Source organism: Chitinophaga sp. 05T412 (genome assembly GCF_056396465.1).
On the sequence record NZ_JBFTLN010000015.1, the window covers coordinates 1 to 57,671 of the forward strand.

At 46.6% G+C, this 57,671-nt stretch carries 43 protein-coding genes (1 of these 43 running past the window's edge); 26 read left to right on the forward strand and 17 right to left on the reverse strand.

The window, feature by feature from the left end; genetic code table 11:
• Positions 1-198: 198 nt before the first annotated feature.
• Entirely contained in the window at positions 199-1,140 is a 942-nt protein-coding gene (locus AC1DFM_RS27035) for a YiiG family protein (protein ID WP_477079888.1), read from the reverse strand.
• A 188-nt stretch (positions 1,141-1,328) separates the two neighbouring features.
• Between AC1DFM_RS27035 and AC1DFM_RS27040 the strand changes: the two genes are divergently transcribed.
• The 5 genes from AC1DFM_RS27040 (at position 1,329) to AC1DFM_RS27060 (ending at position 5,067) form a co-directional block, all read left to right on the forward strand.
• Positions 1,329-1,982 carry an NAD-dependent epimerase/dehydratase family protein gene (locus AC1DFM_RS27040; protein WP_477079889.1) on the forward strand — a complete coding sequence of 218 codons (654 nt, stop codon included), beginning with the start codon at positions 1,329-1,331 and terminating at the stop codon, positions 1,980-1,982.
• 339 nt (positions 1,983-2,321) lie between these two features.
• Entirely contained in the window at positions 2,322-3,011 is a 690-nt protein-coding gene (locus AC1DFM_RS27045; protein WP_477079890.1) for an NUDIX hydrolase, read from the forward strand.
• Between the two features lie 11 nt (positions 3,012-3,022).
• Positions 3,023-3,574: a 2OG-Fe(II) oxygenase gene (locus AC1DFM_RS27050; RefSeq protein ID WP_477079891.1), complete on the forward strand. Its 552-nt coding sequence runs from the start codon at positions 3,023-3,025 to the stop codon at positions 3,572-3,574.
• 2 nt (positions 3,575-3,576) lie between these two features.
• Complete coding sequence (locus AC1DFM_RS27055; RefSeq protein WP_477079892.1) at positions 3,577-4,308, forward strand: metallophosphoesterase family protein; 732 nt, start codon at positions 3,577-3,579, stop codon at positions 4,306-4,308.
• 33 nt (positions 4,309-4,341) lie between these two features.
• Complete coding sequence (locus tag AC1DFM_RS27060; RefSeq protein ID WP_477079893.1) at positions 4,342-5,067, forward strand: metallophosphoesterase family protein; 726 nt, start codon at positions 4,342-4,344, stop codon at positions 5,065-5,067.
• A 31-nt stretch (positions 5,068-5,098) separates the two neighbouring features.
• On the opposite strand, the gene AC1DFM_RS27065 is transcribed toward AC1DFM_RS27060, so the two are convergent.
• The 3 genes from AC1DFM_RS27065 to AC1DFM_RS27075 all read right to left on the reverse strand — a co-directional run bounded on the left by AC1DFM_RS27065 (position 5,099) and on the right by AC1DFM_RS27075 (position 9,501).
• Complete coding sequence (locus tag AC1DFM_RS27065; protein WP_477079894.1) at positions 5,099-7,654, reverse strand: outer membrane beta-barrel protein; 2,556 nt, start codon at positions 7,652-7,654, stop codon at positions 5,099-5,101.
• A gap of 102 nt (positions 7,655-7,756) precedes the next feature.
• Positions 7,757-8,461, reverse strand: a complete 705-nt coding sequence (locus AC1DFM_RS27070) for a LytR/AlgR family response regulator transcription factor (RefSeq protein WP_477079895.1) — start codon at positions 8,459-8,461, stop codon at positions 7,757-7,759.
• Positions 8,461-9,501, reverse strand: coding sequence for a sensor histidine kinase (locus AC1DFM_RS27075; RefSeq protein ID WP_477079896.1), 1,041 nt, complete (start codon positions 9,499-9,501; stop codon positions 8,461-8,463). Before AC1DFM_RS27075 ends, AC1DFM_RS27070 begins: the two co-directional genes overlap by 1 nt.
• A gap of 147 nt (positions 9,502-9,648) precedes the next feature.
• Here AC1DFM_RS27075 and AC1DFM_RS27080 point away from each other — a divergent pair, with 147 nt between their 5' ends.
• Entirely contained in the window at positions 9,649-10,428 is a 780-nt protein-coding gene (locus AC1DFM_RS27080; RefSeq protein WP_477079897.1) for a fatty acid desaturase, read from the forward strand.
• Positions 10,429-10,544: 116 nt separating this feature from the next.
• Here AC1DFM_RS27080 and AC1DFM_RS27085 read toward each other — a convergent pair whose 3' ends face one another.
• A complete protein-coding gene (locus AC1DFM_RS27085) occupies positions 10,545-11,864 on the reverse strand; it encodes an ABC1 kinase family protein (RefSeq protein ID WP_477079898.1) in 1,320 nt (439 codons plus the stop codon).
• 5 nt (positions 11,865-11,869) lie between these two features.
• Entirely contained in the window at positions 11,870-12,496 is a 627-nt protein-coding gene (locus tag AC1DFM_RS27090) for a TetR/AcrR family transcriptional regulator (protein ID WP_477079899.1), read from the reverse strand.
• Positions 12,497-13,038: 542 nt separating this feature from the next.
• On the opposite strand from AC1DFM_RS27090, the gene AC1DFM_RS27095 reads away from it, so the two are divergent.
• Entirely contained in the window at positions 13,039-14,514 is a 1,476-nt protein-coding gene (locus AC1DFM_RS27095) for an RtcB family protein (RefSeq protein WP_477079900.1), read from the forward strand.
• 4 nt (positions 14,515-14,518) lie between these two features.
• Positions 14,519-15,133, forward strand: a complete 615-nt coding sequence (prfH, locus tag AC1DFM_RS27100; RefSeq protein WP_477079901.1) for a peptide chain release factor H — start codon at positions 14,519-14,521, stop codon at positions 15,131-15,133.
• Positions 15,134-15,280: 147 nt separating this feature from the next.
• On the opposite strand, the gene AC1DFM_RS27105 is transcribed toward prfH, so the two are convergent.
• The gene (locus tag AC1DFM_RS27105; RefSeq protein WP_477079902.1) at positions 15,281-15,682 is read right to left on the reverse strand and encodes a hypothetical protein; all 402 of its coding nucleotides are present in this window, start codon (positions 15,680-15,682) and stop codon (positions 15,281-15,283) included.
• Positions 15,683-16,355: 673 nt separating this feature from the next.
• On the opposite strand from AC1DFM_RS27105, the gene AC1DFM_RS27110 reads away from it, so the two are divergent.
• From AC1DFM_RS27110 to AC1DFM_RS27170, 13 genes are all read left to right on the forward strand, one after another.
• Positions 16,356-16,916 carry a sigma-70 family RNA polymerase sigma factor gene (locus tag AC1DFM_RS27110; protein WP_477079903.1) on the forward strand — a complete coding sequence of 187 codons (561 nt, stop codon included), beginning with the start codon at positions 16,356-16,358 and terminating at the stop codon, positions 16,914-16,916.
• A 54-nt stretch (positions 16,917-16,970) separates the two neighbouring features.
• Positions 16,971-18,140, forward strand: a complete 1,170-nt coding sequence (locus AC1DFM_RS27115; protein ID WP_477079904.1) for a FecR family protein — start codon at positions 16,971-16,973, stop codon at positions 18,138-18,140.
• Between the two features lie 205 nt (positions 18,141-18,345).
• Positions 18,346-21,579 carry a SusC/RagA family TonB-linked outer membrane protein gene (locus AC1DFM_RS27120; protein ID WP_477079905.1) on the forward strand — a complete coding sequence of 1,078 codons (3,234 nt, stop codon included), beginning with the start codon at positions 18,346-18,348 and terminating at the stop codon, positions 21,577-21,579.
• A gap of 11 nt (positions 21,580-21,590) precedes the next feature.
• The gene (locus AC1DFM_RS27125) at positions 21,591-23,108 is read left to right on the forward strand and encodes a RagB/SusD family nutrient uptake outer membrane protein (protein WP_477079906.1); all 1,518 of its coding nucleotides are present in this window, start codon (positions 21,591-21,593) and stop codon (positions 23,106-23,108) included.
• Between the two features lie 10 nt (positions 23,109-23,118).
• Entirely contained in the window at positions 23,119-23,982 is an 864-nt protein-coding gene (locus AC1DFM_RS27130; protein WP_477079907.1) for a PKD domain-containing protein, read from the forward strand.
• Between the two features lie 28 nt (positions 23,983-24,010).
• Complete coding sequence (locus AC1DFM_RS27135; protein ID WP_477079908.1) at positions 24,011-25,123, forward strand: acyltransferase family protein; 1,113 nt, start codon at positions 24,011-24,013, stop codon at positions 25,121-25,123.
• 283 nt (positions 25,124-25,406) lie between these two features.
• Entirely contained in the window at positions 25,407-25,949 is a 543-nt protein-coding gene (locus tag AC1DFM_RS27140) for an RNA polymerase sigma factor (RefSeq protein WP_477079909.1), read from the forward strand.
• A gap of 20 nt (positions 25,950-25,969) precedes the next feature.
• Positions 25,970-27,112 carry a FecR domain-containing protein gene (locus AC1DFM_RS27145; protein WP_477079910.1) on the forward strand — a complete coding sequence of 381 codons (1,143 nt, stop codon included), beginning with the start codon at positions 25,970-25,972 and terminating at the stop codon, positions 27,110-27,112.
• A gap of 251 nt (positions 27,113-27,363) precedes the next feature.
• Positions 27,364-30,813, forward strand: a complete 3,450-nt coding sequence (locus tag AC1DFM_RS27150; protein WP_477079911.1) for a TonB-dependent receptor — start codon at positions 27,364-27,366, stop codon at positions 30,811-30,813.
• Between the two features lie 22 nt (positions 30,814-30,835).
• Complete coding sequence (locus AC1DFM_RS27155) at positions 30,836-32,668, forward strand: RagB/SusD family nutrient uptake outer membrane protein (protein WP_477079912.1); 1,833 nt, start codon at positions 30,836-30,838, stop codon at positions 32,666-32,668.
• A gap of 117 nt (positions 32,669-32,785) precedes the next feature.
• Entirely contained in the window at positions 32,786-34,003 is a 1,218-nt protein-coding gene (locus AC1DFM_RS27160) for an IPT/TIG domain-containing protein (RefSeq protein WP_477079913.1), read from the forward strand.
• Positions 34,004-34,082: 79 nt separating this feature from the next.
• Positions 34,083-35,606 carry a hypothetical protein gene (locus AC1DFM_RS27165; RefSeq protein WP_477079914.1) on the forward strand — a complete coding sequence of 508 codons (1,524 nt, stop codon included), beginning with the start codon at positions 34,083-34,085 and terminating at the stop codon, positions 35,604-35,606.
• A gap of 73 nt (positions 35,607-35,679) precedes the next feature.
• Entirely contained in the window at positions 35,680-35,823 is a 144-nt protein-coding gene (locus AC1DFM_RS27170) for a hypothetical protein (protein ID WP_477079915.1), read from the forward strand.
• A gap of 74 nt (positions 35,824-35,897) precedes the next feature.
• Here the strand turns inward: AC1DFM_RS27170 and AC1DFM_RS27175 are convergent, their stop codons facing one another.
• The 7 genes from AC1DFM_RS27175 to nirB form a co-directional block, all read right to left on the reverse strand.
• Entirely contained in the window at positions 35,898-37,058 is a 1,161-nt protein-coding gene (locus AC1DFM_RS27175) for an MFS transporter (RefSeq protein WP_477079916.1), read from the reverse strand.
• Between the two features lie 106 nt (positions 37,059-37,164).
• Positions 37,165-38,619: a rubredoxin gene (locus tag AC1DFM_RS27180; RefSeq protein WP_477079917.1), complete on the reverse strand. Its 1,455-nt coding sequence runs from the start codon at positions 38,617-38,619 to the stop codon at positions 37,165-37,167.
• A gap of 3 nt (positions 38,620-38,622) precedes the next feature.
• Entirely contained in the window at positions 38,623-42,120 is a 3,498-nt protein-coding gene (locus tag AC1DFM_RS27185) for a molybdopterin-dependent oxidoreductase (protein WP_477079918.1), read from the reverse strand.
• 24 nt (positions 42,121-42,144) lie between these two features.
• Complete coding sequence (locus AC1DFM_RS27190) at positions 42,145-43,437, reverse strand: MFS transporter (protein WP_477079919.1); 1,293 nt, start codon at positions 43,435-43,437, stop codon at positions 42,145-42,147.
• A 17-nt stretch (positions 43,438-43,454) separates the two neighbouring features.
• Positions 43,455-44,783: an alginate export family protein gene (locus AC1DFM_RS27195; RefSeq protein WP_477079920.1), complete on the reverse strand. Its 1,329-nt coding sequence runs from the start codon at positions 44,781-44,783 to the stop codon at positions 43,455-43,457.
• 73 nt (positions 44,784-44,856) lie between these two features.
• Positions 44,857-45,228: a nitrite reductase small subunit NirD gene (gene nirD / locus AC1DFM_RS27200; protein ID WP_477079921.1), complete on the reverse strand. Its 372-nt coding sequence runs from the start codon at positions 45,226-45,228 to the stop codon at positions 44,857-44,859.
• Between the two features lie 24 nt (positions 45,229-45,252).
• Positions 45,253-47,751: a nitrite reductase large subunit NirB gene (nirB, locus tag AC1DFM_RS27205; protein WP_477079922.1), complete on the reverse strand. Its 2,499-nt coding sequence runs from the start codon at positions 47,749-47,751 to the stop codon at positions 45,253-45,255.
• Between the two features lie 186 nt (positions 47,752-47,937).
• Between nirB and cobA the strand changes: the two genes are divergently transcribed.
• Positions 47,938-48,729: a uroporphyrinogen-III C-methyltransferase gene (gene cobA, locus AC1DFM_RS27210; protein WP_477079923.1), complete on the forward strand. Its 792-nt coding sequence runs from the start codon at positions 47,938-47,940 to the stop codon at positions 48,727-48,729.
• On the forward strand, positions 48,704-49,393 hold the full coding sequence (locus tag AC1DFM_RS27215; RefSeq protein ID WP_477079924.1) for a Crp/Fnr family transcriptional regulator: 690 nt from the start codon (positions 48,704-48,706) through the stop codon (positions 49,391-49,393). The genes cobA and AC1DFM_RS27215 overlap by 26 nt, the downstream gene beginning before the upstream one ends.
• Here AC1DFM_RS27215 and AC1DFM_RS27220 read toward each other — a convergent pair whose 3' ends face one another.
• On the reverse strand, positions 49,394-50,062 hold the full coding sequence (locus AC1DFM_RS27220; RefSeq protein WP_477079925.1) for a Crp/Fnr family transcriptional regulator: 669 nt from the start codon (positions 50,060-50,062) through the stop codon (positions 49,394-49,396).
• A 111-nt stretch (positions 50,063-50,173) separates the two neighbouring features.
• Here AC1DFM_RS27220 and AC1DFM_RS27225 point away from each other — a divergent pair, with 111 nt between their 5' ends.
• Positions 50,174-51,976: a chloride channel protein gene (locus AC1DFM_RS27225; RefSeq protein WP_477079926.1), complete on the forward strand. Its 1,803-nt coding sequence runs from the start codon at positions 50,174-50,176 to the stop codon at positions 51,974-51,976.
• A gap of 132 nt (positions 51,977-52,108) precedes the next feature.
• Positions 52,109-53,125 carry an MBL fold metallo-hydrolase gene (locus tag AC1DFM_RS27230; protein ID WP_477079927.1) on the forward strand — a complete coding sequence of 339 codons (1,017 nt, stop codon included), beginning with the start codon at positions 52,109-52,111 and terminating at the stop codon, positions 53,123-53,125.
• A 24-nt stretch (positions 53,126-53,149) separates the two neighbouring features.
• Here the strand turns inward: AC1DFM_RS27230 and AC1DFM_RS27235 are convergent, their stop codons facing one another.
• A complete protein-coding gene (locus AC1DFM_RS27235; RefSeq protein WP_477079928.1) occupies positions 53,150-53,986 on the reverse strand; it encodes a class I SAM-dependent methyltransferase in 837 nt (278 codons plus the stop codon).
• A 159-nt stretch (positions 53,987-54,145) separates the two neighbouring features.
• Here AC1DFM_RS27235 and acnA point away from each other — a divergent pair, with 159 nt between their 5' ends.
• Positions 54,146-56,872 carry an aconitate hydratase AcnA gene (acnA, locus tag AC1DFM_RS27240; RefSeq protein ID WP_477079929.1) on the forward strand — a complete coding sequence of 909 codons (2,727 nt, stop codon included), beginning with the start codon at positions 54,146-54,148 and terminating at the stop codon, positions 56,870-56,872.
• Positions 56,873-56,917: 45 nt separating this feature from the next.
• Here the strand turns inward: acnA and AC1DFM_RS27245 are convergent, their stop codons facing one another.
• Positions 56,918-57,671: the final stretch of a monovalent cation:proton antiporter family protein gene (locus tag AC1DFM_RS27245; RefSeq protein WP_477079930.1), read on the reverse strand. 1,490 nt of this gene lie beyond the right edge of the window; only the last 754 of its 2,244 coding nucleotides appear in the window; its start codon lies off the right edge, out of view — the gene reads right to left on this strand; its stop codon occupies positions 56,918-56,920.

Sequence of the window (57,671 nt, forward strand, 5' to 3'; positions counted from 1 at the left end):
GTTTAGTTGATCGGCCGTTTTAAACTGCTTCAGAAAGTCGTCTGATAAAAAATCTTCTGTCTTCATAAAACTATATATGCTTTAAAATTAAAAAATCGAGGTGAAACACCCCGATTTTTAGAATTTACACAGTTTATGAGATAGTGTCGGATAAGAAAAGCACCGCAGCCAATCCTGGCTGCGGTTTTTTCATGCTTATTAGTTAGTGAAGCTGTTATATCTTCCTACCATGGTATCGAGTGCACCATCGAGGCTTTCCAGTGCACGCTCATCGAGTGTACCTTTTTCTTTGGCATCACGCAATGTCTTTTTGGCCTGTAACAGGAAGTCGTGGAAGCTATCGTAGAATGATTTATAGTACGGTGCTTTGTCGGCTGCTTTGGCTGGATCTATGGCTGCGTGTGCTGCCTGATCTTTTTCCAGTGCGTCATAAGTAGTTTGTGCAGCAGCGCTGATTTTGCTGTAATCTTCTCCGCCTTTTTCCAGTTGATCAATAAAGTTGCGGACAGACTGCATATCCGTTTTCATGGCAACGATATAGTCTTTCAGCGGGCTGTCTTTCAGGATGATGATTTCGCTGGCATCAGCTACTACCTTTACTCTTTTCATCAGCACTTCTTTTACGTCGAAGAAGGCTTGTGCATCGTTGCGGATAGAATCTGCCAGGGCCATGCCTTTCGCGCCCTTGTCGTCTTTGTAATCCTGTGCTTTCAGGTAGTCGTCGAGTTTGCTGTAGGTAGCTTTCAGTTTTTCAAAAGAGCCATTAAAAGCAGCTACTTTTTCTTTGAAGAAGGCTTGATCTTCCTTATTCAGGGCATCTACCGGTTTTTCGGGAGTTACGTTACCATGTCGGATAGATCCTATCATGACAGGTTTAATGATGCTGTTCAGGCCAAATTTTGCTTCTTGTTTCAATAATTCGGCTGCGCGGTCTGCATTTTTTACTAACCGCACTACATAGCCGGTGTTTTTGTTAGAGAGGTCTACAATCAGGTTGGTGTATTCAATCACCTCATTTGCCGAGGACGCAGATTTCTCTGCATAGGCGGCGTTGCCTGATTTTCCGGTATTATTACATGACAGAACAGTGGTGAACAGCGCCAGGCTGAGCGGAATGTACAGAATAGGTTTTTTCATCATAAAAGGGTGTTGGTTTAATTCGGATTAATCAATTGCACAATAGCGTGCAGGGGCATTCTTGGGGCAAAGATATTTTTTCAGATAAGAAAAACAAAAGAAATGTAAGGTCTACCAACCAGGTAAGCGTGGCTTTCCTGCAAATTATTGGAACTAAAGATTTAATTTCAATAGCACGTAAAAAGAATCCTATGGACATTAAAGCCATTATTACAGGCAGTACAGGCATGGTAGGAGAAGGGGTATTGCATGAATGTTTAGCGCATCCGGATGTAAAGGAGGTGCTGGTCATCAACCGCCGGCCTTGCGGGGTGAGTCATCCAAAATTAAAGGAGATCATTCACGCCAACTTCTACGACATGTTGCCCATAGCGGCGCAGTTGCATGGGTATAACGCCTGTTACTTCTGTTTGGGGGTGTCGTCGGTAGGCATGAAAGAGAATGCGTATCGCCATGTTACCTACGACCTGACCATGGAAGTGGCTAAAACGCTGGCCACCATGAACCCGGATATGACTTTCTGTTATGTGTCGGGGGCCGGAACAGATGGGCGGAGTATGTGGGCCAGGGTGAAGAAGCAAACGGAGCATGACTTGCAGCGGTTGCCTTTTAAAGCTACGTATATGTTTCGCCCCGGTTATATGCATCCTACGCCTGGGTTGCAGCGTGCCCCAAAGGCCATTAAATACATCAGCTGGATGTATCCGTTTTTCAGGCGGTTTCTCCCGCAGATGGTGACCACCCTGGCGGAGGTAGGACAAGCCATGATTAACGTTACCCTGCGCGGCTATCCGAAGAAAGTGATTGAAATAAAGGACATTGTGGTGTTGGCGCATACCAAATAATATATTGGTAACCTTCGGGATAGCAGGCTATGTTATATCCCTTTCTACGTGTAACTTTACATCTTGTTACTTTAACAGTGTAACAGTTGTAGGTTATGAGATGACTGGAATATTCCTATCCCGGGTCCAAATAAAAAAAGGCGGTGCGTAAGCGCCGCCTTTTTTACGTTTAGCAGAAAGCAGAAGGCAAAAAGCAAAAAGCTATTTTCGGGGAGATTTTCGCGTATATCTTCCCGAAAATAGCTTTTTGCTTTTTGCCTTCTGCTTTTTGCTCCGGAAAAATTTAGGTTATCTCCCAAAAAAATGGTTACTTCACGTTAAATTGACGCAAACAAAAGTATGAAGGCTTTTCACGAGTATCAGAACCCCTCCCTCGCGGTAGATCTGGTGGTATTTGGTTACCACGACAATACCCTGTCCGTATTGCTGCTGAACCGTAAGGAAGAACCGTTTAAAGACTGCTGGACCCTGCCAGGGGGCTTCGTACAGATGCAGGAAACTTTTTTGGATACCTGTTCCCGTATCCTGCAAACAAAACTGGGCATGAATGAAGTATTCCTGGAACAGCTTTATTCCTTTGATGCGCCAGACAGAGATCCCCGGGGACGCGTGATAGCCGTGGGGTATTACGCCCTCATCAACCCCGCTAAATTCCAGGTAGTAGCCGGCAGCATGGCAAATGATGTAAAATGGTTCAACGTAAGAAAATTGCCCACGCTCGGATTTGACCATAAGCATATTTTCCGCCAGGCCCTGCAACGCCTGAAATCCAAGATACTTTATGATCCCGTAGGCTTTGAGCTGTTAGATGAATTATTCACCATCACAGAACTGCATGAACTCTATGAATGCGTGCTGCAAACAACGCTGGACCGCCGCAATTTCCGCCGGAAAATACTGGATGCAGCTTATGTGATTAACACCGGCTTGAAACGGGAAGGCCTGAAAAACAGGCACCCGGAACTCTATAAATTCAATAAGCAACTGAAGAAAAATAGTTTTCAAATCCATGTTCCCACAGAACCTTAACCCACTTTTGTATGGAAAAGCAAGCATATACCCCCGGCATCTTTACCTTGAAAAACTTCCTTTCCCCGGAAGAATGCGCCGGCCTTATTGAAAAAAGTGAAGCCATCGGATATGAAGAAGCCACGGTAGACGTGGGTAACGGCGTACAACGGATGATAAAAGGCGTACGAAATAATGAACGGGTATTGTATAAGGACCTTGCTTATGCTACCTTTATCTGGGAACGGCTGAAGGATTTTGCGCCGGAAGGTACTGATCAGCGGTCTGCCATAGGTCTCAACGAATTGTTCCGGTTTTATAAATATAGCCCGGGACAACGCTTTAAAATGCACAAAGACGGCAGTTTTGAGCGGAATCGTTTTGAAGCCAGTCAATATACTTTTATGATTTATCTGAACGAGGCATATACAGGCGGGGAAACCATTTTTGCCTCCGGAGAAGTAATTCGCCCGGAAACCGGCACTGCCCTGATCTTTCACCATCCACTACGGCATGAAGGAGCCTTGCTGACCGAAGGAGTGAAGTATGTGCTGAGAACAGATATAATGTACAAACAGATTTAAACATGCCCGCAACCTACGTTATAGGTGACATACATGGTGCACTGAAAGCACTGCAGCAGCTGATAACACGAATAGCGCCGAAAGAAGAAGATACCCTGATTTTTTTAGGAGATTACGTGGATGGCTGGTCAGAATCCGCAGAAGTGATTACTTACCTGATGGAACTGGAGGAGCATTACCACTGTATTTTTATAAAGGGAAATCATGACGCCTGGTGTGAATCCTGGCTGCATGGCATTATGCCGGAAGCCTCCTGGCTCCGCAATGGCGGACAAGCTACGGTGAATAGTTTTAATAAGCTATCTCCCGCAGAGCGCCTGGGCCATACCATTTTCCTGGAACAAATGAAGATGTATCATATTGATGCGCAGAACCGGTTATTTATCCATGCCGGCTTTACCTCCACGCATGGCCCGGCTTATGAAAGATTTGAACCCTCGCTATACTGGGACAGAAGCTTCTGGGAACTGGCGCTGGCAGTAGATCCGCGTATTCCGAAAGATTCATTGCGCTATCCTAAACGACTGGCCCTCTTTCACGAAGTATATATCGGACATACTCCCAGCGTGAATTACGGAGAAGATATGCCGATGATTGCTGCCAATGTACACAACATCGATACCGGCGCTGCCTTTATGGGGAAAATTTCTGCCATGAATATTGATACCAAACAGGTATGGCAAAGCGATAGGGTGCAAGGGATGTACCCGGATGAAAAAGGCCGGAATCCCTGATATATTTTCCTACCTGTTAAACTACCCGTAAACATGCCGGCAACATACGTCATCGGTGATATTCATGGTGCGCTGAAAGCATTACAACAACTGTTGACCCGTTTGGAATTGAAAGCAGATGACCAACTGATTTTTTTGGGAGATTATGTAAATGGCTGGTCCGATTCCATTGCCGTGATCACTTACCTCATGGCATTATCGCGGCAGTATCCCTGCATTTTTATCAAAGGTAATCATGACGACTGGTGCGAATCCTGGCTCAAAGGAACGCTGCCTCCCAATAGCACATTGAAAAACGGCCGCCTGGCTACCATGGCGAGCTATAATGAGTTGTCAGTCGAAGAAAGAGTGCGGCATACCGCTTTTTTTACCGCGATGAAAGACTACTATGTAGATGATAAAAACCGCCTGTTTATTCATGCTGGTTTTACGGTGACACCGGGTACCATCCCTTTTGATCATGCCATGTATAAAGACAGATCCCTCTGGGAACTGGCCCTCACTATGGATAAAAGGGTGGCTACTCATCCGGAGCTGTATCCGAGAATATTGCAGCAGTATCATGAAATTTATATCGGGCACACCCCTACGCTGATTTACGGAAAAACGATGCCGATGAAAGCGTGTAATGTATATAATCTGGATACAGGAGCCGCCTACCTGGGGCGGATTTCCGCCATGAATGTAAACACCGGTGAGGTGTGGCAGAGCGATCTGGCGATGGCGTTATACCCGAACGAAAAAGGCCGGAACGCGTAACGCATTCCGGCCTTTCAACTAAAGTAATTACTTACTGAATTACTTCCTGCATTCCCTGCATGCCTGCGCCCATATTCTTTCTCTTAAACAGGCTGGCATCGATTTTACCAAATCTGTAAGCAAAGTTCAGACGGATCATTTGAGGATCTTTTATGCGGCTGTAATACTGTGTGAAATAAGCACTTTCAGAGTACTGGTCAGACCAGCGGGATCTGAAAATGTCGTTGATACTTAAGGTCACAGAAGCTGCATTGTTTTTCAGGAAGCTCTTTTTAATGGCAGCGTCTACGCCCCAGAAAGAAGCAATATATCCCTGAGATGCGTTCTGCGACTGTTGCATCGGCGGACCTGCCTGCACGTTTTTATTATCATTTACCGGCAGGTTGGTTTTGGATTGATAAGTACCGGTCAATTGTAATTCAAAGTTGGCTGGTAACTTAAACTGGTTGTTGAGTTTGCCGAACCAGCTCCACAGGGCGTCCTGCGACTGTGTAACATTGTCGGTATTGATTTTTGAATTGTAGATATTCACGTTGGTCGACATCGTCCACCATTTTGCAAGGGTGTTCATAGACGTGAGTTCCAAACCACCGGAATAGCTGGAATTGGCATTGATATACGTATTTACCAAAATTGGCTGTTGGCTTACCGGATCGGTTTCCTTGGTCAGGTAACGGGTGATCAGGTTATTGGTATGTCTGTAATAGACAGATGCCAAAAAGGTATTGTTGCCTTTAAACGTTTTCAGGTACGACATTTCCAGTGAAGTGGTGAACTCTGGTACCAGGCCCGGATTACCTTTGGTGATATTCAACTTATCAGTAGAATCGGTGAATGGTATCAGCTGGAAGAAGTTAGGACGATTAATGCGGCGGGTATAGCTCACCTGCAGTTCCTGGCTGTTCTTCAGCTTTTGGCTTAAAAAGATAGATGGGAACAGGCTGATAGGGTAGCTGTTTTTAAAGTGCTGACCGTTGTTCAGCAAATCGCCGGAGTAATCGGAGCTTTCTGCCCGCAGACCTGCCTTATATCCAAAATTACCGATGTTGTCGGATAAGCTGGCATAAGCCGCATATACGTTATCGTTGTTTTTGTAATTGTTGGATGCGGCCGGAATCAGCACGTACTTCTTGGATTCTTCATCAAACATGTAGTTGTTGAAGTTACTTTTGGTAGTACGTACAGCAGCTCTTAAACCTGTTTCCAGTTTCATTTTGCCTTTGAACGGTTTCACGTAATCCGTTTGGATCGTCATGAAGCTCACCTTTCCGGTACCGATGATTTGTTGGATATCGCTGCCGGTGATGGCGTTATTACTGCCGAAACGATCCGTTCTGTAGTCGGAATTGTTATCACCTTTACCGCCAAAGTAGTTGAAGTCGGCGGTTAATTCTTCGCCTTCTTTAGGGAAGAGGTGTTTCATACCCAACACAATTCCATTTGCATTGAATTTGTTGTGGCCATCAGAGTTACGCTGACTCAATGATCTGATGCTGGACGCTTGCTTATAGAGGGTATCGGTATTGATATCGATATGCTCTTCAGGATTCATGGAGCCATGTACTTTGATACCGGCGATGGAAAGCGTGGTGCGGTTGGTCAGGAACCAATCCAGTCCCAGTTTACCGAAGACAAAGCCACCATTGGTTTTGTTGGCGTTTTCCTGGTTAATGGTGGTGGATGGTACATCCGCGAAGTTGTTACGATCAGTAGTACCATTGGTACGGGCTTTCATCTGGTTGCCCATTACGCTGGCGCTGATGTTTACTTTGTTCTGGCGCAGGTTAAAGTCGGCGCCGCCATTGAGCGCACCGCGTTTATCCACACCGGCCCGAAGGTTACCATTGTAGCCTGTTTTACGGTTCTTTTTCAGTACAATGTTCAGGATACCGGCGCTACCACCGGATGCATCGTATTTAGCGGAAGGGTTGGTGATCACTTCCACGTTTTCGATGGCATCGGCTGGAATCTGCTCCAGGGTGAGGGTAGTTGGGCGTCCATCGATGTAGAGCTGTGGTGCGGCATTGCGCAGTGTCACGTTTCCATCGATGTCCACATTTACGGAAGGAACATTTTTCATGACATCGAGGGCAGTCCCGCCTGCACTTACGATGTTTTTTTCCACGTTAAATACCTTCTTGTCAACATCCATTGACATCATCGGTTTGGTACCTGCTACGGTAACGCCTTGCAGCTGGGTAGTGCTGACCGCCAATTTGATGTTGCCCAGATCCTTATCAAAAGGAGGGAAGCTAACGGCTTGTTCTACAGTTTTGTAGCCGGTAGCAGTAATGCGCAGTTTCAGTGGACCTCTGGCTGGCAAATCGTCCAGGCTGAATTCACCATTCCCTTTGGTGAGTGCGCCTTTCAGCAGTTTTTCTTTCATTTTTTTGGTGAGCGTATCCATCCGATTCTGGAGTACGATCACGGAAGCATAATTGACGGGTTTCCCATCGGGGTCGATTACTTTACCGTACACGTGCCCAGTCATTCCCATCGGCATTCTGCCACCGGGACCTGCTGGAGCCTGTGCCCAGGCACTCATTGAAAGCAAAAACAGGGTGATAAACAAATAAATCTTCTGCATTTTGGTATAATTCTAATCGTGCAAAAGTATATCGTCGTATCGGATATTATAAAATAAATGAGATGAGTGGGGAAAAAAACGCTACAAACAGCAATTGTCGCATTACATCTTGCCAGCCAGCGCATATACGGCATCCCGGTAGGTATCGCCCACCGGAAGTTCCAGGCTATCCAGGAAAATACTGTTTTTCCGGATAGAAGAGATGGCGGCAACAGCCACAATATAGGATTTGTGGATACGGATGAATTTCATACCAGGCAACTGCTCTTCCATGCCCTTAATACTCATGCGTGTTATCACCGGTTTTGAGCTACTCCGGAGATGTATTTTGACATAATCTTTCAGCCCTTCAATCCATATGATGTCAGCAAATACTACTTTATGCAAACTGTAATCTACGTTTACGAAGAAGAATTCTGCGGGTTCTTTGGCAGTTTTGCCAGCGGTTCTCAGCAGAAAAAGTTCCTGTGCTTTATTGCATGCTTTGATGAAACGTTCCAGTGATACGGGTTTCACCAGATAGTCGGTAACGGCCAGGTTAAAGCCTTCCAGTGCGTATTTTTCGTAGGCGGTGATCAGGATTACGATGGGTTTTTGCGGTAAGGATTCCAGGAATTGCAGGCCGGTAAGACCAGGCATCTGGATGTCCAGGAAAATCAGGTCTACTGGTTGCTGCCGCAGTATTTCCATGGCTTCAAAGGCATTGTTACATTTCCCTATGAGCTGCAGGTAAGGCACCATGCTGATATTATCTTCCAGCAAGTCCAGCGCCAGGGGCTCATCATCTATGGCAATACACTTTATCATCAATGAAGATTTAACTGCAAGGATACTATAAACCAATCATCTTTCCGGGAGATATTCAATACATGGTCATCTCCATATAATAAATTCAGTCGCCTTTTTACATTGGTGAGGCCAATACCGCTGGTTTTATCTTTTATCTCGCCGGAAGTGGGGTTGAACCTGTTACGTACCGTAAAGAACAACCTGCCAGGGCGTGTATACAGGCTGATATCTATACAGGCATCCGCAATCAGGCCGGTACCATGTTTAAACGCATTTTCCACGAAAGGGATGAGGAGCATCGGCTCTATTTCATGAGGGTTGTCAGTGCCTTCCAGTGATACCTGGATGGCTACATTTTTTCCAAAACGCTGCTGCTGCAGGTCGATATAGCTTTGCAGGTATTCTGTTTCTTTTTGCAATGGTACTTTATCTTCATCGGCTTCGTATAACATATAGCGCATCAACGAAGACAGCTTTATCAGGGAAGGTTCCAGTACATCCGATTTTTTGCGGGCCAGCGCCACCATGTTGTTGAGTACATTGAACATGAAATGCGGACTTACCTGGGAGCGTAACAGTGATAATTCTGTTTTCAGGTTTTCGTTTTCTTTGGCGCTGTTTTTTCGCTCCAGCTCCATTTTATCTACAATCATCTTGAACGCCGTGCTGGCACAGAGTACGAGGAAAAAGATGAAAAAAGTAATGAGAATAGTGGATCTTATATCACTGTACGGGGGCACCCAAAAGCGTCTTTCAAAGCCAATGCGGCTGGCTATCATCAACGCAAATATCTCCAGCATCAGCACCGTGTATTGGGCAAATTTCTTTTTATAGATCATCCTGGGAATAAATACCCAGGCATTCAGGTAAAAGAAAACAATGAGTATCAGGTCAGTATAATACTGGTAAATGATCCAGGCTGTTTTGTTTTTAATATGATCCCTTTCCCAGGCGTCGTTGGTGGGGTGCAACAGGTAGGGGAGCGAAAAAAATAACAGCCACGCCAATATATGCCTGGCAACAACAACCCATTTTCGATGGTACCATTCTTCCTTCATGGGGGCAATTTAGAAAATTCCGGCATGGTACAGTAGCAGGTTGCGACCAATCGGAATAATTATACGACCAACTGATGATCATATTCAATAATGATTTAATTTTATATCCGAATTCCTGATTACCTCATTCTTCCTAAATTCTGGTATATGGCAGCAGCTGATATTACCCGTCAAATTGCCTGGAAAGACTTAACCCGCCTGTCTGTCCGGGAAATGCTCATCGAAAATAATATTTCTATTCCCTGGGCGCTCGGTTCCTGGGTACTGGCATATTATGGCCACTACCTGTTAGCAATGCCTTTGTCGGCTATTTTCTTCCTGACCGCATTGCGACAGGTACACAACGGTTTTCATCAATCGCTGGGTACCAATAAGCAATTGACCTGGCTGACCCTGTTTCTCAACAGCATCCTGATGATGGCTTCTATTCATGCGGTGAAATTTAATCACATCCGTCATCACAAATACTGTTTATCAGAAGAAGATTATGAAGGTAAGTCTGCCGGTATGAGCGCACTGGGCGCCATTTTCTACGGACCTAAGCATATGTGGTTGATTCATCGGGTCACCTGGCAACTGGGTAATAAGAAGTACCGTCGTAATATGTTGCTGGAATTAGCCGCCATTGCGGTATTTGCGGGGTTGGTGTTTTATTTCCAGGTACATTTCCTGATGTATCATATTGCAGTCATGCTGATAGGGGAGTTGCTGATGGCGTTTTTTGCGGTATGGAGTGTACACCACGACTGTGACCATGACACCATTGCAAGAACGCAGCGCACCGGATGGAAGAACGCCATTACTTTCAGCATGTTTTATCACCTGGAGCATCACTTATTTCCAGCCGTGCCTACTATTAAATTACCGGAGTTATGTAAACGCATAGATGATGCGTTGCCGGAGCTAGAGAAGAAGAAGACATTTTAAGAAAGCATAAAGCTAAAAGCCGAAAGCAAAAAGCTATTGTAGCGAGTGATCATTGCGAATAATTTAATACGCTTTGGTCACTCGCTACAATAGCTTTTTGCTTTCGGCTTTTAGCTTTATGCTTTTCCCAACTCCTGTATTCTTCCAGGACCTGTAATCACATTGGCTTTCAGGTCACTGAGAATAGAGTAGAGACCGAAGTAAGTACGGTTAATGTAGAGACTATGTCTGGAGCCGCGGGCTACTTTAGAGTCGCGGATTTCTTTCATGTTATACAGCTCATCCATGTAAGCATATATTTCATTGAAATACGCTTCATTACCAAAGTCGAAGTGTTCCTGTGTAAATGGTAAGGTGAGTAAATCAATCATATGCTGGAAGAGGCCGGAGAAGAATTCCACTTCTTTAGGCGTATCTGTTGGGTGGATCATTTCCAGGTTGGTATAAATCTCATGCCGCCGTTTTTCATCTTTCAATACTTCTTTATCTACCAACAGGAAATAGTTGATGTAAAAATCTTCCGGAATTTCTTTCACACAGCCGAAGTCGAAGATGCCTACGCTACCATCGGGACGCATGAGGAAGTTGCCGGGATGGGGATCGGCATGTACCTGTTTGAGGCTATGTACCTGGAACTGGTAGAAATCCCACAGGGCTTGCCCGATTTTATCTCTGGCTTCCTGGCTGGGATTAGTGAGCAAAAACTCTTTCAGGTGTTGGCCATGGAGCCAGTCCATGGTAATAATGCGATCGGACGACATTTCCGGGTAGTAGCCAGGAAACTGCAGGTTGGGAATATGTGCGCAGGCCTGAGACAGGTCCATGGAGCGACGGAGTTCCAGTTTATAATCGGTTTCTTCCAGCAGCTTGCTTTCTATTTCGTCGAAGTATTTATCCATATCTACCTCGTTCATGCCCACAATGCGGATGGCAAAGGGTTTCACGATACGCAGATCAGATTTTACGCTGTTGGCAACGCCGGGGTACTGAATTTTTACGGCCAGCTGTTTACTATTTTTAGAGGCTTTATGTACCTGACCAATGGAAGCGGCATTAGAGGCTTGCAAGTCGAAGGTATCGTATAGCTGTGTGGGTGATTTACCCAGTGTTTTTACAAAAGTATTGACTACCAGCGGACCACTCAGTGGAGGTGCGCTGTACTGCGACATGGCAAACTTCTCGGTATAAGCTTTTGGAAGCATTCCTTTGTCCATACTCAGCATCTGCGCTACTTTCAGCGCGCTACCTTTCAGGTTGCTCAGGGTATCATAAATATCAGCGGCATTATCCTGGTGTAACGCTTCTTTGGTAGTAGAAGGGTCCATCAGTTTGCGCGTGTAATGTTTGATATAATTGGTACCTACTTTAAGTCCGGTCGTAACGAATTTGCCTGCCCTTTCCACTTTAGTAGTGGGGATATTGGATTGCTCTTTCATGGTGCTTATTTCCGCGTAAAAATAAATTTCCCAAAGTCCAGCAAGCTATCCAGTGTATTGGATTTGATCAGCTGGAAGCTCAGGTTGACTGCTTTTTCAATGGCAGCATCGGTCATTTCAAATTGGTTGCTGGTGTCATCCAGCCAGTATTTCAGTACAAACAGTGCCTGTAACCAGAAGCCGTGTACATATTGATCAGAGATGTATTTTCTTTCTTTGATTTCGCTGGATTGGTAGCCTTCTTTCACCAGGTCACTTACGTAGCTGTTGAAGGCATGACGGAAGGTGTCTAGTTTATTGCGATAAAAATCCGGTAAGCGGAAGTGTTTGCGTTGCAGGAGCAGGTAGCTGCGGTCTTCTTTTAGTTTCTGTACCCAGAGGAAATAGAAGGCCAGTAATTTTTCCTGTGCATTGTATTGTTGGTAAATGTCGTCTGCCTGCAGTTGTTCCAGTGTTTGTTGGAAAATGGCCAGCCAGATATCTTTTTCTACTGCTTCCAGGGAACTGTATTGCTCGTAAAAGGAAGCTTCGGTGATGTCTACAATTTTGCAGAGTGCATAAACAGATACGGGCGCTTTGCCGTTTTCCAGCCAATACACTTTGTAAGCGTTGCGGATGAGCTGTTTGTCCATAAGAAAAAGTTTTACTATTGTTGAAATAACCCGTCCGGAGCGGGGTACCGGAGGTTAAAAATTACGGGTATACAAATTTACGTCACGCCGGGTTATAAACCCTGTTTTATCTCGGCGGAAAATGTTAAAATCTGCAGCAAGAGAAGATCCATAAAGAAGAAAAAGAAAATGGATGTTTGGTATTTCAGAAATAAATATATCTTTGCACCCGAATTCCTTTTTTTCATTTTTAAAATTACAAGGAATCATGACAGAACATACCCACATATCGCCCCTTTCGCTTCTTGCCTGATCAGGCAAACGTCGTACATTACTTTTGCATAAGCCGGAGTTATAAAGTCGTGAAGGTCATACACTACCTGTGTAAGCCCAGCCTTTTTATATCTTTTTTATAGGCAGATGATAATCGCTATATCGCATTTGCGGTGCGTACATCACCTGCGCGGAATCATATATGCATATACGTTATACCTACCGTTTGCTGCTCACCTACCTCAGCGAAAGTTGACCCCTCTTGCGGGAAAAATTATCTTTTTTATTTCATGATTACGTCAGTAAATACTGATGTAACCCTCGTGTGCGCACCAAGTATAGCGGCACACCCAAACGACCATTTTATGGGCAGCATAAAAACAAAAGAACTTAGTAAAATAGGTTATACCAACGACAGGGCCAGAAGCCTTGTCATCAACATTATGTCCCGGCATTTCAAGCATCACAGCAAGCCGGAAATAATAGAACTATTAACAGCTATCAAAGCAGATCCTGCGAAATACCGGGCCGATGAAGTGCTGGGGAAAATAGCAGAAACTTTCATGGATGAGCCGGTGGAATGTAATTTTCAGTCGTATGAACTGCTGGAAAAAACCGGGCAGTTAAAATTATACGGCGCCAAAGAAATAGAGCGCTCTGCCAAACAGCAAATGGAACTGGCCATGTCGTTGCCGGTCACCGTACAGGGCGCTTTAATGCCCGATGCACATACCGGTTACGGATTACCCATTGGCGGCGTATTAGCCACACAAAATGCGGTGCTGCCTTTCGCCGTTGGCGTAGACATTGGTTGCCGCATGGCGCTCACCATCCTCGACGAGGGAGAAAGCTTTTTAAAACGTTTTTCTCATCAGGTGAAAGTAGCGTTGAAAGAATACACGCACTTTGGCATGGAAGGCGGACTGGAATTTTCGCAGGAACATGCGGTATTAGACAGCCCGGTGTTTCAATACACCGAGCTGCTGAGAAAGCTGCAGGCCAAAGCAGCGCGACAGCTGGGATCTTCCGGCAGCGGCAACCACTTCGTAGAGTTTGGATTGATCGAATTGCAGGAATACAATGCCTTACAATTGCCGCCAAAAAAATACCTGGCGTTGTTATCGCATTCCGGCAGTCGTGGCCTTGGCGCCAACATTGCGCAACACTACACCAGCATCGCCATGGATACCTGCAAACTGCCACGCTCAGCGCAGCAGCTGGCATGGCTGGATATGAACACCGAAGCCGGACAGGAATACTGGCTGTCGATGAACCTGGCCGGCGATTACGCCAAAGCCTGTCACGACCGTATTCACATCAACCTCATCAAGGCGCTGGGGTTGCAGTCGCTCGCCAAAGTGGAAAACCACCACAACTTCGCGTGGCAGGATACGCTGGCGGATGGCCGTTCGGTGATCATTCACCGCAAAGGCGCTACGCCCGCACATGCCGGCGAAATGGGTATCATCCCCGGTAGCATGTGCACGCCTGCTTATCTCGTGATGGGGAAAGGCGTGGACAATGCCTTATACTCTGCCTCTCACGGCGCAGGCCGTGCCATGAGCCGTAAAAGAGCCAAAGAAAACATGACCGTTTCCGGCATGAAGAAAATGCTGGCCAATGCAGGCGTAACCCTCATCGGTGGCAGCGTAGAAGAAAATCCGCTGGCATACAAAAACATCGATCAGGTGATCGCTGCGCAGCAGGAATTAATTGAAATACAAGGCCGGTTTATGCCAGCCATTGTAAGAATGAATAAAGATTAAGTATATGGAACAAATGATTATACAGATCACCTCAGGACGCGGCCCGGCAGAATGTTGCCGGGTAGTGGCCAGGGTACAGGAGCGCATGATAAAACAGGGCCGCGCTGCGGGCATCGACATTACCGTACTCGAAAGTATTAAAGGAGATATCAATGGTACCTTGTTTTCTACTACGTTACTCGCAAAAGGTAATCAGATGACTGCTTTCCTCAAAGAATGGGAAGGCACCGTACAATGGATTGCGCAAAGTCCTTACCGCAAATTTCACAAACGTAAAAACTGGTTTGTGGGTGTATCGGTATTTGATGTGAAAAAGCAATTGCTGTGGAATCCGAAAGATGTAACGCTGGAAACCTGTCGTGCTGCGGGCCCCGGCGGGCAGCATGTCAACAAGGTAGAAACTGCGGTACGTGGTATACACCGTCCCAGCGGATTACAGGTGTTAGCGATGGATAGTCGCTCGCAGCTACAGAATAAACAACTTTGTCTCGAGCGACTGGAAGCTAAGTTCCTGGCCTGGCAAACGTCGTTGCTGGTGAGTCAGCAGCAAAGCCAGTGGCAGGAGCATAATGAACTGGAGAGAGGGCAGGCGGTGAAGGTGATTAAGGAAGCGTTGTAGGTAGATGGAGTATCTGAGTGAGTTTGATGTAGGGGGGCTTCTATTTTGAGTAGAACGTCCGGTGTTTTAACAGATCGGAATCGATGTAGAGGGACGTAATTATTACTGAGAATGAAATAATAAAGCCCGGTATACCGGGCTTTATATCTATGCTTGTTGTTCAAGACATTGTTGTAACATTTTATGAAACTCATCCTCTGTTATGTTATTTTTCTCTGACTTATCATAAACTGATAAAACATATACTGTTTTGTCAATAACAAGTACTTTCACAATAACACGGGCTCCATCTCTTTCGCCACTTTTTTTATCGGAGATTTTCATTCTTATTTTATAACAATCTTTTCCCAAAGATTGATTCCCCGTTATCGGATCAGCCTTAAGCCTTTTTTGAAGCTCATAAAAATCATCCCTTATGTTGGGATACTTTTTCTTTAAGTCGGTAGCTTCTTTGACAAATAATGTGGTGGTGAATATTTTATAATTCGCGGAGGAATTCGTCGAATGTTTGGGCTGGTTTGCGTCCGGCGTGAATTTCTTTTGCTTCATGCAAGCTATGCATTATTTTATTAATTCGCCTTTTGGCTTTAAATCTAACAATGCACCTTTTGATCCAATTGGGGGTTGGGTCCGGAGAAGAATTTTTTAATGTCTTCCCAGATCTAACACTTTTGATCTTTAATTCAAGTACATGTGCCATAATTAAGCAATTAGAGGAATTAATCACTGAACGAGTCGAGCGTAAATAACAGAAGAATTAGCACCAGATAAATTGAGTATAAATCTTATCATAGAAGTAAGATATACAGCCATTTATACTGTGAAAATACCACAAAAAGAGAACAAAGATTTAATTTTTATCGGTTATCGACTATTTCTGTCAGTAAAATTCCTTAGTGGTTATTTGAAATTATTGATAGTGAGTATATTTAAACATGTGTTTTTTTTGTAAGTGTATCTGGCTCATTCTTTCATCACACGGGCTTTTTACTGCCACTTTCAATCATTTTGTGCTGGTCTCAGCAACTCTCCAATAAATACACTTGGCTTGATTGTTACGTACCATTTTGTAATTACTTTCTTACACTTTTTTCTCTTTATGGTTTTTATAAATAGGGTTTATGTATGAGGCGTTTTAATCAATCCCATTTAACATCAATAAAGAAAATCCACTTGTTTTTCACTATTTTCACAGCAACCACATATCAACCAACTACCACACGTGGATGAACTGAGTGACATAGCGCTATTACAAAGACTGCAACAGGCCGATGAATCGGCCTACACCGAAATATTTCACCGTTACTGGGAGAAGCTATATGCCATCGCTTATAATCGCCTGCGTGTACGTACTGCCGCAGAAGATGTAGTACAGGAAGTATTGGCTAGTTTATGGGCGCGAAAGGAGGCGCTGGAAATACGTCATCTTTCCGGTTACCTGGCTACGGCTACCCGTTATGCGGTATTCCGCCAGATGAGCCACTTGCTGCCGGATCAACCACTAGATAACCCGGAGGTGATGCAGCAGCTGGTAGCGGTTCCGGATATGGATCATCTCGACTATTGCCGGTTACAGGAACGATTGGGCATGGAAATAGCCCGGCTTCCGGAAAAATGCCGCCTCGTATTTTTGTATAGCCGGAAAGAACAATACAGTAATAAAGAAATTGCTGCCGCCATGCAGCTGTCCGAGAAAACGGTAGAAGCCCATCTTACCAAGGCTTTGAAGCATTTGCGCGTACGCTTGAAGGACGTATATCCTTATCTTTCTTTCTTCTTCTGAAAAATATTTTAATCCGGACTAAGGGTAGAACAGGTATTTCTGTACTCTACTATTATGCAGCATTTAAAAAACCTGATTCAACGTTATCTGAAAGGCAAAGCTACGCCCGAAGAAGCCAGTGCACTCCACGACTGGTACGATAGCTTCGATGATAGTGAAGTACCGCTTCCCCTGGAGCCGGGAGAAGACCGGCAAATGCTGGAGCAACGGTTGTTGAACCGGTTGCGGCCTGTTATGAAAGAGCCGAAAGCGGAAGGCGAAAAGCAAAAAGCAATTGTAGCGAATGAGGAGAGTGAAAGGATACCACGTTATCGTCGTTACCTCGTGGCGGCATCTGTAGCTGCAGCAGTAGGAGTAGCGGGTGTTGTTGGGTTAAAGCTCCGGTATTCATCTCCCCAAAAAAATATTATAGCAGTAAATACCCCGCGGAAAGAGGTGCCTCCCGCTAATAAAAAAGCGGTACTCACCTTGGGTGATGGCAGTACCATTGCCCTGGATGACGCGGCCAATGGAGCTATCGGCAAACAAGGCGGCGCCAGCGTCATCAAAAATACCGCCGGACAACTCTCGTATGAAGCAGGCGATGCCAAGGCGGAATTGGTATATAATACACTTTCCGTGCCCCGTGGTGGCCAGTTTCAGGTAACATTGCCGGATGGCACCAAAGTATGGTTGAACTCCGCCTCCTCCCTGCGTTATCCTACCGCTTTCACCGGTGCCGAAAGAAAAGTGTTGCTACAGGGACAAGCCTATTTTGAAGTAGCCGGTAAAGCAGGGCAGCCATTTAAAGTACAGGCCAATGAAATGGAAGTACAAGTGTTGGGGACCCGCTTTGATATGATGGCCTATGCCGACGAACCTACTATCAACGCCACGTTACTGGATGGAAAAATAAAAGTGCAGGATAAAATCCTTCGCCCAGGTCAGCAAGCCGTGCTAGCGCTTTCCGGGCATCAGTTAACGGTAAAAGAAGCAGATATCAACAAAATCATGGCCTGGAAAAATGGGCTGTTTGTATTTAATAATATGGATTTGCCCACCATACTCCGGGAAATAGCCCGCTGGTATGATGTGGAAATAGTTTATAACACCGCCCCCGGTAAAGAGCTGTATGGTGGCGGTATTAGCCGGAATCTTAATTTATCAGCTGTATTGCACGTATTGGAAGAAAACGGAACAAATCACTTTAAAAGCGAAGGAAATAAAGTTATTGTATTACCGTAAACGTCTGTAAATAAAAATGGAGAACTAAATTTTTGAACAATGGAAAACCGGAGGTGCGGACACACCCCCGGCAAAGTCCAGCATCCTGTAAGATCCGTCGAATGATCATTTAAGAATTCTAAACCTTATTAAAAGTATGGATTTAAAATTTAAGGAGAAGCCATTTCTCCCAAAGGGACTTTTATTAACCAAAATTTTGCGGGTGATGAAAATAACCACCTGGCTCATCCTGGTAGCCTGCTTACATGTAAGCGCCAGGAGTTTTTCACAACAGGTAACCCTCTCTGTGAAAAATATGCCCTTACAAAAAGTATTTGCAGAAATAATTCTGCAATCCGGCGCCACCATCGTGTACAACGAGTCGGCACTGAAGAATGCCCTCCCGGTTACGTTGGAGGTAAATGGGGCCTCTGTACAAAGTGTACTGGAACAATGTCTGCAGCACCAACCCGTTACCTTCACCCTCAACGATGGTGTATTTGTCATTCGTCCCAAAGCATTGCCGCCGCCAACAGCCACTGATACGCTGGGCAAAATATCAGGTAGCGTAAAAACAGCCGATGGCATACCATTGCCCGGCGCCACCGTAATGGTAAAAGGGACGAGCAGAGGTAACGCTACCAATAGCAGCGGCCAGTTTACTGTAACCGCCAACGCCGGTGAAATACTGGTATTCACTTTTACCGGCTATGATAAACAGGAACTTCCCGCCCGGCAAGGGATGCTGGTAGTCATGAAATCAGGGAACAGTCAGCTGGATCAGGTGATCGTAGTAGGTTACTCCGATAAGAAAAAGAGTGAACTCACCAGCGCCGTAGCCGTAGTAGATGCTACTAAATTGAAAGATGTTACCACCAACGATGTAGGGACTATGCTACAGGGAAAAGTGGCCGGCCTGCAGGTGGTAAGTAGCTCAGGTGTGCCCGGCGCCGCCGCTGAAATACGTATGCGTGGCATTTCTTCGGTGAATGCGTCCCAAAGTCCGCTGGTAGTGGTAGATGGTATCATCGGTGGTAACTATGATCCGAATGATATTGCTACCGTAACGGTACTCAAAGATGCCGGCGCCACCGCTATGTATGGCTCTCAGGCCAATGCCGGCGTTATTATCATCACCACCAAGAGAGCGGCCTCCGGTAAAACACGCTTTGAAGCAAAGATCACTACCGGGTTTCGTACACCCGATTTCGGTACCATGGATATGATGAATGGCAGCGAATTATACGAACGCCAGAAAGAATTTTATCGGGATTATATCCCCGGCGCTACGGATAATTCCTATAAAATAGACCTGGTGAAATTTTACAACGAACGTCCGCTGTCGCTGAAAAATCAGAACTATAACTGGTTAACAGATATGTTCCGCCGCGCACCTATGCAGAACGTATATGTATCTGCCAGTGGTAAAACAGACAAAGCAGATTATTATCTCGGACTCTCTTACTACAATGAGAAAGGTACTTTCATGAATACCAATTATCAGCGGGTTAATCTGAGAGCCAATTCTACCTATCACTTCACGAAGAACATCAGCCTGACCAACAACATTAACCTCAGCGGCGCTTTCGGTAAAACATACGACTACAACGATATGTATTACGCTTTCCTGAACATGCCCTGGGATAATCCATACGACAGCAGCGGCAAAGCGCTCTACGTAGATGGAAACGCGCCTTTTAAATGGTGGTCGCGCGATAAAGTAAATCCGATACATACCATTCAAAATTCTGAGCACCCTTATAAAAATTTCGATGTGAATTATGATATGGGGCTCAACATCGGCATCACCCGCTGGCTCACGTTTTCCAGCACCAATCGCTTATCGCTGGGATACAACAAAAATAAAACCTGGTATTCTCCACAGGTAGCAGGGCAGTATCACGGCGATGGCTATCTGAATGAACAAAGCACCCTCAACTACGGCTATATCTCCAACAACCTGTTGAAAGTAGATTTCCATATGGGCGATCATCGGATCAGTGGCCTCGCTGGTGTGGCTTTTGAAGGAAGCAATGGAGAGATATTGGGCGCTTCCGGAAAAGGTATTCCGGTAGGGCTGAAAGTACTGAACGTGGTATCCCGTAATCAGCAAGTGTTTGGAAGCGTGAACGAAGCCATTATTCAATCGTTTATTTCGCAGGTGAACTATAGCTACCTGGATAAATATTTCCTCACCGGATCATTCCGCGTAGATGGTTCTTCCAACTTCCCTTCCAGCAACCGTTATGCGCCTTTCCCGGCTATATCTGCTGCGTGGTTGGTGAGCAATGAAGATTTTTTGAAAGATAATGAAGTGTTCAATAATGTGAAACTCCGGGCCAGCTATGGGGTTACCGGTACGCAGGATATTGGGTCGTCGCGTTACCTGGCCTTGTTTTCACTGACAGGACAATATTACCAGCAAACCGCTGCTACACCTTCTCAGTTGCCTAGTCCGGACCTTACCTGGGAAAGTAAATACCAATGGAATGGTGGTATCGATATCGGGTTGTTTAAACGGATAGACCTTAGCGTAGATGTGTATAACAACGTCACTAAAAACCTGTTGCTGCAGGTATCACAACCATTGTCTGTAGGCTTTGAAACCCGCTGGGAGAACGTAGGACAGCTGGTGAATAACGGGATCGAACTAGGCATCAGCAGTTTGAATGTGCGTGCCGGAAAATTCCAGTGGAACACTGATTTCAATATCAATTTCAACACGAACCGCTTGCAGCAGTTCCCCGCGAATATTATCACCACACAATCTACCTGGAGTATTTCACAGATTTACCGCAACGGTGGTAACCTGTATGAATTCTATATGCCGAAGTGGCTTGGGGTAGATAAGCAAACCGGTGCGCCTTTATGGGAAGTGATAGAGAAAGATGGCACCAGGAAATCCACTTCTAATTACGCCAGTGCTACCTACCAGGAAGTTGGATCTGCCTTGCCTAAATTCCAGGGTGGTATGACCAATACCTTTAGCTATAACGGTATTTCGCTGGGTGTGAATATCTATTTCTTATCAGGCAACAAAGTATATAGCAACAACCTGCGCTTCGTAGAAAACGATGGCAACGAGCCTTATTACAATCAGGTGAATTTGCCTAAAGGCAGCAGCACCTGGAGTAAGCCCGGCGATGACGCTACGGAACCCAGTCCGCAGAACTCAGCCAATTCCACGCAAACGTCTACACGCTTTTTGAAAGATGGTAGCTTCCTGGCATTGCGCAATATCCGGTTAAGTTATGAACTGCCGCAGCAACTGGTAAGCCGGTTAAACATGGAAGGAATCACCGTGGGTTTCACGGCCGACAACGTGCATACTTTCACCAACTTCTTAGGACAGGACCCGCAAACGACTATTACGCCCGGATCACAGGTGATGCCCGGCGTATCGGACTTCAAGTATCCGAATAATCGTCAGTACCTGTTCAACATTAATTTCAGATTTTAAACTGCCCTGTCATGAGATCAGTGATTATCATATTATTGCTACTGCCGTTGTTGCTATGGCAAACCGGTTGTATGAAAGATGTAAATCCCAGCGATGCGCTGACCACAGAAACCATTACCAGCTCACCGGATGGCCTGAAGAATGCGGTGAATGGCGCTTATTCGCTCCTGAAAGATCACGTACCGTTTAATGGTACCACGGATGATAATAATATGTACCTGCGTCAGTATTTTCAGCTGTCGGATTTTGCCAGTGATGATATTGTATGTGGACAAACCACCGAAGATCCCTTATTCTACAGCTTTTCACTGGATCATTCTCCCACGCAACCGAATACCCGTTATTTCTGGTATATCTCCTATAAAATTATCAACGATGCCAATACCGTGATAGAAGCGGTGGAGAAGCTGGCTAACGCAGACGCTACTACGCAGCAGCTATTAGGAGAATGCTATTTCCTGCGTGCGTTTGCTCATTTCAACCTGGCGAAATTATTTGCCATGCCGTATACGTTGAATCCGGCGGCGCCAGGGGTAATTCTGCGTACATCTACCAGTGATCCGGCGCAAAAAGCACGGGCATCCGTAGGGGAGGTGTATAAGCAAATCATTGCTGATGCGCGTCGTGGCGCCGATCTCATGACACAGGCCAGAGGCAAACAATATGCTTCCCGGGAAGCAGCGTGGGCCTTGTTGTCCAGGGCTTATCTCTATGAAGGGGTGAACGATAGTACCCTGTATTTCGCTAACAAAGTAATAGATGGTGGTCGTTTTTCGCTGACCACCAGCGCTGCGTATCCTGATTTATTTGCAAATGCCATTAACGGTAGTGAAACTATTTTTTGCGTAGCCTTTACCCAGCTGGATGATTACGGCAAATTTGGTTCTATTGCTTCCATGATTTACTCCGACGGTAATTCCGGTTGGGGAGAAGAGTTTGCTTCTGCATCGCTGAGAGATACCATGGCGGCCAATCCGGAGGATGTGCGCTGGAAATACATTGTGCCATTGAAAGATGATAACGGTGATTTGCAGCAAAAGAATGGCATTGATATTTACTATATCGCCAAGTTCTCCGGCCAGGATAAGCGGCCTACTTTAAGTTCCCCGATTATGTTCCGGTTGGCGGAGATGTATCTCAACCGGGCGGAGGCTAATGCCAAAGCAGGGAATGTGGCGGCAGCGTTGGATGATGTAGATATGATCCGCAGCAACCGTGGACTAGGGAATGCGTTATATCATCAGCAATTGCCGGCGGGCAAATCTGCGTTGGATATTGTATTAAAGGAAAGACGCCTGGAGCTGGCGTTTGAAGGGCATCGTAGTTATGATTTGTATCGCAATAAAAGGCCGATGAACAGAACTTACTGGGGCTATCATTTACCGGGATTGAAGCAATCGGATATTGATTTATCCAAAAATCCTTCCGGTTATGCTAATATGATCATTCAGCCGGATAACCCGAAGATCATCTACTACATTCCGATTGATGAAGTAGAAACGAATAAACTGTGTACCCAGAATCCTTAAAATGTTGAACATGCAAAAATCATTGCTTTATATATTATTGCTGCTATGTGCAGCTACCTCCTGTAAGAAGGATGACGCCAAACCTGCGCCGGTAGTGGTATACACCATTGCCGTAGATGGCAGCCAGGTGACGTTTAAGAACACCACTACCGGGGCGGTGTCCTGGAAGTGGGATTTTGGTGACGGTACTTCGTCTACAGATCAAAGCCCGGTGCATACGTATAAGGGTAAAGGTAAGTATGTACCTACCTTGTATGCTACTTCGGGAGATGGGGTAACGGCGGAAGGGTCAACGGTAATACGGATTTCGAAGACGTCGCCCATCAAACTAAATGATAACAGTTTGGCAGACTGGGATACGCTGACACAGAACGTGATGACGGCCGGCCCTAAAGGGGGCGTGTTTAAAAAAGCCAAATTCGATTACGATGGGCAGTATATGTATTTCTATGTGGAGATGAGTGGGAAGCAATCGGACGGCGTGATTTTCGATGTGTACATCGACAGCGACAACAGTACCGGCACGGGGTTACTGACCTCTCTCTTCACCGGCGGCGGTTATGATGTATTGCTGGAAGGGCAGTGGTTGTTGAAGTCGGCCCCGATTCCGATGGGCCTGTTTTATCATAGCGGGCCACAAACCGGATTTAACTTTGATCCTCAATCCGGCACTGATTTTTACACCATAGGTACCATACAGGAAAGTAACGGACTGCTTCGGTTTGAAGGAAGACTGGACCGTTCGAAAATAAAGGGATTTACGGGGATGGCTATACGGCTCGGTATGGTGGCTACTACCAGCGATTGGGGCACTCAGCTGGGAACCATTCCGGATGAAGGGGCTCCATCTTTTTTAATGAATATGCCGGAATAATTATTAAATTAACGCTACAATCAGGATAATGAACAGTACAACCAATGTCAACCAACGACTGATTTCCCTGGATGTGATGCGCGGACTTATCATGATTCTCCTGGCTGGGGAGAGTGCCCGCATTTACTCGTCAATTTGGCATTTGCATCCAACGGGTATTGCCGCCAGCATCAATCAACAGTTTTTTCATCATCCCTGGAATGGCCTGCGGGCCTGGGATCTGGTGCAACCTGCTTTTATGACCATGGCCGGCTCGGCGATGTATATTTCCTACTACTATAAATCGCAGAAAGGGATTACCTGGTCACAAAACTTCCGGCATATTGCGTTTCGTTGTTTAAAGTTGTTTATATTTGGCACTGCCCTCCATTGCGTATATGCAGGAAGGTTAGTGTGGGAGTTATGGAATGTGCTGACACAACTCTCCGTCACAACCATGATCGCCTACCTGATTATACGCCGTTCCTATGTTTTCCAGTTGGGAGTAAGCCTTTTATTATTATTGGCTACTGACCTTCTTTATCGTTTCCTGTTAATGCCTGGTTATGCAGCGCCGTTTGTGATGGACCATAACTTCGGATCATTTATGGATATGGTATTGATGGGGAAACTCAATAATGGCGGGGGATGGGTGACCATCAACTTTTTGCCTACTGCTGCCCATACTATATGGGGAGTACTGGCGGGGAAGTTGCTGATCAGCAGCCGGTCATCTTCCCAAAAAATAAAAATACTGCTGGCAGCAGGCGCCATAGGTTTGATAGCAGGTTTCGGGCTGGATTGGGCGGGGATTACCCCCATTATCAAACGTATTGCCACCAGTTCTTTTACATTGGCATCCGGTGGTTGGGTGATGTTATTACTGGCATTGCTGTACTGGCTGATAGATGTAAAACAAAATACACGGTACGCATGGATAGCCACCGTGGTGGGGATGAATGCTATTTTTATTTATCTCTTTTTTGAAACAGTGGGAGGAGAGTGGGTAAATCCTACTACCGGTATTTTCGTAAAGGGTTTTACTGGGATGGTAGGGATACCGGAAGGCATTCAGGAAGTGTTGTCTGCCTTTGTGGTACTTGGGTTGGAATGGGGATTATGCTACTGGTTATATAAGAAAAAAATATTTTTTAAGTTATAAGCTGTCTACTGAAACCCCTGTGAAAAAAAGCTCCGGCATCATTTGCCGGGGCTTTTACTTTTTTTTCAACCCCTATGCATTTTTACAAATTATTTATTTACCTTGATTTGAAATTAAAGTCATCAAGCCAAAGTCTTTAGTCACAACAGTTGAACAATAGAAGAAATATGCTTCTTCCACAACTATTTTAAGTCGAACCAATCAAATAGCAGCTGTTCCGCGATACAGCCACCAAAGGAGTTATGTGTAAATGTCACCTGTAATTATACGGCAGTCTTATTAAATGGATTACTCTTCAGACATAGAACTGGTTGAACGGTTAAAAGACGGAGATACCGCCGCGTATGATGCTTTGTTCATGAAGTATCATAAGCTGCTGTGTGTAAATGCGTATTGGTTTCTGCGAAATGAAGCGGAGGCGAACGACCTGGTACAGACTTTCTTCCTGGACATATGGGACAAAAAGTTATATCTTCAGTTCAATGGTGATATCCGTGGATACCTGCATCAGGCCATTAAAAACCGTTGCCTGACGTGGCTGAAAAAGCAGAAGACAGAGCGGGAGCAGCAGGTGGCTTTCACCCAGCTACAGGATGAAACATGTATGAGTATACCGGATATTTCTCCGGATTATTATAAACAGGTATTAACTACTATTAATGGTATGGCCATGCAAAAACGTTCGGCCATACAAATGGTATATATGGAGGGGAAGCGTTATCAGGAGGCAGCAGATGAAATGGGAATCAGCATCAATTCTTTCAAAACTCACTTAAAAAGAGGCTTGAAAGTATTGCGGCATGCAGTTATTAATAAAGGGCATTAGCCCGTGTTTGGTTAACAATCATGGAAGTAGCAGCAGAAAAAATATTTGAATTATATATACAACGCCTGTCGGGTCATCTCTCTGCAGAAGAGGAGCGCTATGTACAGGAACAGTTGCTGCATAATCCTGCTTTCAAAGCACAATGGGAGCTGCTGGTGAAGGAAGATGAAACCATGAATGCCAGCGGATACCTGCAACGTATTAACTCCACCGCTGCCTTGCAGTCTATTCATGAAGAAAGACCCGAAGCACTACCTGCGCGGGTGTTTCCACTGAAGAAAATAATGATAGCCGCTGCCATGATCTTATTGTTAGGTAGTGGCGTCCTGGTATTTTTCTTCTGGCATAAACCCACACCCGTATATACTTCTGCCAATGTGATCCAGCAACAGCAAAAAAGGGAAATCCGCCTGGTGATGAACCAGGGAGAAGCGGTCATCTTAAATAAAGACAGCAGTGCACATACCATTGCTTTGCAGCATGCCACGCTGAATACCAGCAATGGCGCATTACAATATACGTCTTCGGATACCGTACAAAATATACTGGAAATACCGGCAGGAGAAAGTTATCAGCTTACCTTGTCTGATGGTACGGAGGTGTGGCTGAATGCCGCTACCAGGTTACGTTTCCCTTTTCATTTTGGGAACGCCAGCCGGGAAGTATATGTGGAGGGAGAAGCCTACTTCCATGTAGCCAAAGATGCGCAACGTCCTTTTATCGTGCATACGTCCCTGAATAATGTGCAGGTGTTGGGAACTGCATTTAACATTAACACTTATCAGGCGGGTACCGTCAAAACATCATTGGTATCGGGTAGTGTGATGGCGCATGGAAAAGGCAATGAGCAGCAAGCTTTACAACCCGGACAGCAGGCCGATTATGGCGCCAATAAAGGATTTACTACCAGTCGCTTTGATGAAGAAGAAGTATCTTCCTGGCGTACCGGCGTATATTATTATCACAGTATGCCACTGGCAACATTAATACAGGAAGCTACCCGTTTTTATGGGATGCGCTTTGTGATTGATAACGATAAGCTGGCCGGTAAATCCGTTACCGGCTTAATGGATCGTAAAAGGCTGGATGACTTTTTATCCGATCTTAAAACAACTGCTCACCTGGACTACCAACTCTCCGGTAGTGAAATTATCCTGAAATAAATATTCTCCATTTAACGCCAAAGGTTGTCACCCGTTTTATCGAAAACGGAGTAGTTACACGGAAAGCATTCGTGCTGGCCAGTCAACTATTTATCCATATACCTTGAGGGGACTGCAGGTAATCATATTAATTGTTAAAAAAAGTGAATGCTGCCTGTCACCCGTTTTGCCAAAATCGATGTAGTTGTACTGAAAAGCATTTGTAGATGCTATTTGCTGTATAATCATTTTAACTTGTAAACAATTCCCGAATGAAAAAAAGTATACGCCACTTTCAACTGGCTATGCGAAGAGTGGTGCACTTGCTGGTGCTATGCAGCCTTGTAGGTATGCCGTTTTTTGGCGCACAGGCGCAAACGCCAACTCCTTCACTACAGTCAATTGTAACCGTTACAGGAAATGATGTATCGCTGGCACAGATCTTTCGTGCCATCAAAAAGCAAACTGGTCTTACACTGGTGTACAGTAATCAATTGCTGAATGATGGAGAGAAGATCTCGCTGAATTTCCGGCAGGCGAAACTGGATGATGTACTGGCTTTTATTTTTAAGAGCAGGAATATCAGCTATGTAATACAGCGCAACCGCATTGTATTAGACAAGAAAGCAGTGCCGCAGGAATCAGCAGCGGCGCCTGCTGCTCCGGCTGAAAAGCAGAGCGAGTGGCTGGTGCGGGGCCTGGTGATGGATGCCGATGGTAATCCATTACCCGGTGTAACCGTAACCGTAAAAGAAACCAGCAAAGGTACTGTGACCGATGTAATGGGGGTATTTTCCATCAATGCTGCCAAGGATGATATCCTGAAAGTAGCGATGATGGGAATGAATCCGGAAGAAGTGCGGGTGGTTAGCCAGAAGGCCATGAAAATCAGTCTGACTGCCAAGGTGGACAAACTGAATGAAGTGGTGGTAGTAGGCTTTGGTGCACAGAAAAAAGTGACCGTAACAGGTGCCGTTTCTACCGTGAATATGGCGGATATGAAAAGCCCGGTGCGTACCCTGACCAATGCGTTGGTAGGTAAAGTATCCGGGGTGATCTCTATGGCAAGTGCTGGTGGAGAACCCGGTTATGATAATCCCAACTTCACCATCCGTGGTATAGGTACTTTCGTAGGTAGCAATTCGCCGTTGATCATTGTGGATGGGGTACAACGTGAAGATGTGAACAGCACCTATGGTGGTGCTTTTAATAATATAGATCCGGAAGATATCCAGAGCATTTCCCTGTTGAAAGATGCTTCTGCTACGGCGGTTTATGGTGCAAAAGGTGCGAATGGCGTATTGATCATTACCACCCGCAGAGGGGTGGCTGGTAAGCCTAAAGTAGCTGCTAAAGTGGAAGGCGGTTACAGTGGTTTAACCAAGTTGCCTAAAATGCTGGAAGGCGTGAATTACATGAAGCTATATAATGAAGCGCGGACCAATGCAGGAGACCAGCCGGGGTATAGCGAAGAACTGATCCGGAAAACTGCCAGTGGATTAGATCCATACCTGTATCCAAATGTAAACTGGATCAATACTATTTATAAGGATTGGTCGGCTATGGCCAATGCCAATGTAAACGTAAGTGGTGGTGGTGAGTCCATGCGTTATTATGTATCGATGTCGTTTTACGACCAGGAAGGACAATACAATGTAAAGAAGATAAATGATTATAACCCCAACCTTAATTTCAAGAGATACGATTTCCGGAGTAATGTAGACCTGAATGTCACCAAAACAACACTACTTTCCCTCAACCTGGCTTCTATGCTGGTAAATAGCCGTTTCCCGGGTAACTCCGCCAGCCGTATTTGGTATCTCACTTATGCTACCAATCCTATTGGTTTCCCGGTTAGCTATCCGGATGGTAAATGGGCAGGTCCACCTGCCAACGCAGGCGAAAATCCATACAACATCGTACAGAATGCAGGTTATAGCACAGAATTTAAGCCGTCTATTCAATCGGTATTGTCCCTTAATCAGAAGCTGGATGCCATCACAGAAGGGCTAACAGCTACCGCACGTTTCTCTTTTGATACGTATGGTGAATTTGACAACTCCAGGAAAGGAAATAGTGCCATCTGGTACACCTCCAATAGAGATGAAAATGGTAATCTCCTTTTTGGAAAACCACTAAGAACAGGGGATACTTACCTGAATTATGGATCTTCCTCTTCCGGAGAACGGATGATGTACCTGGAAGGTAACCTGGCCTACGACCGCAGTTTTGGCCGGCATAATTTCGGTGGCTTACTTGTAGGTAGCATCCGGAATCGTTTGAGAGGTTCTGCAGGTGATGCCATTACAGCTATTCCTTATCGTAACCAGAGTGCAGCCGTCAGAGTCACTTACTCTTATATGGATAAATACCTGGTGGAAGGAAATATGGGAGCTACGGGTTCTGAAAACTTTGAGAAAGGTAAGAGATGGGGTTATTTCCCGGCAGGATCTGTTGGTTGGGTGATTTCAAAAGAAGATTTCTTCCAGCCACTCGCCAAAACAGTGAATCTGCTGAAGATCAGAGGTTCTTATGGTATGACAGGTAATGATCAGATTGGTTTGGGGGGCAACCGTTTTGGATATTTAACAACGTTTAATACCGGCGCAGGTGGAGTATCCTTTGGTAGTGCCGGCAATCCCACCTATTACGGAGGTATTGCACCCAGCGTAATGGGTACCCAGGGACTGACCTGGGAAAAATCAGCGAAAACAGATATTGGTCTGGAAATGGGCTTCCTGAATAAACTGAACCTGGTGGTGGATTGGTTCCGGGATAAAAGAACTTCTATCCTGGTTGGACGTAATAGTATTTCATCTATCGGCGGCTATTCCAATGTTTCGATATTCGGTAACATCGGCGAAATGTTGAACAAAGGTATGGATGCGAGTTTGGAGTATACTGATAATATAGGAAAGGATATTACGCTACGTATATTCGGTAACGTTACCTATGCTAAAAACACGATTCTTTTTGCTGATGCGCCTAAAGCCATATTTCCATATCAGCAGATGGAAGGTCACCAGTTTGGAGAGTTTTATGGGTATGAGAGTTTGGGACTATTTACCAGTGATGACGATGCTAAAAAAGCAACGCAAAGCAGACCTGTTTATGCGGGTGATATCAGGTACAAAGACAAGAACAACGACCTTAAAATTAACGGAGATGATCAGACTTACCTTGGTAAATCTTCTTTCCCTGCCTGGTCATATGGTTATGGTTTCAATCTCGGATATAAAAATTTTGAGCTCTCAGCCATTTTCGCGGGCGTAGCCGATGTAGGCATTATGGCTAATGGTACAGATATATCAGGGAATGGCGCTGGTGCATCAGGTGTAGGCGTGGTGCCATTTGCAGGAATGGGACAAAATCCGGCTGCTGTATTGGAAGATATGATGAACCGGTGGACACCGGATAATCCAAGTCAGAATGTACATTATCCGCGACTCACCGTAGCTAATACCAACGATAATAACTATGTGAATAGCACCTGGTGGATTAGAGATGGCAGCTTCATGCGTCTTAAGCAGGCGTCGCTCAGTTATTCTTTTATCACACCGCAAATGAAGAGAAAAGGGATCAGCAGTTTACAGGTATATACCTCCTGTACTAACATGCTTACGTTCTCCAAATTTAAATTATGGGACCCTGAGCTGGGGAACAATGGTGCCAAATATCCTTATTCTAAAACAGTTACACTGGGTGTAAGAGCACAGTTTTAATGAAGCAAAAAAAGATCATGTTATGAAGAGATATAAATACCTGTTACTTTTTTTCAGTGGTATAAGTGTGATGATGCTGGGAGCGTGTACCAAATACCTTGATAAAAAACCGGACAATCTTTTAACAGAAGAACAGATCTGGCAAACCAGGGCCAACGCAGAAGCCTATCTGAATAATATTTATAGTTACAGACGTGGTTATAATGACTATGCTACCGTGGGGCTTGCGGATGAAACATCGGTGAGTATTCCAAACACCGTGGCCAGGTACATCGTAAGTGGTAACTGGAGTCCATCAGATTGGTATGCCTATAACTGGGCCGACTACTATGTGGCTATCCGGCAGTCGTTTATTTTTGAGCAGAATATTGATAAGGTACCCACCGGGGAACTGAGTGATGATTTGAAAGCACAGTATAAAGCAGAGAACCTTTTTTTACGTGGATATTTTTACTGGATGCTGTTAAAACAGTATGGACCATATGTAATCGTGAATGGTACCATGGGCCAGAATGATGATTACAATAAACTGACCCGGGCGCCGTTCGACGCCTGTGTTGCGCATATCAATGGCATATTGGATGCAGCGGCAAAAGGATTGCCACTTACCTGGAATGCGGCTAATAACGGCCGGGCTACTGCAGGCGCTTGTCTGGCAGTGAAAGAAAAGGTAGCGTTGTGGGCGGCTAGTCCGTTGTGGAATGGTAATCCACGTTTAGCAGTTCTCAAAAATCAGGATGGTACACTGTTAGCGCCTGCCAGTTATGAAGTGGATAAATGGCGTGTTGCCGCCGCTGCTGCCAAAGCAGTTATTGATACAAAGGTGTACAAATTGTTTACCAACCTGGATAATGGCGGTACCCAATTTAATCCATATGAATCTGTTCGTGATGTATTCCTGACTTCGTGGAATGACGAAATCATCCTGGCTTCTATGAACTGGGATCGTTGGGGCTACACGGCCTGTGCTGCGCCCGGCCCGGCAGCAGGTGGTTTGTATGACGCTACTCAAAATGTGGTGGATGCATTTTATATGAACAATGGTAAAACCATTGATGATCCAACCTCAGGTTACAAGGAAACTGGTTTTGCGCAGGGTGCAGGTCTCTTCGTATGGCAACATGGTAAGGGTGACTGGAATATGTATGTTGATAGGGAACCCCGCTTTTATGCTTTTGTTGCGTACAATGGTCGTCCGGTAGTACCGGCAACATCCGAGGATGAGCGTAACTATTATTCTTCCGATCAGAATAAGGATGGCAGGGGCAGAATAGAATTTTATTACAGTGGTAAATCAGGGATGAAATACGGCGGAAGCAATATTATTACCGGTTATCTCCCCAGTAAACTGCTGAGTCCTAATGATAATATCCGTACCATGGTAAGTGGCGCGTATCGTTCTCCGTGGATACTTATCCGTTATGCTGAAATATTGCTGGATTATGTAGAGGCGCTGAATGAATACGATCCAGGTAACCCTGATATTGTGAAGTACCTGGATATGATCAGACAAAGAGCCGGTATTCCGGGCATAGAACAAGTATATCCGGATGCGGTAGGCGACACGAAAAAAATGAGGGACGTGATCCTGAGAGAAAGGCAGATAGAGCTTTGTTTTGAAGGTGATCGCTACTACACCCTCATTCGCCGCCTGTTGATGGAGAAACCGGAAAATCAGGCTATCTACGCGATGAACGTAAATGCAAACGATAACGGACAGGGATTTTCTTTCACTGATTTTTACAAGAGAACGCTTTTCCAGAAGAGATACTGGGATAACAAGATGTATATATTCCCTATACAGCAGAAGGACATGGAGAAGGCAAGGGGATTGGTACAGAATCCAGGGTGGTAATAATTTTCTTTATTTAATTCTCAATTAACTGCTATGATCAGGCCACTGAATTCATATATACTTACAGGTTGTTTTTTGGTTGCAGCTGCCTTTACCAGTTGTAAAAAAGATAGTGATTTGAAACATGCCGACGGACAGCCTGTTTCGCTGACAGATTTCATTCCTGCCGCTGGTGGCGCTACTACAGAGGTATTGATTACCGGAGATAACTTTTCATCAGACACTACTAATTTGAAGGTTACTATCAATGGTAAGCCCTGCAAGATAGTAGGCGCCAATACCAAACAAATTATGGTGGTGGTACCTAAGAAATGCGGGTCCGGTAACCTGGTGGTATCTATCGGAAAAGATAGTGTAGTCAGCAGCACGCCGTTTACTTACATATTTACAAGAACAGTGAGTACGTTGGCCGGTAATGGTACCGCGGGATATGCCGCCGGAAAAGGTGCGGATGCCCAGTTCAGCTTTAATGGCGCGGGGTGGTATCGTGCAACGGGTATCGCTACAGACGACAACGGCAATGTATATGTTGTTGATCCAGGTAATGCCTGCATTCGTAAAATTGATGGTGACGGAAATGCAACCGTATTGGCGGGTAGCCCCGGTCATGGTGGTGGCGACGATGGACAAGGCCCTGCAGCGCGCTTTTCCATTCCTTATGGTTTGGCGATTGATGCTACCGGGAATGTATATGTAGCAGATCCCGGCCTGCACGTTATCCGAAAAGTTACACCAGATGGTACTACTACTTCCCCGGGAGCTACATTAGCAGATCCCTGGAATATCACGGTAGATAAAAAATCCGGCAGGGTATGTTATTCCAACCCTGGCGACGGTAGAATCATTGAATTAAAGTCTGACGGCAGCAGTGAGCCCATCATCACTGGTATCAATAATCCTGGAGGAATGGCTTTCGATAAGGATGGCAATCTCTATGTATCCAGTTATGGCGATCAAACTATTTTACGGTTTAAAGCAGGTACCTGGGAACGCAGTGTGGTAGCCGGTACTACCGGCGCTGCTGGTTTCGTAAATGGAATTGGCGCTGCGGCGCGCTTTGCTAACCCATGGGGTTTGACGGTAGGCGGCAATGGTATGATATACGTTGCAGGTAATGGTAGTTATGGCGCTAACGCTGATGAGAGTATCCGTGCTATTTATCCTAATACCTTTGAGGTGATTACCTATGCAGGTGGCGGTACGCCGGGTTACGCGGAAGGCATCGGCGGATTAGCTGCGTTTAATGCACCTGGTGGCGTAGCCGTAGATAAGAATGATGTAGTGTATGTGTTGGATAAAAATAATAACCGGGTAAGAAAGATCATATCAGAATAATCCTATTAAAATGCTAGCCCCAAAGGCCGCTTCGCTTTGCGGAGCGGCCTTATATTTTGAAACCATGTTAAACAAGCATATGTATATTTTTTTATTGGCGGCGCTTGGCAACCTCGCCTGCGCGTGTAGTAAAGGCCATACAACGGAGCCCGTTGTGGCAGCAAAAGCACATACTTATTATGTATCCGTTGCCGGTAGTGATGCTGCCAACGGCACTATTGGCAGCCCAATGCGTACCATTAACGGTGCATTGGCAAAAGCAATTCCAGGTGATAGCGTGATTGTAAGGGCTGGTAACTATGGAGAAAAAGTAGTCTTCCCCAAAGCTGGCCGCTTAGGGAAATTAATCACCCTGAAAGCATATGCCGGCGAAAAAGCCGTGATCGATGGTACAGGCCTCCCGGTATCGGGTAATGAATCATTGGTGATGATCAGCAACGCCAGCTACGTGGTGCTGGAAGGATTTGATATCTGTAATTTAAAGACCAGCGGTGCTGGTACCAACGTGAACGGTGTGACAGCAAATGCAGGGTCCTGCAATATCATCATCCGAAAAAATAAAATTTATAACATTGAAAATAATGCCGCGCCTTCACAGGGAAGAAGTGGGCATGGTATCGAAATTGCCGGCAACACCGCTGATGTGATGACAAACATCCTCGTGGAGGATAATGTGATTCATGATACTAAAACCGGCTATAGCGAAAACCTCACGATCAATGGCTATGTAGATGGATTTACGATTCGCAGAAATACAATTTACAACACAGAGAATATTGGTATAGATGCAGCGGGTGGTTATGCCGCCAATCCCAATCCTGCGCTCAATTACTCACGTAACGGAGTGATCTGCGACAATGAATTATATAACATCGATATGACCCGCGGCCCAATAGGCGCACAGGGCCATGGCGCCATCGCTATTTATGTGGACGGGGCCCGGAATATTATTGTAGAAAGAAATAAAATACATGAAGCCGATCGGGGTATTGGTATTGTGAGCGAGAACAATGATTACCCTACCAGCAATTGTATTGTGAGAAATAATTTTGTGTATAACTGCTGGCTCACCGGTATTTATCTCGGTGGCTACCTGGGCTATACTTCCGGTGGTACCCGTAATTGCTATGTCGTGAATAATACGCTGTTGTTTAATAACAAGGTAACGGGTGCATATGGCGAAATAGAAGGTGAAATCCGCCTCACAGAACAATGCTTCGATAACGTGATTAAAAACAATATCGTATATGCCAGACCGGTAGATGTGTTTGTGCATAAATATACCAACACGGGTTCGGGAAATATCATCGATAATAACTTGTATTATACTACCGGCACACCGCAGTGGATCTGGGGTGGTACAAGCGATCATGTGATCACAGATGTTGCTGCCTGGAAAACTACTGTTGGTGGAGACGCCCATTCCATGTACGGTGTAGATCCTTTATTGGTGAGCGCCACTATTCCGGACCTGCATATCACGGCTAATTCACCGGCTAAAAACAGCGGTGTGGTGATGGGGGCAGCGGTGAATGGAACACTGGATATTGACGGTCATCCGCGGATCGTGAATAACAGCATCAGTAAGGGAGCACAACAATAATAAATCCCCTTTTTCCGTGATTGACAGGCAGGTGTTCTTTGTGTAGATTCAGGAAACCTTAAACTGTACTATCATGAAAAAGAAAACCACCTCAAAACTGAAGCTTACCAAAATTACCGTGGCCACATTAAGTAAAGTGTCACCTCAGGTGAGCAAAAACCAGTCATTGCCAACTACACAGTTCATCAGCTGCGGAGAAACGTTTTGGGTATGCTAATAGCCGGTTGCCCAAAGGCTCAGGTTTTGTTTTAGTCATCGGGTCCCCCGCCAAAAGCGGTGGGGCCTTATATATTACGCTTCTTCTTTCAGCCCTCTTACCATCAGTACAATGAGCAGGCCGCAGATGGCCATAATACCAAACGATAAACGTAAGCTGGTAGCCTGTGCTACAAATCCAATCAGCGGTGGTACTACCAGAAAGCCCATATAGCCAATGGTAGAAATAGAAGCCAGCGTTTGGCCGCTATTCGTATTTTTTGATTTACCTGCCAGACTAAATACCAACGGTACCACGCAAGCCACGCCTAATCCGGTAGCAATGAACCCGATGCCCGCCGTTACCGGGTAGGGCAACAAAATGGCCAGCAATAGGCCACTGAGGATCAACCAGCCACTATATAACAAAATAGTTTTAATGCCCCATTTTTTTACGAGCTTATCACCGGCAAAACGCCCGGTGGTCATAGCTACCATGTAAATCACGAACGCCGCTACGGCTGTTGCTTTACCAGCGCCGACGACCTTTTGAAAATATAATCCACTCCAGTCGTACATGGTATTTTCTGTAGCCATACACGCAAAGCAGATCAGGGAATATTTCAGCAATGATTTATCCGGTAAGGAAAAGGCTGCACGTTTCACGGGATCTTTCACCGGTTGATCGGGAAAGGTTTTTGGGTAATAGTATACACAGAAGCCCAGCAACAATACGCTCACCAATAGCAGGTGATACGACGGCGCTATATTCATGGATACCATGAGTAAGCCTGTCAGTGCCCCCACAGAACCCGCCACGCTCCAGATACCATGAAAGGTAGTCATTATAGACCGGGAGTACAGGTGTTGCACGGCAACGGCCTGCGCATTCATGGATAAATTCAGCAAATTACGGGCGGAGCCAAAGCAGAATAGCAATAGCGCCAGTTGCCAGATGTTGGTGGTGAAGCCGGGTAAACTCAGCACCACATTAAATGCCATCGCACCAAACATCATAATCTTCCGGCTGCTGAAGTTGCCCAGCAGCTTGCCGGTAATGGGCATGGTAAGCATCAGTCCTATTGGGAGGGCAAACAATACAGCACCCAGCTGTGCTTCGTTTAAATGCAACTGCTGCTGTATAGAAGGAATCCTGGATGCCCAGGAAGAATAACCCAGTCCCGAAATAAAAAAGAATACAGAAGTGGCGATTCGGTATTGCCGTGCATCGGTTTCGTTGTGAATATCTGCTAACATGATCTGAGGATCACACCTTGTTGCGGCGTTGAAGTGCGCAAAATTAAATAATTTCAGGGAAAAAGCCGGCGTAGATTGTCCGGATGACACGAAACCTGCTGCAGTCCTAGCCCTCTGCCTGCAAGGTCAGGGCATTTACCTGCCGGAATTCCGTTAGAGGCGCCGCACATACGAAACATTCATAATCTGTGGGTAGCTCCTGCCATAAAGTACCGGCAGCCACATCTTGAGCGGGATCACCCACAGCTTCATCGTACACAGTAAAACAATGTGGACATTGATACACCATTTTGGCGGCTACCGGCAACGTAACGGTGGATTGCTGTTCGCTGACATAATGTTGCAGTACATTGGCCGCACTTTTTTGTTCATAAAACGCTTTGCACAGGGAAACGATGTAAGCTCCCAGCTGTTCTTTTGTTACGCCTTCGCGATATAGCAGCAGTTGGGCGGAATTAGCGTTGTAATCCGCCGTGTAGAGGATATCATACCGCTGCAGGTATTTTAATTTGCTCTGGTGTTTATTTTCTTTTTTGCGGATCACCACCGTACCAAAAAGACTGGCGGGGCGGTTCACTCTCACGCTGAAACACAGGCCATAGGTACGTACATCGGCGGTGTCGAAATACCGGATGATGTGCCGCTTTAACACAAGGCCATCTTCACAATTATCTTCTACCTGCCAGTTCAGTTCATTGGCAGCATGCCGCACATTGATACCGTGTTTACCCAGTACATAATCCCACAGACTGCGATGAGTGGCGTCAATGTTTTTAATAATGAGCGATTTCCAGGGCGTGGCATATAGTTGTCCGGTACGGGTTTCCAGGCAAATGGTACAAACTTCTTTGAGAAACGGAATGGGGAAGTCTTCATCACGGCGATAGATACCCAGCCAGTAACTGTTATTGTATTTATTGAACCCTTCGTAATAAGGTAAATGAAATGGCGGCAGATCGGGTTCCTGTTCTTTCGGACGGGAGATGTAGTTTAACGTTTGTTTTATCTCTCCATATAATTGTTCCGGCGTATATCCCTTGCTGAGGGCCGCTTCTGCCTGTTTGCTCACCGCCGCAATATTGTTGGTGTAAATCAGTTCCGGCCATGCAAATAACTGCTGACTACCCGGCATCCGAAGATATAAATACCAGTAGTGGGTATGGGAAGAAGTAATCCAGTTGATATGCCCGGTGAATAAAGGCACAAAGGTTTGCTGGCTATCACAGATATTTACCTTCAGCGTAGGCGCATAGTCAAAGAGATTAAACACATCTTTATAAATTCCCTCACTCAGCCAGCTATTTTGTATAAAGATATCTGCGGCAGGATAAGCGCTCATGATATTGGGTGTATCCGCAAACGTGAGCTGCTTTTCCCTAGACTGTGCTTTAAAGAACTCCAGGCTTTTGTCAGGAATATCTATCAGCAATTGCTGTCGCAGGCCAAAGCGGATATGCATGGCCTGTGCCGCTTCGGCAATGTCCAGTATTTCCAGTAGCCACCCCGGCGAAATAATACCACCGGTGAAATTGATGGTGAAAGTATGTGTTTGTTTTCCCATAGATTATGCCAATGCCGCCACATTTTTAGGTATCGATTTTTCCAGCAGTGCTTTTACTTCCGGTTTACAGCTGCCACAGCCCATACCTGCACCGGATGCGGCGCATAGCTGTTGCAGGTTATCACATCCGGCAGCAATTTTCTCCAGGATATTTCCTTCTCCCACATTCCCGCAGGAACAAACGAGTTTGCCAATAACGGGTGTGCCTTTTTTGCCGGAACGTAACAACTCCAGCCGCTTATCCGATAGTTCAATTTTTTGCTGGATAAGGTCCCTGAATTCTATAAACTCAGACTTGTCGCCTATCAGGATGGCGCCTACTAGTTTGTCCTGATGAATGATACACTTTTTGTAATAGCGTTTCGCTTTATCAATAAATACTACTTCTTCGTATGCCGGATCTTTCGGCGTTTCCACCATGCCCAGTGAGCAAAGATCGGTGCCGTGCATTTTGAGGATATTCATGAAAAGAGACCCCTGGTAATAGCTGCTGATGTCGCCGTTGAGATAGCTGGCTACTACTGCGGCCTGTTGCTCTGCTGCAGCAGTAATACCATACAGTGTTCCGTTGAAGGCCGCAATTTCTCCGATGGCATAAATATCCGGATCGCTGGTTTGCAGGTATTCATTCACCACTACACCGCGATTGCAATGTAGCTGTGCGGCCTGCGCCAGTTCTATATTTGGAACGGTGCCGATCGACATCACCACTGCCTGACAGGAAATATAAGCGCCGCTTTTCATGCGCAGCCCCTCCAGTTTATCCTGACCCAGGAAGCGATCAATTTCATCATTGTAATAAATCTCAATACCGCGGTCTGTCAGCTCTTCATAGAGCAGCTGGCCGCCGAGTGTATCCAGTTGCCGGTCCATGAGCCGGGAAGTACGCTGTATAACACCAACGTCTATATTAATTTCTTTGAGAGATGCCGCCAGCTCTATCCCTAATAATCCACCACCTACGATCATTACTTTGCCCTGGCCAGGCGCAATATGTTGTTTAAATGCGTCTGCATCCATGCGGGTACGCATCGTGAATATACCGGGGATGGGTGGTATATCCCGCAGTGTGGCAGCCCGGCTGCCGGTAGCCATCAGGAGGATATCATACGTATGTACGTTTCCGTTACTATCGGTCACGCATTTGCGGGAGCGGTCAATATGTAAAATGCTGACGCCTCTGTGTAGCGTAATGTTATACGCCGTTTCTTCTGCGCGGGTCATTTTAATCAGCTGTTTCCATTGCTGGGTGCCACTGATATAATCCGGTAGCATCACGCGGTTATAGAACGGCAAATCTTCTTTGCTGAACACCGTAATTTCATCCGTGGTATTCAGCTCGCGGTACGACTTTACAAAGCCACAGGCGCCGGCGCCAGCACCGACTACCACAATTTTTTGCACAGGTTTCCGGTAACGTTGTACCTGCACAGCGGAGTATTTAAAATCAGGTTGTTTGGAGATAGGGTCCAGTAGTTGATGAGTGAGGTTATTGGCGCGGTGCAAATCGTTTTGTAAAATTTTGCCCCAATGCATCGGCAAAAATACCACTCCTTTTTTGATGTTGTTACTCAGTTGCGCCTTTACTCTCACCTCTCCGTTTCCATTTTGCACCACAACAATATCATCTGCCTGTATGCCCCGCTGCCGGGCATCTTCCGGATGTATTTCGAGGAAGGAGGAAGCGATATGTTGTTTCAGTTTACTGACTTTGCCGGTTTTGCTCATGGTATGCCACTGATCACGAATGCGTCCGGTAGTAAGGATAAGTGGCAGGGCTTTGGTGGGCCTCACAGATTGATTGTGATCATCAAAACTATGTATTACTGCTTTGGCATCCGGTGTGTAAAACTGCTGATCTTCGAAAAGCCGTGCAGTCCCTTGTCCTTCGCGATAAGGCCATTGTACGCTCCGGCGCGCCTGCAGCTGCTCATAATCCAGTCCGCTGATATCTATGTTAGTCCCGGCGGTGAGGCGAACATGCTCCGCATAGATATCGGACATGCTCGTATAGTCGAAACCGTGATACCCCATTTTTTGTGCAAAACGACAAATGATTTCAGCATCCGGCAGCGCCTCACCAGGAGCATCCGTTAATTTGGTCAGATAGCTGATGCGGCGTTCGGCGTTGGTCATGGTGCCTTCTTTTTCTGTCCAGGCGGCAGCAGGCAGCACTACATCGGCATAGCGCAGGGTTTCCGGCTTATTGGAAATTTCCTGCACCACTACAAATTTGGTTTTCAATAATCCTGCTTCTGCGAAGCGTGCATCCGGTAGGCTTACCAAAGGATTGGTACACATGATCCAGATGGCTTTTAGCTTGCCCTCGTGCATGGCATTGAACATCTCTGTGGCTGTCAGGCCTGGTTTATCGGAGAGTTCGGCGCCGCCCCAGAATTCCTGTACCTCTTTGCGGTGTTGTGGATTACTGAGTACCCGGTGTGCGGGTAGAAGATTGGAAAGACCGCCTACTTCCCGGCCGCCCATGGCGTTGGGTTGTCCGGTTAAAGAGAATGGGCCGCTGCCTGGCTTACCGATATGCCCGGTGATGAGATGCAGATTAATCAGGCTCAGGTTTTTGTGAACGCCTACCACGCTTTGGTTGAGGCCCATGGTCCACATTGTCATAAAGCCCGTGGCATGGCCGATGTGCGCTGCTGCGGTATAGATATCTTCCGCATCGATACCACAGATAGCAGCGGCTTCCTCCACGCTTCGCTGCATCACGGCGTCTTTGTAGGCGGCGTAGCCGTTGGTATGCGCCTGTATAAAGCGACTGTCCGTATGCCCGGCCGTGATGAGTGCGTGTCCAATGGCATGATGCAATACGATGTCGGTGCCTGGATGTATCTGCAGGTGAAGATCGGCTATGGCACAGCTTTGTGTGATACGTGGATCGCTGACAATAATCTTTAGTGCCGGGTTGGCAGCTTTGGCGGCTTCCACTCTTCGCCATAAAATAGGATGGCACCAGGCGGGATTGGCGCCGGCTACAAAGATGCAGTCGGCGCGTTCTATATCGTCGTAAGTGCCTGGCACGGCGTCTTCCCCAAGAGCCATCTTATACGCGGCCACGGCGCTGCTCATGCACAGGCGCGAATTGGTGTCGATATTATTGCTGCCAATAAATCCTTTGATGAGTTTATTGACCACGTAATATTCTTCCGTGAGGCATTGCCCGGATGCATAAAAGGCTACGGCATCCGGGCCATGTTTTTTGATGATGGCAGCAAAAACGGCGGCGGTTCTTTCCAATGCCTGATCCCAGGTAACCCGTTGCCGGGGCAGGTTACGATGGTAACGCATTTCCGGATAGAGCAACCTGTCTGAGGTATCCATGACGGTATAATGCAGGTTCATGCCTTTGGAACAAAGCATGCCTTTATTTACCGGGTGTGTTTTGTCTCCTTCCACATGCAGCTTGCCCTGCCGGTCTTTATGTACAACTATCCCGCAGCCTACGCCACAGTAACAGCAGGTGGTTTTAAATGATGCTTGCATGCCGGAAGTTTTTGTCGTTAAATATTACGAAACCGCGATAGGAGTTCCTGCCGTTGCTTTGGTAGTGCTGGCGCCCAACCGGGTGAACCTCGTCAATACCACGATGCAGGATACTCCGATTACAATAAACCCGATATACGTGAACGCCTGTACGTAAGTAATGCTGTCGGATTTAAATAAGAAGCCAAACAACATACCGCCCATGTTCCCTCCTGCGCCCACAATGCCGCTCACCAGCCCTGCATTTTTTTCATTCAGGAATGGTACAATACCATACGTAGCCCCATTGGCCATTTTCAGGAACAGCGCAAAACTCAGCATCGCAATGATGGCTACCACCAATGATCCTGCCTGTGCAAATAGTAACAGCCCAATACCTTCTGCCAGCAGCATCAGTGCCAGCAACCGGCCCTTGCCTTTCATTCCTGATCTGGCGCCTACCCGGTCGGAAATATAGCCACCTAGTGCCCGGGCAAAAAGATTCATGAATCCGAAAATGCCCGCCCAGAATCCGGCGCTTCCCTGCGACAAATGAAACGTATCTACGAAATGTAAGGATGCCACATTGTCGAACGTGATTTCCATGCCGAAGCACATGCCGTAAGCCAATGTCAGCGCCCAGATGCGCCAGTCGGCCAATACAGACCAATCTGTTTTGGAATTGTTTTTATGATATCCCAACTCATCAAAGTTGCCGTTGGGCGTGTCTTTGGTATAACGATAATACAGCCAGGCTACTATCAGCATCATCGTACCCGGCACGATCATGGCATAACGCCAGGCTTCTCCTTTGGTGTAGCCAAACCCTACTATTGCCGCAAAAATCAGTGGCATCACCATGTTGGTAACACCGCCTCCCAGATTGCCCCATCCGCCGGTGATGGCGTTGGCAGTGCCTTTGATGGCAGGCGCAAACATCAGTGAGGTGTGGAACTGCGTAATTACAAAAGAACCGCCTATCACGCTGATGGCTAAACGAAACAGTAGAAACGAGGTGTAGTCTTTCGAAAGTCCCACGAGAAAAACAGGGAGTGAACCCACCAGCAACAGCCGCACGGCTGTTTTGCGGGGCCCCCAGGTATCACAAAGCCGCCCAATCACCAATCGGGCAATGATGGTACCGGATACGGAGGCAATGATGATATTGCCGATCTGTGATTTGTTGAGTCCCAGGTCGGTGCGGATGGTAGGCATCAGCGGCGCTAATCCAAACCAGCCAAAGAAGCAGACGAAGAACATGAGCCACGTGATATGGAACGTGCGCATCTGTATGGTATCAAGACTAAAGAGTTTTATTTTATCGAGCGGAGCAAGCATGGTAAGTCGTTTATAGGTTATTTAATGGACCATTCAGGGCGGATGTTAATGGACAAATACGCCCAATTACTGTTAGCAGCTGGATTTTTAACGTTTTTCACACTGGCCGAGGTAAGTGTGTTCGTATTCCAGAAGTGACTGTAGCCGGCTTCCAGGCCCACCATTTTGGTAAGCGTATAATTGGCGGTGATGTCTGCTTCTGTTCCCAATTGTTTAGTCATTCCGGTGACCCCTGCTGCGGTATAAAATTCATGCACATCTCCGGTGAATGCCCAGCGGGTGCCCGGTTGCCACTTGGTTTTAACGTAGTAATCCTGTAGTCCTTTGTTACCAAATCCGCTGGCCACATAGAAGTAGTCCATGTTTCCCCAGAACTTATGGGGTGTGCCATACAACGGATCAAAGTCGGGGCTGGTATAGTCAGCACCAGCGCCTGCACTGAAAGATTTGCGCACGCTATATAAAAAGGAACCGGATAATAACGTGCCATTAACCGTTTGTCCGTTGCCGTTAGTGCCGAATTGCTGATAGGCAGCGGCGGTAAAACTGATGCGCCGGATGGCCTGTGTGTAAAACAAGCCCGTTGTCATGCGACTATAGGTACCGGTTTCCCATACTTTGGTGGCCACGTGTTCGATACTGTCGATATGATATTTTGAAAACTGATCCGCCAGAAAGAGAAAGGATAAATTTCCTTTGGTGAGCTTCCTTGATGCATATACATACTCCAGGCTTTTATACATGTTGCCGCCGTTGGTGTTAGCGGGATAATTACCGGGTGGAGTAGGGGTATAAACAGTACTGCTGGCGTTTTCTTTATTCTGGTTAAACGCAGCGCCGGCATGTAGTGTCCAGTGATTGTTGTTATATTTCAATACGGCGGCATCGTGCCGGCGGCCTTGTTGCAGCCAGTCGAGGTTGCCGAGCAGGCGGCTGTCGTCATATACCAGTTCCTGGCGGCCTATTTTGAGCGATAGCCGGCTGTTTTTAATGATGGTGTCTGTGAGCAGTATTTCGGCCCAGGCTTCATGCAGCATAAACCCGTTGTTATCGGGTGTAGTGGTGCGGTTAATGGTGGAGGCGTCCTGTCCCCATACGCGTACATCCTGCACCGTTAGTCCCAGTTGAATGCGGTACGAGTTGAAGCCGGCCATGATGCGGGTGCGCTGGGAAGTAAAGAAGGCTGGGTCGGCGCCCAGTGTTTGCGGGGCGCCTTGTCCGTTGCGTAGTTCGGTACGGGTTCTGAGTTGTGCGCCGATATTGAATTGGGCGTTACCGTACTGCGACAGCAGCAGGCCCGGGAGTATCACAGATACCCTGGCGGAGAACCATTTTTTCGTGTACATTTGGTTGATTTTTAGTGAGCCAATCATGTAAGAATCAGAAGCCCGGTCAGCCTGCCAGCTGCCGGGTTTCGCTTTATACGGCTGCTGTTGCCATTTCCACACCAATGTATACCCGGTCGTCTATGATTTTTACGGGATAGGTGGTGATACCGCATTCTGTATCGTCCGACAGGCAACGGCCGTCTTTCAGGGAGAATGTTTTTTTGTGAAAGGGACAGGCTACTTTAGGCTCATCTTTGACGGTGCCGGTCATACCGCGACTCAGCGCCATTTGCTGACGGTGTGGGCACAGGTTCTGCGTGGCATACCATTCATTTCTGCGGGCAAAGTAAAAGAGGGCAATTTGTTCATCTTTGTACTTTACGCATACGCCGCCATTGGTGGGTACATCCGATGTTTTACAAGCAAAGAACCAGCTGGTAGCGGTGGTGTGAATCGTAGACATAGCAGTATATTTTTGTGTGAAATATTATTTCCATTCGGCGGCTTTCTTTTGCGCGCGCATGGCTTCAAATTTTATCGTAGGATCTTTATCTGCCGGCGCATTGACGAAGTGGGAGAAGCGCTTGCGTAATTCCGGATTTTCCACTACTTCCTTCCATTCGCATTTGTAGTTGTCTACCAGCAGCTGCATTTCTGTTTCCAGTTGAGTCGCAATACCCAGGCTGTCATTTAATACTACGTTGCGGAGGTAATCCATGCCGCCGTCGAGTTTATTGAGCCAGGTAGCGGTGCGGGTGAGCGGATCAGCTGTTTTGATATAGAACATCAGGAAGCGATCGATGTAACGGATGCAGGTATCGCTATCCACATCGGTGGCCAGTAGTTGGGCATGTTGAGGTTTGGAGCCGCCATTGCCGCATACATAAAGGTTCCAGCCTTTTTCAGTAGCAATGATGCCGAAGTCTTTCGATTGTGCTTCGGCGCATTCGCGGATACAACCGGATACGGCGGATTTGATTTTATGTGGTGCGCGGAGTCCACGGTAACGTTCTTCTATACGGATGGCAAAGCTAACGCTGTCGTGTAATCCAAAACGGCACCAGGTGGAGCCTACGCAGCTTTTCACGGTACGTAATGCTTTTCCGTAGGCATGTCCGCTTTCGAATCCGGCAGCAATCAGTTCTGCCCAAATGTCCGGGAGGTCGCTCAGATGGGCGCCGAATAAGTCGATCCGCTGTCCGCCGGTAATTTTCGTATAGAGGTTATATTTAGTACCTATCTCCCCAATTACCACCAGTTTTTCCGGTGTAATTTCTCCGCCGGGAATGCGTGGTACAACGGAGTAAGTGCCTCCTTTCTGTATGTTGGCGAGGTAGCGATCGTTGGAGTCTTGTGCCGTATCGTTGCCTTTGTCGAGGATCATATCATTCCAGAGACTGGCCAGTATAGAGGCTATTACAGGTTTACATATTTCGCAGCCTTCTCCTTCGCCGTAGTGGTCGAGTACTTCATCGAAGGAGCGGAGTGATTTTACGCGGATGAGGTCCAGCATTTCCTGGCGGGAGTAGGCGAAGTGTTCACATACCACGTTGCGGATATATTTGCCTTGCGCTTTCATGGTGGCAGTGATGAGGTCCTTTACCATAGGTGTGCAGCCGCCGCAGCAGGTGCCGGCTTTGGTGCATTTTTTCACGGTTTCCAATGTCTCATAGCCATCAGTAACGGCCTGGCAAATGCTGCCTTTGCTAACGCTTTCACAACTGCAGATGATGGCTTCATCGGGGAGGGCAGTAACGCCGGCGCCGGTATCGGAGGTGCCGCGTGGACTGCCCAGCAGTAAGTCTTCCGGGTTAGCCGGCAACGCCAGTTTATTTTTAGTGGTTTGGAGTAGCAGGTTATAGGCGGTGGCATCGCCGATGAGGATGCCACCTAGCAGGAACTGGCCATCTGTAGTAATATTGATGCGTTTATACGTGCCTTTGTATTTGTCTTCAAAAACAATACTATGGCAGCTTTCCGGGTCGGCAAACGGATCGCCGAAGCTGGCTACATCTACGCCGATCAGTTTGAGTTTGGTGCTCATATCAAATCCGGTAAAGGCTTTGATGTCGCCGGTGATATGGGAAGCGGCTACTTCGGCCATTTCATAACCGGGAGCTACCAGGCCGTAGATCATGTTGTTATACAGCGCGCATTCACCGATGGCGTAGATAGCGGGATCGTTGGTTTGCATTTGTTCGTTGACGAGGATGCCGCCTCTTGGGCCGGTAAGCAGACCGGCGGCTTTAGCTACCTCGTCGCGTGGTTTGATACCGGCAGATACCACCAGTATATCTGTCTCTAAAATAGTATCATCGGCAAACTGTAAGCCGGTGATGGCGTCATCGCCCAGTATTTCGCGGGTGTTTTTGCCAGTGAGTACCTGTAAACCGAGGGAGGCCAGTTTGGTTTGCAGGATGGCGGAACCCTGTTCATCAATTTGGCGGGGCATGAGACGGGAAGAGAATTCAATCACATGTGTGTGGCGGATGCCGAGGTCCAGCAGGGCTTTGGCGGCTTCCAGTCCTAAGAGTCCGCCGCCAATTACTGCGCCGCGCGTAGATTTGGGGGCGTAGGCTTTCATCATTTCCAGGTCTTCGATGGTGCGGTAAATGAATACGCCTTTTTTATCAATGCCTGGTACAGGCGGCACAAAAGCAGCTGATCCCGTGGCGATCACCAGGTAATCGTAAGTAGTGGTGATACCTTTGTGAGATAATACCGTTTTATTTTCCCGGTCTATTTGTACCACCGGATCACCGAGGTGCAGTTGTATGCCTTGCTGGGCGTACCATTCAGCGGATGCAAGTAGGAGGTCGTTGGCAGTTTTACCATCAAACCAGGAGGTAAGGTGTACGCGATCGTAGGCGGGGCGGAGTTCTTCTCCAAATACAATCAGTTCCGTAACGGTGCCGGCCGATTTGGGGATCATTTTTTCGCAAAATTTATAGCCCACCATACCGTTTCCAATAACTACTATTCTCATGGAAGTATATTTATGGATCAGAAAAAGTTAAATTATATTATAATTAATTTAATATAATGTTATTTCGCGTTTTGGAGATGATTTATGAGGTAGGTGTATGATGTTGATTATAAAATTAAGCGTTTTTGTTTTAATTTTAAGCATGATGATCGGTTAAAACATTATATAAATTTAATTGTAATATATATGCAAGTGCCAAATCCCACCTTATCTTTAGTCGGCGCAGGACCCGGAGATCCTGAAATGATTACCCTGAAAGCGATTAATACTATCCGGGAAGCCAACGTGATATTATATGATGCATTGGTGAATGAATCATTATTGACCTATGCAGCACCCACGGCTATTACCCGGTTTGTAGGAAAGCGCTATGGTTGCCATGCACTTTCCCAGCAGGAGATCAACCAACTGATCGTAGAAATGGCCTTCCAACATGGGCATGTAGTACGATTGAAAGGGGGCGACCCTTTTATATTTGGGAGGGCAGTAGAAGAAATACAGGCGGCGAAGCAACACGGCATCCCGGTAAATATCATTCCAGGCATATCCAGCGCTATTGCCGTACCAGCTTCGCAAATGATACCGCTTACCTGTAGAGGTACTGCTGAAAGCTTTTGGGTCATTACCGGCACTACTGCTGCGGGTGATATTTCGGGAGATATTGCACTGGCTGCCCGTTCTACCGCTACGGTAGTCATTTTGATGGCCATGAGCAAACTGGAAGGTATCATGGAGCAATTTGTGCAACAAGGAAAAAGAGATACACCGGTAGCTATTATTCAGGAAGGGACTACACCCCGGCAACGCATGATAACCGGCACCGTAAAGGATATTGTATGGAGAGCGCAGGGGGAAGGGATCGGAAATCCCGCTGTTATCGTAGTAGGAGCAGTAGTGGCCTTATCCGCTGTACTGGCGGCGACCGGGCAATTACAACATAATGATGTAACATATGAAGAAAGACAAACAGGGCTGTGATGGCAATACCTGCCTGCTTTGCAGGTTGTGTGTGAAAGAATGGGCGCCGGCAGTCGCGTTGCACCGGAAAAACTTTATGCTGAATAAAGGAGAAACCTTGTTTACCGAAGGAGATAAAGTAAATGGCATTTATTTTATTTACGAAGGCCGCATGAAAGTGCATAAACACTGGGGACCAGAAAAAGAACTGATTGTTCGTTTTGCACAAACAGGCGATATCATTGGGCATCGCGGCATGGGGAGTGAACAGGTGTACCCCGTGTCTGCCACTGCGCTGGAGCCGGTAAAAGTTTGTTTTATAGAGATGGATTTTTTTCAATCATCTCTCAAAATAAATCATGCCCTGTTATATGAACTCATGCTGTTTTATGCACAGGAATTACAATCCTCCGAAAAGCATATGCGCAACCTCGCGCACATGAATGTTAAAGGTCGTATGGCCAATGCCTTCCTGCTGCTGCAGCAAAAGTTCGGATTTAACAAAGATGGATTTATTGATATTGCGCTGAGTAAACAAGACCTGGCTTCTTATATTGGCGCTACTTATGAAACGACTTTCAGGGTCTTGAATGAATTGATAGAAGAGCGACTGGTGGCCGTTGCCGGAAAAAATTACACCATATTGAACGAGGACAAACTAAGATTACTGACAGCCATTAACTGATTACCCTACATATTTCTTCAACTTCTTCTCATTTAAAATATGAATGGTTTTGCCGTCTACAGCAATTAATTTCTCCTGTATAAAGTCCTGCAGATTGCGGTAAATAGTTTCGTAAGTAGTGCCGGCAAACGAAGCCAGATCCTGGCGGCTGATCGCGAATTGTGTATCATTATGCAGGCGGCCTATTTCCAGCAAAGCATCTGCCAGCCGGCTTTTTACATCCATGTGCACGAGGTTGCGCATCTTTCTCTCTGCTTCCTGTAATTCATCCGCATAAAATTGCATCAGCTTTAAGGTAAGCGAAGGATTTACTTTCAAAGATGCTTCAAAAAAGGCGAGGTCAGTATAACAAACGGTCGTGTCTTCCAATGCCGTAGCAGATACGGTGTACAGACGCTCTCCACTCCCCAGGCCACGATGCCCGAGAATATCACCTTTCTGCGCAAAACGAACAATCAAATCTTTATCCGTTCCCCATTGTTTATGCACTTTTACTTTGCCGTCATACAGGAAAAAGATGCCCTTTACAGGTTGCCCTTCCTGAAAAATGACTTCATTCTTTTTATAAGAAAGATGCTGTTTGTGATCCGATACCGCCGCTATCCACTCCGGAATGCTGAACTGGCAAAGAAAACAGGTTTTTAAATCGCAGGCCCCGGCTTTTTTCATGATTGCAATAGTAATGTTTTTTTGTGTTTTTGAAAGAAAAAATAGGTTTTAATATGATTTAGATCATATTTTTGCATTGTTTTTCACTTTAGGGTTGTCATTAAACATTGTATGAATCATAAAAAAGAACAAAAGTTTGCCGGAAATATGTCCCGGCGAGTATTTTACCTCAGTATGCAGGCAGGCATCAATGCCATCGCAATAGGCTTTGTAGCCAAGGGATTGGTAATGCTGATCAGCCTCATCACCAACCTTTCCTTTCACGGTAAATTTTCTTTTGAAGAAGCCGGGCCAGCAGGTAACAACCTGGGGCTGATGGTAATACTGGTACCTATCATTGGTAGTCTCATTGTAGGCGTCATGGCGCGTTTCGGCAGCAAAGCCATTCGCGGTCATGGTATTCCCGAAGCCATGGAGAATATTATCTTAAATGAAAGTAAAATACCACCTGTCATCACCTTACTCAAGCCAATATCTGCCGCCATCTCTATTGGTACGGGTGGTCCTTTTGGTGCGGAAGGCCCTATCATCGCCACTGGTGGCGCCCTCGGTTCCTTTACCGGACAGGTGATTCATATTTCTTCTGCCGAAAGAAAAGTATTGCTGGCTGCCGGTGCTTGTGCCGGTATGGCCGCCATTTTCGGTAGCCCGCTGGCCGCTATTTTGCTGGCAATTGAATTGCTGTTGTTTGAATTTTCTCCCCGCTCTGTCATCCCCGTTGCAATTGGTTGTATCGTAGGCGCCGGTATGCACATCGGATTATTCGATAGTCACCCCGTTTTTGCAATGCCCGATATTCCCGCCGTATCAGACCGTGCACTGGTTACCTATGTACTGATGGGTGCCGTTATCGGCGTAGTAGCCGCTTACGTATCAAAATCCGTCTATTTTGTGGAAGATATGTTCGAAAAGCTGCCTATTCACTGGATGTGGTGGCCGGCATTAGGAGCGGTAGTGGTCGGCGTAGTAGGTTATTATGCACCACATACCATGGGGGTGGGCTATGATAATATCAAGAACCTGTTAACCGGTAATACGCCACTGGCATTGGTGGTATCACTGTGTGTGCTCAAATATATTTCCTGGGTTATCTCTCTGGGTAGCGGTACTTCCGGTGGTACACTGGCGCCGTTATTCACCATCGGCGGTGCTTTAGGCGCATTGACGGGTATGCTCGTGCTGAAGTTCTTCCCCGGCAGCGATATTAATATTGCCACTGCCGCACTGATCGGTATGGCTGCCATGTTTGCCGGCGCTTCCCGCGCATTGCTGACGGCTATTGTGTTTTCACTGGAAACAACCGGGCAGCCACATGGTCTGTTACCATTAGTAGGCGCTTGTACGACTGCTTATTTTGTGTCCTTCTTCCTGATGAAGGGAAGTATTATGACCGAAAAAATCCGTCGCAGAGGCGTAGCCGCCCCCGATGAATATACACCGGATATCCTGCAACTGATCAATGTAGCCACCGTAGCGCTGAAGCCACTGGTAACGCTGCGGAGTAACATGACGCTGGCGCAGGCGCATCACCTGCTGCAACAACACGCCGCTACCTATTATCATCAGTACCTGCTGGTAACAGATGATAACGGCGACTTCAAAGGCTATCTCGACCGCGCACATTTGTCGCCACAAGGCACTGGTATTATTTCAGCCGCCCTGGAATCAGCAGCGCCCTATCTCTATACATCAGATGATATTAACCTGGTCACCGAGTTATTGAACAGCTATCCGCCAGATGTACTGGCTGTGCTGGACGCAGATAAAAAAGTAACCGGCATCGTTACCGCAGATGCGGTATTAAAGGCTTATGGCGAACGTCGCAGAGCCGATGCCCGGTACCATTCTGCATTTTATGGGAACACCCGTTTGCTGCGGCTCATGGCCAGAGGCAAAAGAATCCTGGTACGTTAGGACATGTTTTTTTTGAGATAGGTTGAATGCAGAGGCCCGCTGTTAAGCGGGCTTTTTTTATACAATATATTCTCCCGCTATTCGTCTTCGCTATAAGAACGTTTTTTATAAAACACTTCTTAACTTTAATACATGCAGCGCAAATCACCTTCTATAAAGGAAAGAATACAACAATCGGAGAACTTCCGGGACGGCGTATTTCAAAATCTATCCTTCACCCCCATGAAGCCGGATGATGTTACCTACTACCAGATGTTGAAAGAAACCTTTCAGCGCCCGGCAGATGTAAGACCGCCAGCGCCACTGCCGTCTGTGAAAACAGACCTGAAACATTTGTATTCAGAAAAACCGGTGATAGTATGGTTCGGGCATTCGTCTTATTTGCTCCATGTAAAGGGTTTCAATATCCTCGTAGATCCGGTGTTTAGTGGCAGCGCTTCCCCGATGTCTTTCATGATCAAAGCTTTCCCCGGAGCAGATGCCTATACGCCTGCTGATATGCCGGAGATAGATGCGATGATTATCACGCATAATCATTATGATCATCTCGATAAAAAAACACTGGCCCGGTTAAAACCTCATACCAAAAGGATTTTCACCTCTCTGGGAGTGGGCCGGGACCTGCAATCCTGCCTGGCTACCGAAAATAATATCACGGAACTGGATTGGTGGGAAACCACACATATCGCTCCGGAAATTGATCTAACAGCTACGCCTGCACGACATTTCTCTGGCCGTGGATTGAAGAGAGGAGGAAGCTTCTGGTCTTCCTTCGTACTGGATATCTTCGGCTACCGGATTTTAATTGGCGGAGACTCTGGTTATGATACCCATTTCAAAGCCATCGGTGATAAATACGGTCCTTTTGACCTGGTGATACTGGAGTGTGGGCAGTACAACGATAACTGGCCGTTTATCCACATGAAGCCGGAAGAAACTGTGCAGGCAGCCATTGATCTGCAGGCTAAGGTATTGTTGCCGGTACACTGGGCTAAATTTGCACTGGCGAATCACTCCTGGAATGATTCCGCCAAACGGGTAACTGCCAGCGCCATCCAGCGCGGCCTGCCCGTTACAACGCCGAAAATAGGAGCGCCAGTGGTGCTTGGAGAGCATTTACCACAGGAGCATTGGTGGGAAAGTGTCTAGCTGTTAAGAATGATGAGTGGGTAGTTACAAGCTAAAGCTCAACATCTCTACTACGCCTTCGCCGGGAGCATGAAACATCCGATTGCGCCCGGTAATTTTTCTTTCTGTTTCACACAAGGGTTCCAGATTTTCCAGGGTAGCATCCAGCTGATAAATAATGCCGGCCATGTCGGCGTGACTGTTCACGTTTAAATGCGTGTTCACATAGGATTCCAGTATCCGGATAACGCCCTGGTGCGTAGGAAGAAACGCAGCTGGTACATCTTCTTCCGATAACGAATAATCCAGCATCGCCAGATTTCTTCTGGTAGGCGTTTTAAACAGTTTCATGGTTTTAATAAACGCGTCGTTACTGATGTAATGAAGTAGTCCTTCGAAAACAATGGTGGCCGGTAACTCTTCCCGGTAGCCATTTTCCAGCAGTTTACCCCACAGCTGCTCTGTATCAGTCACATCACATTTTGAAAACCGGATCAGTGGTTCACCGGGAATAATGCCGGCATAGAGTTGTTGTTTTTCTGCGATGTAGCCGTTGTCTACTTCTATAATGGTGGTAATCTGTTTGGGATATTTTTCCAGGAGATATAAAGAAAGCGGGTCCAAACCTGATCCCAGCAGGATGACCTGTTGTCCCGGCCAGTGAGTAATCCTTTCATGCAGCATGGCACGGATACACTGTTTGCGCAAACAAACCAGGTCAATAACGAGGGGATAATGCCGTTTCAGTTCGTAAAAAAGGCGGCTGGTTTCACTGAAGTCGATGGCTTCAATATAGCGCTGTTGCAGGGGAGAGGTGTAGAGTTGCATGGCTGCTTCCAGCACGAGGCGGGAAGTCGAGGGGACTTTTAATTGCTGGGTCATTTTGAGGGGTATTTACATTAAAGCTAGGAAGCGGGAGTGCATGGCCATTGCAGGGTTATTTTAATATTAAAGCAGCGTAAAAGGTTCATAATAAGGTATATTTATACAACAAAACCTTTGGGTCATTGTTTCCTTAATGTCGTTAACTAATCATTTATTATGGAGCCTCGTATCGCATCACTCAGCAAGTTGGAACAGGAAGGCCGCCGAATTTCCCGTCTCCCTTTTTCCATCAGGATCTTATTAGAAAATGTATTACGGAACCACGATAACTTCGCGATCACCGATGAACACCTGGAAACGTTGGTGAATTGGGACCCCGCTGGCACCGATAAAGAAATACCGTTTAAGCCGGCAAGGGTACTGATGCAGGATTTCACCGGCGTAGCTGCTGTGGTGGATATTGCTTCTATCCGCGCAGAAGTGATCCGCAAAGGCCGGGATGGCGCCAAAATTAATCCGGCGATACCAGTAGACCTGGTAGTGGACCATTCCGTGCAGGTCGACTTTTTCGGCACCGATTACTCCTATACAAAAAATGTTGCCTATGAATATGAGCGTAACAAAGAGCGGTATCAGCTGCTTAAATGGGCGCAACAGGCTTTCGATAATTTTACCGTGGTACCTCCGGGGATGGGTATTTGTCACCAGGTAAACCTGGAATACCTGGCCAAGGGCGTTATTAACCGCGATGGCTGGCTGTTTCCCGATACACTGGTAGGAACGGACTCTCATACGCCGATGGTAAACGGTATTGGCGTATTAGGCTGGGGCGTAGGTGGCATTGAAGCAGAAGCGGCTATCCTGGGACAGCCGATTTATTTTAGCTGTCCGCAAGTGATTGGGTTAAAGTTAACCGGTCGGCTTACCGAAGGAGTTACCGCCACGGATATGGTGCTGGCCATCACACAGCTGCTGCGTAGATACGGGGTGGTAGACAAATTTGTAGAAGTTTTCGGCGATGGACTGGATCAATTGTCGGTGCCGGATAGGGCTACTATATCCAATATGTCGCCCGAATTTGGCTGTACTGTTACCTATTTCCCGATCGATCAGCAAACCTTGCAGTACATGCACCGCACCAACCGCTCCAAGGAGGACATCGCGCAAGTGGAAGCATATTGCCGGGAAAACATGTTGTGGCGGCATGGGAATGAGGACATCACGTATACGGATATACTGGAAGTGGATCTGAGTGGTATTCAATCGGCGGTAGCGGGTCCTAAGCGGCCGCAGGACCGTATCCTCGTCAGAGACCTGCACAATGAATTTGAATCCCTGCTCAGCAAAGAGTTTAAACGGATGTATACGCCGGAGGGCAAGCGCCGCGATACAGCGTGGTTATCAGAGGGTGGTTCCGGTACCGCATTTACCTACGAAATCCAAAAGCCGGTAGAAGAAGTAGCCGTAGAAGTAGATTACCTCAAATCGGTGCGTATTAAATTGAAAAATGAAGAATATGTGCTGAGTGATGGGGCAATTACCATTGCTGCTATTACCAGCTGTACCAATACTTCTAATCCCAGCGTAATGATAGGTGCCGGGCTGGTGGCTAAAAAAGCGATTAGTCGCGGTTTATATGTAAAGCCCTGGGTGAAAACCAGCCTGGCGCCAGGTTCCAGGGTAGTTACAGAATATCTGAAACGGGCAGGCCTGTTGACGGAATTGGAGGCGCTGCGCTTTCATATCGTAGGTTACGGCTGTACTTCGTGTATTGGTAACAGTGGTCCTTTACCGCCAGCTATTGCGGAAGCAGTAGATAAGGGCAATCTGGTGGTAGCGTCTGTGCTGTCGGGCAACCGTAACTTTGAAGCCCGCGTGCATCCGCAGGTAAAAATGAACTTCCTGGCTTCGCCATTACTGGTAGTGGCCTACGCTATTGCCGGGCGTATTGATGTGGATATGCTTACTGATCCGCTGGGATATGACCCCAACGGAGAACCGGTGTATCTCCGCGACATCTGGCCTTCTCAGGAAGAAATCAATGAAGCCGTAGCCGCAGCAGTCAAGCAGGAAGATTTTGAGCGCGTGTATAAAGTAATATTTGATGGAGATGATCAGTGGCGTGGGCTGCTGGCACCTTCCGGAAAGGATTATCATTGGAGCAACGACTCTACTTATATCCGGGAAGCACCGTTTTTTAACGGGCTCCCAGAGCAACCGGCGGCGCTGGAAGATATCAAAGATGCCCGCGTATTGCTGAAGCTGGGCGACTCGGTTACCACGGATCATATTTCACCTGCCGGATCTTTCAAGGCAGATACGCCTGCCGGCAAATACCTGCTGGATCATGGTATTGATCCCCGGTTATTTAACTCTTATGGTTCCCGCCGGGGTAATCATGAGGTGATGATACGCGGAACTTTCGCCAATGTGCGTATTAAAAATGAATTATCGCCGAAAGAGGGCGGATTTACTACGGTGATTCCTTCTGGCATGGTGATGCCTATTTTTGACGCGGCCATGCAATATGCGACCAATAAGGTGCCGTTAATCATATTGGCGGGCAAGGAATATGGCAGCGGATCTTCCCGCGACTGGGCCGCCAAGGGGACCAATCTCCTGGGGGTGAAAGCGGTGATTGCAGAAAGTTATGAACGTATACATCGTAGTAACCTGGTAGGAATGGGTGTGTTGCCATTGCAATATGCGGATGGAGAAAATGCGGAGACTTTGCAGCTGTCCGGTACAGAATCCTTTACCATCACTGGCGTGTCTACCGCACTTGTTCCTGGAAAAATGTTAAGTGTAACAGCAGTGCGGGCATCCGGTGATCCGGTTACGTTTAGTGTAAAATGTAAATTGAATTCAGCGATAGAAATTGAGTATTACCGGCATGGTGGTATTCTGCAGTATGTGCTGAGGGCTTTCCTGGAGAAGGCTTGAGGTGATAGCTGTGTGGGCAGTATTTGACTGCCCACACTGTATTTGTTATGATTTACTTCTTGAGAATTCCAGTATTTTTTTGCGGTTGCCTACCAGCCACACCACATCTTCCCATTCAAACACCGTTTCTGAAGCGGGGTTCAGGATTTTCTCTCCACCACGGGCAATACCTACTACCAGGGCTTTGGTTTTTTCGCGGATGCCGGAATCGCGGATGGTCTGGCCTTTGAGGCCGTTGTGTTCATCTACCACCAGGCTGGTTAAGCCAATGTTTTCATCTGCTACATCATCACTCCTTTCAATATTCAGGGTATTGACAACCCGGTTAAATTCTTCCAGTTGTGCTTCTGTACCGATGGCGGTGAGAATATCATGTGGGAATAATTTTTCATCGCGGGTAGGTGCATAGATAGTTACATTCCCTCTTTTGATAGCACCGATATTGATACCATATTTCTCCCGCAGTTGTAAATTCACCAGTGGTGTATCCACCAGGCTTGACCATGGGTCTATTTCTATTTCAGATACCTGTGCATCCCAGGGCAGCAGGTCGGCGGCAGCACTTTTATTTGCGGCGGCATCTGCGGTTTCGCGGGCATTCAGATTAGCCAGGAAGCGGCGTTCAATACGGTTATAGTATTTCTGTAATTGTGAACGGAGCATGATCAGTACACAAGCCATCACGATGGCGGTACCGGCCAACGCCTGCCAGAAGGGGAAGTATTGATTGACCAGGAATCCTACCAGCAGCACCGCTACGATGTTACGAACAACTTCCACTACTACCAGCGGACCATGA

Bases quoted from the DNA above. Each gene is read 5' to 3' on its own strand.
- AC1DFM_RS27035 (WP_477079888.1), bottom strand. From the start codon at position 1,140: ATGATGAAAAAACCTATTCTGTACATTCCGCTCAGCCTGGCGCTGTTC.
- AC1DFM_RS27040 (WP_477079889.1), top strand. From the start codon at position 1,329: ATGGACATTAAAGCCATTATTACAGGCAGTACAGGCATGGTAGGAGAA.
- AC1DFM_RS27045 (WP_477079890.1), top strand. From the start codon at position 2,322: ATGAAGGCTTTTCACGAGTATCAGAACCCCTCCCTCGCGGTAGATCTG.
- AC1DFM_RS27050 (WP_477079891.1), top strand. From the start codon at position 3,023: ATGGAAAAGCAAGCATATACCCCCGGCATCTTTACCTTGAAAAACTTC.
- AC1DFM_RS27055 (WP_477079892.1), top strand. From the start codon at position 3,577: ATGCCCGCAACCTACGTTATAGGTGACATACATGGTGCACTGAAAGCA.
- AC1DFM_RS27060 (WP_477079893.1), top strand. From the start codon at position 4,342: ATGCCGGCAACATACGTCATCGGTGATATTCATGGTGCGCTGAAAGCA.
- AC1DFM_RS27065 (WP_477079894.1), bottom strand. From the start codon at position 7,654: ATGCAGAAGATTTATTTGTTTATCACCCTGTTTTTGCTTTCAATGAGT.
- AC1DFM_RS27070 (WP_477079895.1), bottom strand. From the start codon at position 8,461: ATGATAAAGTGTATTGCCATAGATGATGAGCCCCTGGCGCTGGACTTG.
- AC1DFM_RS27075 (WP_477079896.1), bottom strand. From the start codon at position 9,501: ATGAAGGAAGAATGGTACCATCGAAAATGGGTTGTTGTTGCCAGGCAT.
- AC1DFM_RS27080 (WP_477079897.1), top strand. From the start codon at position 9,649: ATGGCAGCAGCTGATATTACCCGTCAAATTGCCTGGAAAGACTTAACC.
- AC1DFM_RS27085 (WP_477079898.1), bottom strand. From the start codon at position 11,864: ATGAAAGAGCAATCCAATATCCCCACTACTAAAGTGGAAAGGGCAGGC.
- AC1DFM_RS27090 (WP_477079899.1), bottom strand. From the start codon at position 12,496: ATGGACAAACAGCTCATCCGCAACGCTTACAAAGTGTATTGGCTGGAA.
- AC1DFM_RS27095 (WP_477079900.1), top strand. From the start codon at position 13,039: ATGATTACGTCAGTAAATACTGATGTAACCCTCGTGTGCGCACCAAGT.
- prfH (WP_477079901.1), top strand. From the start codon at position 14,519: ATGGAACAAATGATTATACAGATCACCTCAGGACGCGGCCCGGCAGAA.
- AC1DFM_RS27105 (WP_477079902.1), bottom strand. From the start codon at position 15,682: ATGAAGCAAAAGAAATTCACGCCGGACGCAAACCAGCCCAAACATTCG.
- AC1DFM_RS27115 (WP_477079904.1), top strand. From the start codon at position 16,971: ATGCAGCATTTAAAAAACCTGATTCAACGTTATCTGAAAGGCAAAGCT.
- AC1DFM_RS27120 (WP_477079905.1), top strand. From the start codon at position 18,346: ATGAAAATAACCACCTGGCTCATCCTGGTAGCCTGCTTACATGTAAGC.
- AC1DFM_RS27125 (WP_477079906.1), top strand. From the start codon at position 21,591: ATGAGATCAGTGATTATCATATTATTGCTACTGCCGTTGTTGCTATGG.
- AC1DFM_RS27130 (WP_477079907.1), top strand. From the start codon at position 23,119: ATGCAAAAATCATTGCTTTATATATTATTGCTGCTATGTGCAGCTACC.
- AC1DFM_RS27135 (WP_477079908.1), top strand. From the start codon at position 24,011: ATGAACAGTACAACCAATGTCAACCAACGACTGATTTCCCTGGATGTG.
- AC1DFM_RS27140 (WP_477079909.1), top strand. From the start codon at position 25,407: ATGGATTACTCTTCAGACATAGAACTGGTTGAACGGTTAAAAGACGGA.
- AC1DFM_RS27145 (WP_477079910.1), top strand. From the start codon at position 25,970: ATGGAAGTAGCAGCAGAAAAAATATTTGAATTATATATACAACGCCTG.
- AC1DFM_RS27150 (WP_477079911.1), top strand. From the start codon at position 27,364: ATGAAAAAAAGTATACGCCACTTTCAACTGGCTATGCGAAGAGTGGTG.
- AC1DFM_RS27155 (WP_477079912.1), top strand. From the start codon at position 30,836: ATGAAGAGATATAAATACCTGTTACTTTTTTTCAGTGGTATAAGTGTG.
- AC1DFM_RS27165 (WP_477079914.1), top strand. From the start codon at position 34,083: ATGTATATTTTTTTATTGGCGGCGCTTGGCAACCTCGCCTGCGCGTGT.
- AC1DFM_RS27170 (WP_477079915.1), top strand. From the start codon at position 35,680: ATGAAAAAGAAAACCACCTCAAAACTGAAGCTTACCAAAATTACCGTG.
- AC1DFM_RS27175 (WP_477079916.1), bottom strand. From the start codon at position 37,058: ATGTTAGCAGATATTCACAACGAAACCGATGCACGGCAATACCGAATC.
- AC1DFM_RS27180 (WP_477079917.1), bottom strand. From the start codon at position 38,619: ATGGGAAAACAAACACATACTTTCACCATCAATTTCACCGGTGGTATT.
- AC1DFM_RS27185 (WP_477079918.1), bottom strand. From the start codon at position 42,120: ATGCAAGCATCATTTAAAACCACCTGCTGTTACTGTGGCGTAGGCTGC.
- AC1DFM_RS27190 (WP_477079919.1), bottom strand. From the start codon at position 43,437: ATGCTTGCTCCGCTCGATAAAATAAAACTCTTTAGTCTTGATACCATA.
- AC1DFM_RS27195 (WP_477079920.1), bottom strand. From the start codon at position 44,783: ATGTACACGAAAAAATGGTTCTCCGCCAGGGTATCTGTGATACTCCCG.
- nirD (WP_477079921.1), bottom strand. From the start codon at position 45,228: ATGTCTACGATTCACACCACCGCTACCAGCTGGTTCTTTGCTTGTAAA.
- nirB (WP_477079922.1), bottom strand. From the start codon at position 47,751: ATGAGAATAGTAGTTATTGGAAACGGTATGGTGGGCTATAAATTTTGC.
- cobA (WP_477079923.1), top strand. From the start codon at position 47,938: ATGCAAGTGCCAAATCCCACCTTATCTTTAGTCGGCGCAGGACCCGGA.
- AC1DFM_RS27215 (WP_477079924.1), top strand. From the start codon at position 48,704: ATGAAGAAAGACAAACAGGGCTGTGATGGCAATACCTGCCTGCTTTGC.
- AC1DFM_RS27220 (WP_477079925.1), bottom strand. From the start codon at position 50,062: ATGAAAAAAGCCGGGGCCTGCGATTTAAAAACCTGTTTTCTTTGCCAG.
- AC1DFM_RS27225 (WP_477079926.1), top strand. From the start codon at position 50,174: ATGAATCATAAAAAAGAACAAAAGTTTGCCGGAAATATGTCCCGGCGA.
- AC1DFM_RS27230 (WP_477079927.1), top strand. From the start codon at position 52,109: ATGCAGCGCAAATCACCTTCTATAAAGGAAAGAATACAACAATCGGAG.
- AC1DFM_RS27235 (WP_477079928.1), bottom strand. From the start codon at position 53,986: ATGACCCAGCAATTAAAAGTCCCCTCGACTTCCCGCCTCGTGCTGGAA.
- acnA (WP_477079929.1), top strand. From the start codon at position 54,146: ATGGAGCCTCGTATCGCATCACTCAGCAAGTTGGAACAGGAAGGCCGC.